The following is a 55,663-nucleotide window of genomic DNA, read 5'->3' as shown; positions in this document are numbered from 1 at the left end:
CTTGGGCGGGCTCGCGTGGGGCATACAGCCACTCAGCGAGCAGTCGTTCCAGGTCTTGTCGGCGGACACCTGTCCGGGCTGGAGGTCGTCGTGACCGTCGTTGCGCGAGCGCTCACCGTTCGGGCGAGCGGTAGTGGCTCGCCGAGCATCTGACTCCAGCACTTTCGGCGACCGATCCGCTCGCGCGACGACTGAGCGCGTAGCGTCCGCTTGGTGAGTGCTCTCTGGATCGGCCTGGCGGCCGTGGTCTGCCTTGCTTGGGGCAGTGTCCTGGTCATCTTCCCCGAACCGATCGAACGGTTCTCCCGGAAGGTGCAAGGCGAGTTCTGGGGAGGTCAGTTCACCCCGGAGTTGACGAGGTTCATCGGGTGCGGCTTCGTGGTCGGCGGTGTGGTGGTGGCAGTGACGCTGCTCGTGCACATCCTTCGTGATTGAAGGAGCGCCTCCTCTGAGAAGCGCCCACCGAGCCAGGTCGGGTGTCCGAGCAGTCAGCTGTCGAGTGCGATGACCCACGGGATCAGCAGGAGGCCCGCGACGAGCAGCACGCCGATCCCGGACCAGAACCACGGAGCACTGGTCCCACGCTCCGCCCTCGCCCGGCCGATCCCGTCTCGGCGGATCGCGATGACTGCAGCACGCCCCATCAACCCGAGCCCCGCCAGCATGATGATCATGAAGCCCCACCACGTCCACCACGAGAACTCCACGAAACGAGTATGCCGGGTGAGAGGCGGACCTGATCGCGACGCGAGCAACGGGGTTCTCCTCGACGACCGCGATCGCGGATCATCGCAGATGCACGAGACCGGCGCGGGTGGGGACGAAGCCGCAGGCCCCCTCGTAGAACGGCACCATGTCCTCTCCGTAGTCGACGAACAACCACTCGCAGCCCGAAGCGCGGACCGCTTCCACCGCGGAGCGGACGACCGCGGTCCCGAGGCCCTGGCGCTGACGGGACGGATGCGTCTTCGTGTCGATGAGGAACGCGTGGTCCGCGCCGTCCCACGCGACGTTGACGAACCCGACCAGAACCCCGTGCGGGTCCCGGCCCGCGACCCAGCCGAGCGAGTGCGGGCGGACCCGATCCCACCAACCGGGTTCGGGCGCGCCTCCGTGTGCCGCGGTGAGGTCCACGATCTCGTCGTCGCCGATGTGCGAGCGCCAGGTCAGGGTCACGTCGTCGTGGTGCATCGTCCCGAGCTTCCACGACGGAGTCGTCTGCGCCACTGCGTCATCACGGACCGGCGTGCGGACGACCGCTGCCAGATCGGACGTGCGAGGATCGGGCCGTGGGGGAAACGAAGGTGTTGCCAGCGGACGCGCCGGAAGTCGCGGAACTCGAAGCGCAGGGGTGGCGCGTCACCGCCCGGTCGTTCGGCGCGCAGCTCGACGTCGACCGGATCGACCGGCAGCGGCTGCAGTCACTCGTGGACCGCACCGCTGGCACCGGGACGACGCGGGCGCTCGGCCCGGACGACGTCGACGCGGTCCTGCGGCTCGACGCCCAGACGGCCCACGACTACCCCGGCGGCGTCGCGACCCAGCACACCCCGCTCGACCACAGGACAGCGACCCCGACGACGTCGAGGCCGGCGTTCGGAACGGTCACGCCGGACGGTGAACTCGTCGCGATGACCTTCGTCGACACGGACGGGCCCCACGCTGAGACCGACTTCACGGTCGTCCACCCCGGGCTGCGCGGCGACGGGCTCGGACAGGCGGTCAAGGCTGCGTCGGTGCTCGCGTTGGCGGACGCGGGCACGACCCGGTTCCGCACCGGCGGATCGGCGGAGAACACCGCGATCGCGGCGGCGAACGCCGCCCTCGGCTACGTCCGCGACGAGGAGTGGGTGACGCTCGAGCCGCGCCCGCGGTGAGGACGTGCGCACCGCCGGACGGGAGGCGCGGGTCGGGCCCGCACCGCGCCTCCCGTCCGTCAGACCAGCCGCTGGGTGATGCTGCCGCCTGGCCCGTCCAGTACGACGTCGGCGAGCGCGCCGTTCACCAGCGGCAGCTGCGGCGGCTGGTGGCCGGTGTCGAAGTCGAGCACCACCGGGATGCCGAGGTCACCGAGTGCTCGCCGCACGGCCTCGTCCTGGTCCAGCCGGGGCACCGCTGCGCCTTCGGTACGGCCGATGAGGAGGCCGTTCGCGTCGTCGAACCATCCGGCGAGCCGCAGCGCTGTGAGCATCCGGAGCGCACTGACGGCGTTCGACTCCGCGACCTCGAGGTACACGATCGTGCCCTCGGGCGCGAACTGCCGCGCGAAGCCGGGCACGTCGCCGTACGGGGTGCCGGCGAGCAGCGACACCGTCTCGAGGCACCCGCCGATGAGGCGTCCGCGGATCGCGACCTCGGACGCGCCGTCGAGGGCACGCCACCTGGTCGGGGTGTCGTAGGCGCCGTCGCGGTCGAGGGCCTCGTCGGCCCAGGCTCCCCACGGGCGGCTCCGGCGACGCGGGGCACTGCGTTGCTCGATCGTCCCGCCCGGCGGGAGCGCTGCCACGTCGGTCCAGCGCGCGAACTCGGCGGGGAGCTCGTAGGGCTCGTCCATCAGGTTCGCACCGTGCAGCGTCGCGAGGCCGGTCATCGTGGTCATGGGCAGGAGCAGCGTGGAGATGTCCGACCAGCCGACGAACCAGGCACGCGAGGCGGCGAGGGTGTGCCAGTCGATCGACGCGACGAGCTCGACGGCGAGTTCCCCGCCCCAGGGCGGGAGGACCGCGTCGGCGGTCCGGAACGCGTCGTGCAGGTCGGCCACACGCTCGGCAGCAGCGGCGGGGACGAGCCCCGGGGTGGTGGCGTGCGGCCGCACGTGCACGGTGAGTCCCCGTGCCGTCAGCGCGTCCACGCCGTCCTGCAGCCGGCCGTGCAGGTGCTCGGAGACGCCCATCGAGGGGGCCGGCACCTCGACGCGCCCGCCGGCGACCAGGGGCCTCGGGTAGGTGATGCCCGCCATGCTCAGGCGGCGTCCAGGCGACCGGCGCCGACCGGCAGCGGACCGGACCGGTAGACGAGCGAGACGTCGGCCGCGGTCACGGTCCTGGTGGCCGTCCCGAACCGCCACACGCGGTTGTACAGGTAGACCCCGATCCGCGTGCCGCCCTCGTCCGGGACAGCCCACGTCCCGGTCCCCCACTGCGCGGGGTGGCCGACGCCGTCGATGGTCACGGTCGGTCGGGCGAACCAGGTGAGCATCGGGCGGGTGATCCGGAGTTCCACGCGGCGCTTGGTCGTGCCGGACGGCTGTGTCGTTTCCACCGTCGCAGGATACGGTGCCGCCGGATCAGCGCCCGCCGCGCATGTGCGCCGCGATCGCCGCGCGGTCCGCGGGGTCGAGCGGCGCCACCGGGTACCGGCTCATGTCCTCGTGGAACTCGTACCCGTCCCCGGAGGCGCGCGGGATGACGTGCAGGTGCGCGTGCGGCACGCCCTGGTCGGCCGCGGCGCCGTTCGACATCACGAGGTTCGTCCCCTCGACGGCCGTGCCGAGCACCTGGCGCAGTGCGCGATCGGCGCGCTGGGCGACGAGGGCCAGCTCGACGACCTCATCGTCGTCGAGCGCGGCGAGGTCCGGCGCGTGCCGGATCGGCAGCACGAGCACGTGGCCAGGGTTGATCGGGTGGCTGTCGAGGACGGCGACGACGAGGTCGCCCCGCACGACGACGTCGAACGAGTCCGCGGCGAGGTGGGCACAGAAGTCGCACGAGTGATCGGCCGTCATCCGCCGAGCGTAGCGATCGACCGAATGTAGGTTGACAGCGTGACGACGATCGACCTCAACAGCGACCTCGGCGAGGGCTTCGGCGCCTGGACGATGGGCGACGACCGGGCGATGCTCGACGTGGTGTCGTCGGCGAACGTCGCCTGCGGGTTCCACGCCGGCGACCCCGCGATCATGCTCGACACCTGCCGCCTGGCCGCCGAGCGGGGTGTCGCGGTGGGGGCCCATGTGGCGTACCGGGACCTCGTCGGCTTCGGCCGGCGCGCGGTCGACGTCACGCCGGAGGCGCTGTACGCCGACGTCGTCCACCAGCTCGGCGCCCTGCTCGCGACGGCGCGCGTGGCCGGCACGACGGTCACGTACGTGAAGCCGCACGGCGCCCTCTACAACACCGCCTGCGCCGACCCGGTGCAGGCCGACGTCGTCGTCCGGGCGACGCGCGACGTCGACCCGACCCTCGCGGTCCTGGCCCTGCCGGACTCCGAGCTCCTCCGCGCGGCGACCGCGCACGGGCTCCGCGCGATTTCCGAGGTCTTCGCCGACCGGGCGTACGAACCCGACGGGTCCCTCGTGGCGCGCAGCCGCCCGGGTGCGGTCCTGCACGACCCGGCGACGGTCGCCGAGCGGGTGCTCCGGATGATCACCGACGGGACCGTCGTCGCCGTGGACGGCTCGGTCGTGCCGGTCCGGGCGGACTCGGTGTGCGTGCACGGCGACTCCCCCGACGCCGTCGCGATGGCCAGGGCCATCCGCTCGATCCTGGACCGCCACGGGGTCGCGACCACCCCGTTCGCCCCGACACCGTGAGCGCGCCGGTCGCGCACGCCGGACCGATCCCGGAGGTGCGCCGCGCGGGCACCCGTGCGGTGCTCGTCACCTTCGACACGCTCGCCGAGGTCACCGCGTTCCGCGCCGGAATCGAGGCCGCGCCCGTGCCGGGCGTGACCGAGCTCGTCTCGGGCGCGCGCACGCTGCTCGTCCGCTTCGACCCGGAACGCACCGATCCCACGCGGCTCGCACCGCGCCTCCAGGCCGTCGAACCCGTCCTGCCCACCCGAGCCGACCTCGGCGCGGTGACCACGATCCCCGTCACCTACGACGGCGAGGACCTCGACACCGTCGCCACCATGGTCCGCACCACGCGGGACGGGCTCGTCGCCTGGCACACCGGCCAGGTCTGGACGAGCGCGTTCTGCGGCTTCGCCCCCGGCTTCAGCTACCTGACCGGGACGGCACCGTCACTCGACCTGCCGCGGCGCACCACCGCCCGGACCGCGGTGCCCGCCGGCAGCGTCGCGCTCGCCGGGGAGTTCAGCGCCGTCTACCCGCGTGCCTCCCCGGGCGGCTGGCAGCTCATCGGCCGCACCGACGTCCCGATGTGGTCACTGGATCGCGAGCCACCCGCGCTCGCACCGGCCGGCACGCGGATCCGGTTCGTCGAGGTCTCCCGCGCATGAGCGGCCTCACCGTCCTGCAGGTCGGACCCGGGACGTCGACGCAGGACCTCGGCCGCCCCGGGTTCAGCGACGCGGGACTCGGGGCGTCCGGCGTCGCCGACCGCGGTGCAGCCGCACTCGCCAACCGGCTGGTCGGCAACCGTCCCGAGGCGGCGGTCCTGGAGGCGCTGCTCGGCTCCGTCACGCTCCGCTCGGACGCGCACGTGGTCGCGGCGCTGACCGGCGCACCCTGCCCGGTGACGGTCGAGCGGGCGGACGGTCGGGTGCGCGGCGCCGCCTGCTTCGAGATCGTCGCCCTCGCACCCGGCGACGTGCTCCGGGTGGGGGCCGCCACGTCCGGGCTGCGCACGTACCTCGCGGTCCGCGGAGGCCTCGCCGTCGATCCCGTGCTCGGCAGCCGCTCGTGGGACTCGCTCGCACACCTCGGTCCCCCGCCGGTCACGACCGGGGACGTCCTGCCGATCGGGGATGCCGCCAGCGCCTGGCCGCTCGTCGACGCCGTCGCACCGCCGCGCTGGCCCGCTCCGGGCGAGGCGGTCGTCCTCGACGTCACCGCTGGTCCCCGGGACGACTGGTTCACCCCGGCGTGGCGTGCGGTCCTCGTCGACCAGCTCCACCAGGTCACCCCGGACAGCGACCGGGTCGGCGTGCGGACCACCGCTGCCCGACCGCTCGTGCGCCGTGTCCCCGGCGAGCTGCCGAGCGAGGGCGTCGAGACCGGATCGCTCCAGGTCCCGCCGGCGGGCCACCCCGTCCTGTTCCTCGCCGACCACCCCGTCACGGGCGGCTACCCCGTCGTCGCGGTGCTCACCCCCGCGTCGGTGGACCGCGCCGCCCAGCTCCGGCCGGGCGACGCGATCCGGTTCCGCGTCCTCGACTGACTCAGCCGGCGTACTCCGGATCGGCCGCCGGGTCGTACGGCTGCACCCCCCACGAGCCGTCGTCCGACGCCGGGGCGGGGTGCTCGTTCTGCCAGAGGACGTCGACCGCGGACCACTCCGACGCGCTGCACCAGTCGAGCACGTACGCGTCGTGGGCCACCGGCGCCACGAACAACGACGACCTCGGGATCCGGCCGAGCGACTCCCCCCGTGCGGTCATGCACCCCTGCAGCCGGTCGAACGCCGCGAGGTACTCGCTCCGGGTGACGACGCCGTCCTCGGTCGCCTGGTCCTGCGCCGCGCTCGCCGCGGGCATCGGGGGCGTGCGCAGCCAGCCGTACGACAGCGTCCACCCGAGGTCCCCGTCCACGCTGAGCCGGATCCGGTGGCCGGCGATCTCCGACGATGCGTACGAGCCCGTGACGTGCGACCCGGCGGCGCACGACGCGCTGCCCCCGGTGACACCGGACCCGCGCTCGGTGATCTCGCCGCTCCCGGTGCGACACGTGGCGACCCAGGTGAACGTGTCGGCGCGGGCGGGCGCGCGTCCGACCGTGATCGTCTCGTCCGACGACCCGACCCGCCCGACCGGGCTGCCGACGACCCGCAGGTACGTCGCGCCCGACCCGCCGACGACCGTCGCGGCCTGGCTCTGGGCCTCGAGAGCGGCGGGGTCCGGACTCGCCGCCGCGGTGATCGCTCCACCGGCGGCAGCTCCGCCGAGGACGCACACCACCGCTCCCGCGATCGTCGCCGCCCGCCACCGTCGACGCCGCCGGGGCGTGTGCTCGACGGTGTCGACGAGCAGCGCCCGCAGTGCCCGGTCGCGGTCGCCCGGCTCCCTGTCCGTGGAGGTGCTCATGATCGTGCTCCGTTCCGTTCGACGGCCGGTCGGGTGGTGGGTGCGCTCGCGCCGAGTGCGGCGGCGAGGCGGGTGCGCGCCCGGGAGAGGCGCGACTTCACGGTCCCCGGCGCGATGCCGAGCGCCGCGGCGATCTCCCGCTCGCTGTAGCCCTCGAGGACCGACAGCGTGAGGACCTGCTGGTCGCGGTGCCCGAGCGTGCGGAGGGCACGGACGGCGTCCCCGTCGTCATCCCGGTCCGCGTGGTCGGCGACGGGCTCGGGCGGTGGCAACCGGTCGAGGGCGGCCCGGTACCGCCGGGCCGCACGGGTCTGGTTGCGGGCGACGTTCGTCGCGGTGACGAGGAGCCACGGCAGCAGCGACCCGTCGACGAGCCGCACCCGAGCCCGGTTCCGCCAGGCCTCGAGGAACACGATCGCGACCGTGTCGGCCGCGTCCGTGTCGACCGGCACGAGTCGCACGCAGTGTCGCTGCACCCGGTGGCGGTGCCGGTCGAACACCCGCCCGAACGCCTCGCCGTCACCCTCGAGCGCCATCGCCCAGTCCCCGCTGTCCATACCCTGCAGTGTCCGGGACGGCCGGATCGGTTCCACCCCGCCGCACCGACCGTGGACGAGTCCGGAACACACCGGACCGCCGACCGGTTGCAGCACGGGCGTGGTCGCACGTGGCGGCGACGTGTCGCCCCGGCGACCCCGAGTCGCTCCGGCGACGACGAGAGAGGTGCACCATGTCGATGACCGTCCTGCTCGAGGTCCAGCTCCGGACCGACGTCCCCACCGAGACCGTCGAGGCCGCGATCCGCGAGACCCTCGCCCAGACCGCCGCGTTCGCCGGCAACGAGTCGCTCGAGGTCCTCGTCGACGACGCCGACGCGTCGCGCGTGGTCGTCCTCGAACGGTGGACGACGTCTGCGGACCACGACGCCTACGTCGCGTGGCGCGGCACCGCCGAGGGTGCGGCCAACGCCCTCGCCGCCGTCGTCGCCGCGCCGCCGGTCACCCGGACGTTCGACCGGACCATCACGCTCGACTGACCCCGGGGCGGGAGGTCCCCCGGTCGTCCCCGGGGAGGGCGGTCCCCCGGCCGTGCCCGGGGAGGGCGGTCCCCCGGCCGTGCCCGGGGATGGGACGATTGGGGCATGACCGCCACGCTCGTCGCCAAGGGACTCTCCGGCGGGTACGCCGCACGCACGCTCTTCGACGCCCTCGACCTGACCGTCGCCCCCGGTGACGTCATCGGCGTCGTCGGGGTGAACGGCGCCGGCAAGTCCACCCTGCTGCGCCTGCTCGCCGGGGTGGACGAACCGCTCGCCGGCAGTGTGTCGCTCGCGCCGACCGACGCGTTCGTCGGCTTCCTGCCGCAGGAGCACGAACGCGTCCCCGGCGAGACCGTCGCCGCGTACATCGCCCGACGGACCGGCTGCGCCGAGGCGACCGCGACGATGGACGCCGCCGCTGCCGCGCTCGGCGATCCCGGCGCCGGGGACGCCGCGGCGGACGCCTACTCGGCGGCGCTCGACCGCTGGCTCGCGGCGGGTGCAGCCGACCTCGACGACCGCATCCCCGTCGTGCTCGCCGACCTCGGCCTGGCCGTCGGCGCCGACGAGGACGGTGTCGGGCCGGACTCGCTGATGACCGCGCTGTCCGGCGGGCAGGCCGCCCGCGTCGGCCTCGCCGCCCTGCTGCTCTCGCGGTTCGACATCGTGCTGCTCGACGAGCCGACGAACGACCTCGACCTGGACGGCCTCGACCGGCTCGAGGGCTTCGTGCGCGGCCTCCGAGGCGGGGTCGTCCTCGTCAGCCACGACCGCGAGTTCCTGGCGCGCTCGGTGACCGCCGTCCTCGAGCTCGACCTCGCGCAGTCCTCGAACCGGCTCTTCGGCGGTGGCTACGACTCGTACCTCGAGGAACGCGAGATCGCCCGCCAGCACAGGCGCGACGCCTACGAGGAGTTCGCGTCCACCAAGGCGGACCTCGTCTCCCGCGCCCGCACACAGCGCGAGTGGTCGAGCCAGGGCGTCCGGAACGCGATGCGCAAGAACCCCGACAACGACAAGATCCGTCGTCGTGCTGCCTCCGAGTCGAGCGAGAAGCAGGCGCAGAAGGTCCGTCAGATGGAGTCGCGCATCGCCCGGCTGGACGAGGTCGAGGAGCCGCGCAAGGAGTGGCAGCTCGAGTTCACGATCGGCAGCGCGCCCCGGTCCTCGGCGGTCGTCGCCACGCTGTCCGACGCGACGTTCGTGCAGGGCGACTTCACGCTCGGCCCGGTCTCGCTGCAGGTCGACGGCGGTGACCGCATCGGCATCACCGGACCGAACGGCGCCGGCAAGTCCACGCTGCTCCGCGCACTGCTCGGCAAGCAGGCGCCCACGACCGGCACGGCGTCCCTCGGGTCCAGCGTCGCGGTCGGCGAGATCGACCAGGCACGCGCGGCCTTCACGGGCGAGCAGCCCCTGGCCGACGCGTTCGAGGCGATCGTGCCCGAGTTCACGACGGCGGACGTCCGGACCCTGCTCGCGAAGTTCGGGCTCAAGGCGGACCACGTCGGTCGTCCCGCGAACGCGCTGTCCCCCGGCGAGCGGACCCGCGCCGGCCTCGCACTGCTGCAGGCCCGCGGCGTGAACGTCCTCGTGCTCGACGAACCCACCAACCACCTCGACCTCGCCGCGATCGAGCAGCTCGAACAGGCGCTCGACTCGTACGACGGCACCCTGCTCCTCGTCACGCACGACCGCCGGATGCTCGAGACCGTCCGCCTCGACCGGCAGTGGCGGGTCGAGGCCGGCCGCGTCACCGAGGCCTGACCGACCGCCGCACGGACTCGCCGTCGGTGCCGCCGGTCGGGGTCAGGGCGTCGGTACGCCGGGCGCGGAGCCCGCGGTCGCTCCGCCGCCCCGCGTCCACGAACCGGCCACCGGGCGTACCTCGACGAAGCCGCCCTGCTCGGTGGCGGGGTTCCGCCGGGCGATCGCGACGGCGGCGTCCGGGTCCGGCGCCTCGATGACCCCGATGCCGTCGAGCGCGGCCGTCACCCCGGGACCGCTCGACGGGCCGTCACCGTCGATCCGCACCGACTCGGCGGCAGGACCGAAGGCGAAGGCCGCGACGAGCACGCCGGAGTCGATGAGCTCCGAGGCGTGCCGGTCGTGGGCGGCGAGCTCTTCGGAGGACGCCTCGCCCGGGCCACCGTGGATGAGGACGACGAAGTGCGGCATGCCCCCGGCCTACACCGTGGTCAGGACGGGCGCCCGGAGGTCAGCGACGAAGGCCCAGCCGCTCGATGACCTCGGCGCTCTCCTCGTCCGGGGTGCGGTCGGCGGCGACGGTGATGTGCGCCTCGTCGTCACCGGGGACCTCGAGCGTGGCGAGCTGCGACTGCAGCAGCGACGTCGGCATGAAGTGGCCGGAACGCTTCGACATCCGGTCCTCGATGAGCGCCCCGTCGCCGGCGACGTGCACGAACACCACACCGGGCGCTCGGAGGACGTCGCGGTAGGAGCGCTTGAGCGCCGAACAGGTCACCACGCCGGGGGTCCCCTCGTCGAGGTGTGACCGGATCCACGCCGCGATCACGTCGAGCCACGGCCAGCGGTCCTCGTCGGTGAGCGGGGTCCCGGCGTGCATCTTGTCGACGTTCGCCTGCGGGTGCATGGCGTCGCCCTCGGCGAACTCCCACCCGAGCTGTTCGGCGACCATCGCGGCGACGGTCGACTTGCCGGATCCTGAGACGCCCATCACGACGAGGACGCGTGCGTCGGGTGCGGTGTCGGCGGTCAATGGATGAACACCCCCGCGAGCAGGACGCCCAGAAGACCGAACACCGAGATGAGGCACTCGAGCATCGTCCAGGTCTTGAAGGTCTGCCCCACCGTGGTGTTGAGGTACCCCTTCACGAGCCAGAACCCGGCGTCGTTCACGTGCGACAGGAACACCGATCCGGCACCGATCGCGAGCACGAGCAGCGAGGTCATCGGCGAGGACAGGTCGTGCGCGATCGGCGCCATGATGCCCGCGGCCGTGACGGTGGCGACCGTGGCCGAACCTGTGGCGACGCGCACGAGCGCGGACACCACCCACGCGACGAGCAGCACCGAGATGCCGGAGTCCTTCACGGCGTCGGCGATCACCCCGCCGATGCCGGTGTCGATGAGGACCTGCTTGAAGCCACCGCCGGCACCGACGATGAGGAGGACGCCCGCGACCGGGGGCAGTGCGCTCTCGAGGGACTTCGACACGGCCGAGCGGTCCATGCCGCCGCCGATCGCGAAGAAGACCATCGCGTAGACCGCGGCGATCCCGATGGCGATCATCGGCGACCCGAGGAAGTCGAGCAGGCTGACCCACGAGCCCGAGGCGTCCGGGACGGTGGCTTCGCGGATCGCCTGCGCGAGCATCAGGACGACGGGAAGCAGGATGCCGACGAGCGCGACCGCGAAGGACGGGCTGCGCGGCTCGCTGATGACGCGGGTGAAGTCGCTCTTGCCGTGGGGCAGGGAGGCGGTGTCCTGCGTGGCGGGGCCGCGCCGCGCCTCCCGTCCGCCGGAGGCGGGGTCGTCCGGGCCGGATGCCGACCCACGCGTGCCGAACATGTCCGGTGCGGGGATGTCGACCCAGCGCGCCGCGAACCGCGCGAAGACCGGACCGGCGAGGACGATGACCGGGATCGCGAGCACGATGCCGAACGCGAGCGTCGTGCCGAGGTTCGCGCCGACCGTCGAGATCGCGACGAGCGGGCCGGGGTGCGGCGGGACGAACGCGTGCATCGTCGAGAGACCGACGAGTGCGGGCACGGCGATCTTCATGATCGGGACGGAGCTGCGCTTCGCCACGAGCACGATGATCGGGATGAGGAGGACGAGGCCGACCTCGAAGAACATCGGCAACCCGATGAGCGCTCCGATCAGGGCCATCGTCCACGGAAGCGCCGCCTTCGACGACCGGCGCACGAGGGTGTCGACGACACGGTCCGCCGCGCCGGAGTCGACGAGCATCTTGCCGAACATCGAGCCGAGGCCGACGAGGATGCCGACGCTCGTCATCGTCGCGCCGAACCCGTTGCCGAAGCTCGTGACGGCCTTGTCCGGGGCGAGTCCCGCGCCGATCCCGACGCCGAGCGCACCGATCGTCAACGCGATGAACGGGTGCACCTTGAGCCAGGTGATGAGGGCGATGATCACGACGATGCCGATGACCGCCGCGATGATCAGCTGCGCGACCGGCCCCGACGGGTCGACCGCTTCGGTGCCGGCTGGTTCCGCCGCCAGGACGGTGACCGCGTGGGCCGCGACCGCGTGGGCCGTGGCCGGATCGGCCAGGAGAGCGTGAGGCATCGGTGCCCCTTCCTGGAGCCGCTGCCGTGCGGCTCCGTCGCCTTCGTGTCGAGTGCGGCGGGTGCTTCGCACGCCGACCGCGAATAATCTGATTAATCAGACTATACGACGATCCACCGCGCGGCATCCGCCCTCCGGGGCAGTCTGCCGATTCGATGGGGAGCGCGTCACGTCCACTGCGTGCCGCGTACTGCATGGAGGAACGATGCCGACCGGCCGCGGACTGCACGCCCACGTGCTCGAGACCCTCGGGCAGCGCATCGTCGACGGCACGCTCGCCGCCGGCACCGTGGTCCGGCCCGAGCTCGTCGCCGGCGAGTTCGGCGTGTCGCGGTCGGTCGTCCGCGAGGCGCTCCGCGTCCTGCAGTCCCTCGGGCTCGTCGAACCCCGGCAACGGGTCGGCACGCAGGTGCTCGGCATCGGCTCGTGGGAGCTGCTCGCACCGACCGTCATCCGGTGGCGCGGGGCCTCGCCGTCGTACTTCGTCCAGCAGCGCGAACTCCTCGAGCTGCGCCTCGGCGTGGAGCCCGTCGCCGCGACGCTGACGGCCGGGACACCAGGGGCTGCCGCGGTGCTCGCCGCCGCCACCGACATGACCGCCGCCTGCGGCCGGGAGGACAGCCGCGCCTACCTCGAGGCCGACGTCCGCTTCCACCGGGCGCTCCTGACCGGTTCGGGGAACGCCGTGTTCACGCACTTCGCCGGGACCGTGGAGGCGCTCCTCCGGACCCGCACATCGGAGTCGCGCGACACCATCACGCGCTGGACTCGCGACGCGGCGGCCAGGCACGAGGCCGTCGGGCTGGCGCTCGTCGCCGGTGACGCGGCGAGCGCATCGGCCGCGGCGGGCGAGCTGGTGCGGGTGACGCGCGACGAGTTCATCGCCGAGGCGCCGCAGGCCTGACGCCGTACGCTTCGGCAGGCGGGTCGGCGAGGTTGCACGACACGCCGCAGGCGGGTCGGCGAGGTCGCGGGACACGCCGCGTGCGTGCGACGGGAGCGGCATATCGCGCGACCTCGCGGGGCCGGGACGCGACCGGCCGACGGACGGGAGGCGCGGTGCGGCGCCGTCCCGCGCCTCCCGTCCGACCGTGGCCGGGTCACAGGACACGCCGCGCGTGCTCCGCCCAGGTCGCGCGACGCGCCGCGAGCCCACGCCGGACGCGGCCGATCGTGCGACCTCGACCCCACCCCGTCCCTGACGCGTTCGCTACTTGCGCGCGAACAGGCGCGGACCGCGCAGGCGCAGCCGCATCGTCACGGTGCCGAGCCACCGGTCGTACTTGTAGCCGACCTTGCCCATGCGGCCGACCTCCTCGAAGCCGAGGCGCTCGTGCAGGCGGATCGACGCCTCGGCCTGCCGGTCGGCGATGACCGCGACGATCTCGCGCACGCCGGCGGAGCGGCACTCGTCGATCAGCGCCTCCATGAGTGCCCGGCCGAGCCCCTTCCCGCCGGATGCCGCACCGAGGTAGATCGAGTCCTCGACGACCCGGTTCGAGCGGTCGCGGGGGTTCCACGGGTCGACGAGCGCGTACCCGAGCACCTGCCCGGAGGGGTTCTCGGCGACGAGGAACGGCAGCCCGCGGCGGCGGATCTCGTCGTACCGGCGCTTCCACGCCGCGAACGTGAACGCCGTCGGGTCGAAGGTGACCGAGGAGTTCCGGACGTAGTGCGTGTGGATCTCGCGGACGTCGGGGAGGTCCGTCGGCTCGGCCGCACGGATCGTGTACGTGAACGCGGCTTCGGCCGGCACCGGGGCACGCAGGTGTCGCGGCAGGACCCGCCGTCGCTGGTATTCCTCCTCGAGCACGGGTCCGAGCCTATTCGGCGGGCAGGGTCCAGTCGACCGGTGCGGCGCCCTGCGCGACCAGGAGCTCGTTCACCTGCGAGAAGGGGCGGCTACCGAAGAAGCCCCGCGAGGCGCTGAGCGGGCTCGGGTGCGCCGAGGCGACGACGGGGGTGTCGCCGAGGAGCGGTCGGACCGATGCGGCCTGTGCACCCCACAGCACCGCGACGAGCGGAGTCCCGCGGGCCACGAGGGCGCGGACGGCCTGGTCGGTGACGGCCTCCCAGCCCTTGCCGCGGTGGCTGCCGGCGGCGCCGGCCTCGACGGTCAGGACGCGGTTGAGCAGCAGGACGCCCTGCGCCGACCACGCGCGGAGGTCCCCGTGCGGCGGCGGCGTCACACCGAGGTCGGCCTCGAGTTCGCGGTAGATGTTGGCCAGGCTGCGCGGGACCGGGCGCACGTGCGGGTCGACCGCGAAGGACAGGCCGATCGGGTGCCCTGGCGTCGGGTACGGGTCCTGGCCGACGACGAGCACCCGCACGTCGTCGAACGGGTCGGCGAACGCGCGGAGGACGTGCTCGCCTGCGGGGAGGTACTGCCGGCCGGCGGCGGTCTCGGCGCGGAGCCAGTCGCCCATCCGGTGGACGTCGTCCTCGACGGGGGCGAGGGCCTCGGCCCAGCCGGGGTCGACGAGGTCGGCGAGCGGACGGGGCTGCACGGGGCTAGGCGCCCGTCACGGCGAGGCGACGGTCCGGGTTCGGGTTCGTCACGGCTAGGCGCCCATCGTGGCGACGGCGACCGATTCCTCGCCGGCGACGACGCGCCAGACGCTGCCCGTCCCGCGGACCTCGAGCGCCCCCTCACCGACGACGAGTGTGGTGTCCTCGTCGATCGCCAGCCCGGCGGTGACGAACTCGGCCTCGGCGCTCGCGATGAGCCGGGCGAGCGTGCCGGCCTGGACAGCGTGCACGTCGATGGTCAGGTCGACGAGTCCGAGGCCCTCGCGGAGCTCGACCTCGTCGAGTCCCTCGGATGCCTCCTCGGGGCAGACCTCGACCCCGCCGATGCGCCAGCCGCCCACGAGGGCGCGGTCGGCGGCGATCATCGCGCCGGCCGAGTAGCCGAGGTACGGCAGGCCGTCGGCGACGAGCAGGCGGATCTGGTCGACGAGCGGCGCGACGGCATCGAGGTAGTCCGGCGTGACCCCGCCGCCGACCACCAGGGCGTCGACGTCGCTCAGGACCGTGGTGTCGAACACCTGGCCACTGGCGATCTCGGTCACGAGGACCTCGGCCGTGCGCGGGCCGCCGAGCACCTCGGCGATGTCGGCGGTCGAGGACGGGCTCGCACCCGACGTCGCGGCGACCGAGAGCAGGGCGATGCGCGGAACGGTGCGGCCGACGGCTGCGGACCGGGCCGTGGCCTCGGCGACGAACGGCGCGGCGGCGTCCGAGGCGGCGAAGGGTCCGCCGCCGACGAGGTGGACGCTCACGACTCGGCCGTCACCGGGGCGAGGGCGCTCCACGGGAAGGTGATCCAGCCGTCGACCCGACGCCACACGTGGTCCGGTTCGAGCACCGTGCCGGGCTTCGAGTACAGGCACGCGCTGCGGACGTCGGCCCCGGCGTTCCGGATGATGTCCACGACGAGGCGCAGGGTGCGGCCGGAGTCCGAGACGTCGTCGACGACGAGGACGCGCTTGCCGGACAGGCTCGGGGCGTCGAGCGCGGGCGACAGGATCACCGGCTCCTCGAGGCGCTGCTCGACATCGGTGTAGAACTCGACGTTGATCGAGCCGCACTCCTTGGTGCCCAGCGCGTAGGCGACCGCACCGGCGATGATGAGCCCACCGCGGGCGACCGCGACGACCACCTCGGGTTCGAAGCCGGAGGACAGGACGTCCTTGGCGAGCAGGCGTGCGGCGTCACCGAACTCGAGCCAGCCGAGCACCTCGGGCCCGCTCGTCGCGGTCACGGTCGAGGGAGCCTGGGCGGGTGACCCGGATTCGCTGCTGATCGGCATCCGACAACGGTACCGGCACGGACCCCGCGCCCGCGACCCGCGTGTGCTGCCCGGGCGCGTGCGGGTCAGGCCCGGGGCGTCAGCGTGCCGCGCGCGAGCTTGTGCTGGGCGGACTGGGCCACCGGCCGGACCGTCACGAGGTCGAGGTTCACGTGCGGGGGCAGTTCCACCGCGTGCACGATCGCCTCGGCGACGTCCTCGGCCACGAGCGGGTCCGGGACGTCCTCGTAGACGGCGGCGGCCTTCTCGGCGTCGCCGCGGAACCGGGTCAGCGCGAACTCGTCGGTCTTCACCAGCCCGGGCGCGATCTCGACCACCCGGATGGGCTCGCCGTTCAGCTCGAGCCGGAGCGCTGCCACGAGGGCGTGCTCGGCGAACTTCGCGGCGTTGTAGCCGCCGCCGTTCTCGTACGCCACGTGCCCGGCGGTGCTCGTCACCGTGACGATGTCGGCGCTCCCGGCGTCGACCGCGCGGCGACGGAGGTGCGGGAGCAGGGCCGAGACGACCCGCTTCGTCCCGAGGACGTTCACCTCGAACATCGCGCGCCAGTCGTCGACGTCGGACTCCTCGACCGATGCGGACCCGAGGGCGCCGCCGGCGTTGTTCACGAGCACGTCCGCTCCCCCGAGCTCCTCGACGCGCGCCGCGACTGCCTCGACGTCGGACGCGCTCGTGACGTCCGCGACGAGGACGTCGGCACCGGTCGACGCGGCGAGCGTCTCGAGCTTCTCGGCGCGCCGGGCGACGGCGAGGACGTCCCACCCGCGCGAGCGGAACAGCCGGACGGTCGCGGCTCCGATGCCCGAGCTCGCTCCGGTGACGACTGCGCGACGAGATGCCATGTGCTTCCTCCGTGGACGGGGTGGGGGTGTCCCGTCAACCGTACCGATCCGAGGAGGTCACGATCCGGTAACGTGACCGGGCATGACGACGGAAGCCGCGCCTCCAGCGCCCTCGGCGCCCGCGACCGAGCTCGAGCCCGGCCGCGCGAAGCGTCGTATCCCGATGTGGGACACGGCGCGGTTCCTCGCGGTCACGCTCGTGGTGATCGGCCACGCGATCCAGCGGCAGACGGCGGCGAGCGAGCACGCCCTCGCGCTGTACACCTTCATCTACGCGTTCCACATGCCGGCGTTCGGCGTCATCAGCGGGTACTTCTCCTCCGCGGACACCCCGACCGCGAAGCGCATGCGGCGGACGATCACGGACATCGTCGTGCCGTACATCATCATGCAGACGATCTGGACCGTGGTGCAGGCCCTGGTCGAGGGCGGCAAGAAGTTCAACCCGACCCAGCCGACCTGGACCCTCTGGTTCCTGCTCGCGCTCGGGATCTTCAAGCTGATCCTCCCGTACCTCGCGCAGCTGCGCTGGCCGCTGTTCTGGGCCGTCGTGTTCAGCATCGGCGTGGGCTACTTCGACAACGTCGACTCCACGCTGTCGCTGTCCCGGGCGATCAGCCTCCTGCCGTTCTTCCTGCTCGGCTGGCAGGTGAAGCAGTGGGGGCTCTTCGACCGCTGGTACGAGGCCCCGCGACGCACGGTGGTCCGGATCCGCATCGCGGCCGGGGCGGTGTTCGTCGCGTGGGCGGTGGCGTGTGCGATCTGGATCCCGCAGTTCAAGCAGTTCGACCTGCACCACTGGTTCTTCTACGACGACTCCTACTCGGGTCTCGGCGAGGACGCCTGGTGGGCCGGCGGGGTCCGGTTCGGCCTGATGCTGCTCGCGACCGTCCTCACCGCGTCGTTCCTGCTGCTCGTGCCCCGTCGGAACGTGTGGATCACCCAGTTCGGCGCCGCGACGATGTACGTGTACCTGCTGCACACGTTCGTGCTCTACCCGATCCGCGAGTCCGGGGTGCTCGCCGGCCAGCACTCGGCGTGGCCGTACGTCCTGCTCATGGTCGGGATCGCCTGCGCCGTCAGCCTGTTCCTCGCGCAGCCGTTCGTCCGGCGCGGGATGCGGTGGCTGCTCGAGCCCAACGTGCGCTGGCTGTTCCGCCGCGACCCCGCGTAGCGCGGTCGCGGCCCGGCGCGGACCCCGCACCGTGCGGACTCCGCAACCTGGTGCGAGGCTGCACGCTGCGTGCGCCGCTACGACCCTGCACCCAGCGGTCGCCACCGCACCTGGTGCGGGTGCGGCGCGGACCGGCGCGGACCGGCGCGGACCCCGCACCGTGCCGACTCCGCCACCTGGTGCGAGGCTGCACGCTGCGTGCGCCGCTAGGACCCCGCACCCAGCCGTCGCCAGCGCACCCGGCGACGAACCTCGCACCGTGCCGGCTCGCCCATCTCCCGTCGGGCTGCGCGCTCGGCGCGGCCTGCTCCGCGCACGCACCGTGCGAACTCCGTCACACGGTGCGACGTTCCACGCCCGGTGCGACGCAACAGCGCCGCACCGAGCCACCAACACGGCTCCCGCTGGCGAACCCCGCACCGTGCGGACGGCGTCACCCGGTGCGACGTTCCACGCTCGGAGCGACGCAACAGCGCCGCACCGAGCCACCAACACGGCACCCGCTGGCGAACCCCGCACCGTGCAGGGCGGAGTCCGCAGCACCAGCCGGCGAAGCTCGCACGGTGCAGTGCGGGGCGAGGCCCGCGGCACCAGCCCGCGAACCTCGCACGGTGCGGGGCTGGCTGGGCGGGACGGCCGGGAGGCGCGGGGCGCCTCGACCGCGGTCGTTACGTCCCGAGGCGGGCGCGCTGGTGCCAGCGCGACCACCTGCGTACCGTGACGGGCGACGCACAGCCGCGCCGCGCCTCCCGGGCCGAGCGCTGGACGACCCGACGACCCGTTGACCGCCACCGGACAGGAGCACGAGATGACCCAGAACGACGCCGCCCAGTGGCGCTTCGAGACCACGCAGATCCACGCCGGCGCGCAGCCCGACCCGACCACGGGTGCCCGTGCGACCCCGATCTACAAGACGACCTCGTACGTCTTCGCGAACTCCGACGAGGCACGTGACCTCTTCGCCCTGGCCAAGCCGGGCAACATCTACTCGCGCATCATGAACCCGACGAACGACGTCGTGGAGCAGCGGATCGCGGCGCTCGAGGGCGGCTCCGGTGCCCTTCTGGTGTCGAGCGGACAGGCCGCCGAGACCTACGCTGTGCTCAACATCGCCGGTGCCGGGGACCACATCGTGTCCTCCTCGTCGATCTACGGCGGCACGTACAACCTGTTCAAGTACACGCTCGCGAAGCTCGGCATCGAGACGACCTTCGTCGAGGACCAGGACGACCTCGACGAGTGGCGCCGGGCGGTCCGACCGAACACGAAGCTCTTCTTCGCCGAGACGATCGGCAACCCGAAGATCAACGTGCTGGACATCACCGGCGTCAGCGAGGTCGCCCACGAGTCCGGCGTGCCGCTCATCGTCGACAACACGATCGCGACCCCGTACCTCATCCGTCCGTTCGAGCACGGTGCGGACATCGTGGTGCACTCGGCGACGAAGTTCCTCGGCGGCCACGGCACGGTCATCGGCGGGATCATCGTCGACTCCGGGAAGTTCGCGTGGTCGCAGCACCCGGACAAGTTCCCGGAGTTCAACACTCCCGACCCCTCGTACCACGGCGCGGTCTTCGCCGAGGCCGTCGGCAACGAGCTCGCCTACATCGTCAAGGCCCGGGTGCAGCTGCTCCGCGACCTCGGTGCGTCGAACTCGGCGGACACCGCGTTCGCGCTGCTGCAGGGCATCGAGACGCTGTCGCTCCGGATCGAGCGGCACGTGTCGAACGCGCAGGAGATCGCGGAGTGGCTCGACCGGCACCCGGACGTCGCGACCGTCGCCTACGCCGGGCTGCCGACGTCGCCGTGGTACGCCGCGGCGAACCGCTACGCGCCGAAGGGCGTCGGAGCGGTGCTGTCGTTCGAGCTGAAGGGCGGCGTGCCGGCGGGCAAGGCGTTCGTGGACAACTTGCAGCTGTTCTCGCACCTGGCGAACATCGGCGACGTGCGCTCCCTGGTGATCCACCCGGCGTCGACCACGCACTCGCAGCTCACGCCCGAGCAGCAGCTCACCACCGGGGTCACGCCCGGCCTGGTGCGCCTCTCGGTGGGGATCGAGAACGTCGAGGACCTGAAGGCCGACCTCGAGGCGGGGCTCGCCGCGGCCCGCTCGGTCGCGCAGGAGGGTCAGCGCGCGTAGCGGCCCCGGGCGCGGGGGCTGTCCGGGCCCTCGCCGGGGCGACTCGGAACGACGTGGTCGTTGTCGTACGACAACGGCCACGTCGTTCGTTGCACCCGCAACACTTGCGTGCGCCCGGGAGCGACAACGTCGATGTCGTACGACGTCGACGAAGTCGTTCCGACTCGGCGCCCGACCAGCACGACGCCGCACGCACGCCCGCAAGCACCCGCGACCCGCCGCCCTGGACCCGCGACGCGCCGGACGTGACGTAACACTGGCGGCTCGCACCACGCCTCCCGGCAGACTGGACCCGATGGACTGGCAGACGACCCCCGAGGACTCCGTGCCGTCCACCCTCGTGCCCGGAACGGAACTCGGCACGCTCGGCAAGCCGCCGGTCACCGGCGCCTGGCGCCCGGGCGACAACCCCGGTGCCCGACACTTCGCGTCGATCGGCGAGCAGTGGGTCCGCGGCGGCCGCATCCCGGCCGTGCGGGTGGCCTACGAGACCTGGGGCACCCTCGACGCCGACCGCGGCAACGCGGTCCTGGTCTTCCACGCGTTGACGGGCGACTCGCACGTGGCCGGGGCTCCCGGACCGGGACACCGCACCGCCGGCTGGTGGGGCGACGTCGTCGGACCGGGCCGCGCGATCGACACGGACCGCTGGTTCGTCATCGCACCGAACATGCTCGGCGGCTGCCAGGGCACGACCGGACCGTCGTCGGTGTCGCCGGATGGCCTCGAGTGGGGCTCCCGCTTCCCGTTCGTCACCGTGCGCGACCAGGTCGCGGTGCAGGCGCAGCTCGCGGACCGGCTCGGCATCGACACCTTCGCCGCCGTCGTGGGCGGGTCGATGGGTGGCATGCACGCGCTCGAGTTCGCGGTCACGCACCCGTCGCGGGTGGCGCGCCTCGCCGTCCTGGCGAGCACGGCGCAGACGACGGCCGACCAGATCGCCGCGAACTCGCTGCAGCGCGCCGCGATCCAGATGGACCCCGCGTTCGCCGGCGGCGACTACTACGAGGCGGACGCCGGCGAGGGGCCGCACCGTGGGCTCGCGCTCGCACGGCGGATGGCGCTGATGACCTACCGGGCCTCGGACGAGTTGAACGGCCGGTTCGCCCGGTCGTGGCAGAGCGACGTCTCACCGCTCGGCGACGACGGCCGCTTCTCGGTCGAGAGCTACCTCGACTTCCACGGGAACAAGTTCACGCGGCGGTTCGACGCGAGCTCGTACGTCACCCTCACGCACGCGATGGACTCGCACGACGTCGGTGCCGGGCGGGGCGGTGTCGCGGCGGCGCTCGCGCAGGTGACGGCCCGCACGCTGGTCGTCGGGGTGTCGAGCGACCGGTTGTTCCCGATCGAGGACCAGCACCGCATCGCGGCCGGTGTGCCGGACGCCCTCGACGGTGACCGTGCGGCAGTCATCGAGAGCGAGTTCGGGCACGACGGGTTCCTCATCGAGCACGAAGCGGTCGGCGCGCACCTGCGGCGGCTGCTCGACTGAACGACGGGCGACGGGGTGCGCGCCGCCCGCGCACCCGTCCGCGCCGCCCGCGCACCCTCGCGCGCCGCCCGCGCACCCTCGCGTGTCGTTCTGATCGCATCCGCAATAACAATCGCGGCACCATCCGGTCGGACCGGGCGCGCCGAACACCCCCCAACGGGTGTCGCGCGTGGAATGATGGCGTGGTGCCCAGCCCGAACCAGGCTCGGCCTTCCCTCCGCACCACCGCCACGACCAGGACACCGATGGACTTCATCGCACAGGAACGCGACCGCTTGCTCCGGTCGACGACCCGTGTCGTCGGCATCGTCTGCGCCCTCGTGTCCGTCGTCGCGGTCATCTGCGCCCTCGCGGTCCCGGTCGTCCCGCTGCTCGGCGGCCTCGCCTGCATCGCGATCATGATCGCCGGGTTCCTCGTCCTCGGGTGGAACGCCTCGGTGTGGTGGACGGCGCTCATCCTGGCCTCCGGCCTCGGCGCCCTCGCACTCCTGCTGCTCGGCGTCGACGACGTGGCACGCCCGGTGATCGCCTCGGCGGTGATGCCCCTCGCCGCCGGCAGCATCTCGGCACCGTTGATGTCGCAGCGCGGCAACCCCGTCGGACTCGGGATGACCATCCTCGCCGGAGCAGTGGTCGTCGTCGCCATCGTCTGGGCGAGCGGCGGCATCCTCGCCGCCCCGGTCACCGGCGCGCTCCTCGGCTGGGTCCTCATCACGGTCGTGACCATCTGGATCTCCCGGAGCATCCCGCGTGTCGCCCGACGGATCTACAGCATCGGCACCGCGCACCGTGCCGAACGGCAGGCCAGCGAGACCGAGGCGCAGCGTCGACAGGGCGCCCGACTCCTGCACGACACCGTGCTCGCCACGCTGACGCTCCTCGCGCACTCCGGCGTCGGCGTCTCCGAGCAGGCGATGCGCGAGCAGGCAGCCGAGGATGCGCGCCTCCTCCGCCACCTCCGGCTCGGCGCGACGCCGCAGCCGCAGCAGTCCGGGGACTACTCGCTCACCCGCGAAGAGGAGTCCCCGCTCGGGCAGACGCTCGAGTCGGTCAAGCAGCGCTTCGGCCGCATGGGGCTCGAGGTGAGCTGGCACGGCACCGGCCAGGTCCTCCTGCCGTCGAACGTGCTCGACGCCTTCCTGCTCGCGCTCGGCGAGTGCCTCGAGAACGTCCGTCGGCACGCCGGCGTCGGCGAGGCGCACGTCACGATCGTGCACGACAACGAGATGGTCCGCGCGATGGTCACCGACTCGGGCGTCGGCTTCGACCTCACGCACGTCAGCGCCGAGCGCCTCGGCTTCAAGGAGAGCGTCGTCAACCGCCTCCGCGAGGTCGGCGGCGACGCGAAGCTGTTCTCCGCGCCGGGCTCCGGCACCACCGTCGTCCTGGAGGCACCGCGATGAGCCGCATCCCCGAGGACACCATGAGCGCCGGACTCCCCGGCGAGACCGTGCAGCCCGCTCCGCGGACCCGACGGGAGGCGCGGGAGCGGTACCGGGGCAGCGAACGTCGACAGGCGCGCGGCCTTCCCTCCACCTCGACCGGTGCCCGGTCGCTGCGGCAGGCCGCCAAGCCCGGTGCCTCGCTCGGCGCCGGGTACCTGGGGCTCGGCGCCGCCGTCCTCACCGGCATCGAGGCCGTCGCGGGGATCGTCTTCTTCCTCATCCGCTGGACCGAGTTCACGAACCCGTGGCTGCCGGCCGCCGCGTGGGCGCTCTACCTCATCGCCGCGGTCGGCGTCGGTCTGAGCCTGCTCACCTACGGCGAACGACTGACCGGCCCGGCGTTCGTGCTCATCTGCGTCGTCCTCGGCTGCGTCGTGACGCTCGACTTCATCGGGATCTGGCCCGAGCACGACATCGCCCACACCGCGTCGGCCTCCGTCGCCGCCGGCTTCGCCCTGCTGCCCATCGCGACGCTCCGCCCCGCCCGCGAGGTCGCCGCCGCCATCGCCGTGCTCGGCCTCGCCTTCGTCGCGATGGCCGTCGCCTCCACCCCGATCACGAGCGACACGCTGCCCGCGATCGTGTCGACCGTCGCACTCGTGACCGTCCCGCCGTCGATCGCGCTCTTCGTCGTGCACCGGTTCCGGCAGCTCGTGCAGCGCGAACTCGACCGGGTGCTCGTGCAGAGCAACGTCGGAGCGCCGCAGTTCGCCGTCGGGATGCTCGCGTCGGACGAGCTCGCCCGGCTCGACCTCGCCGCCGAGAAGCTGCTCGACGCCGTCGCCAACGGCAGCGACCCGCTCCCGCTCTCCGACGCCTCGGCGTCCGTCGCGGCCTCGCTCGCGACCGAACTGCGACTGCACCTCATCGAGGGGCGCCGCGAGACCTGGCTCTACCACGCGATCACGGAGTCGGACAACCTCGGCCGCTCGGTCAGCGTCGCGGATCCGCAGTCGCTCGCCGGCCATCTCTCCCCCGCGCAACGGGACGGCCTGCTGCAGACGCTGTGGCAGATGGTCGGCGACGGCAAGCAGACCCAGGCCGGTTCGCCCGTGGTCTCGGTCACCCTCGGCCCGGTCGGCTCGGACGGTCACCCCGTCACCGACGAGACCATGGACGTCCCGGTCGTCTTCGAGTCCCGCGGTGTCCCCCGGCGTCGGCTCGGACCGACCGCGTGGAGCGCGCTGCAGCGGATCGGGCCCTACCAGGACTCCGTCCGCGACGGTGTCCTGCACGTCGTCGCCCACTGCGTCGTCGATCGGCACCCGTCGATGTAGTCGTCGCACGGAACCGGCTGGCCCGACTGCCGGACACCCTGACCAGCCTGCCCGTGCCACGTGGCCCGTCCACCTAGGATCAGCCACGACCGCCCCCGAGAAAGGACGCCACGATGGCGACTCCAGAGGAACCGATCCGACTCGCACTCGTCGATGACCACAGGATGCTCCTCGGAGCGCTCACCGAGTGGATCCGGAACGCAGCCGACGACATCACGCTCGTCGCCGCCGTTACGACCTGGCCCGAGCTCCTCACGAGCCCGGCGTTCCCGGTCGACGTCGTCCTGCTGGACCTCGACCTCAAGGACTCGATCCCGGTCTCGCTGAAGATCTCGACGCTCAAGACCGCCGGCGTCAAGACCGTCGTGATGAGCACCTACTCGGAGCCGAACGTCGTCCGTGAGGCCCTCGCCTCCGGCGCCCTCGGCTACCTTGTGAAGAGCGAGGACGCCGAGATGATCGTCGAGGCCATCCGCTCCGCCCAGCGCGGCGAGCAGTACGTCTCGGCCGAGCTCGACCTGGCGATCAACAGTGGCGACGTCGGTGGCGTGCCGAAGCTCAGCGCGCAGGAGCGACGCGTGATGGCGCTCTACGGCGGCGGCGAGCCCGTGAAGAGCGTGGCGTACCAGCTCGGCATCTCCGAGGAGACCGCGAAGAGCTACCTCAAGCGCATCCGCGAGAAGTACCGCGTCGCCGGCTTCGACGTCGGCACGAAGGTCGCGCTCCGGAAGCGCGCGATCACCGACGGCATCATCGTGCAGGACGGCAGCCCGCTGGGCCTGTAGCGCCGCTGCGGCCCGCGGGCGGGGCGCGGCGCGGGGTCGGGGCGCCGCAGGTGCGTCGCGGAGGCGCGGGGTGCGTCGCGGAGGCGCGGGGTGCGGGGCGGGGCTCCGCCTCCGCACCGTGCACGTTCATTCATCCCGTGCGAGCTTGCCCGCTCCGTGCCGCGCTACAAGCGCGCACCGAGCGCGCACCCCCGAACCAGCTGACGAAGCTGGCGCCGTGCGTCTCGTCGCACGCCGCCGGGCAGGGAGGCACGGCACCAGCCCGCCCCGCGCCTCCCGACCCACAAACCCAGCGCCCCCACGCCGCACGGTGCGCCTTCGCTCATCCCGTGCGACCTCGCCAGAGCCGTGCCGCGCTACAAGCGCGCAATCAGCGCGCACCCCCGCACCAACTCACAAAACCGGCACTGTGCGTCCCATCGCACACCACCGGCCCAGGAGGCACGGCACCAGCCCGCCCCGCGCCTCCCGACCCACAGGCCCAGCGCTCACACCCTGCACGGTGCGCGCTCGCTCATCCCGTGCAACCCTGCCAGCTCCGTGCGGCGCTCTAAGCGCGCACCGAGCGCGCACTCCCGTACCAGCTGCCAAGCCCGGCACCGTGCTCCCTCTCGCCACCGGCTTCGCACCCGCCAGCGGAAAGACGCGCCACCAGCACGCTCGGCGTTCCTGCGCCCGGACAGGTCCGGCGCACAGCCCGATCAGGTCGGCACACTGTCCCCGGACCCGCACCCGGATGCGCGGGTCGGCTCCGATCCCTTCACAACTCCGTCAGCCCTGAGAACCAACTCAGTATCGCTTTTCTGATATTGCAGCAAATTGTCGAAAGACCTAGGTTGCCAATTGCAATGACGCACCCGCGACATTTGCTAGCGAGCGATAGGAAAATAATGGAATCGACAGTCAAGGTGGCACTCCTGCAGGAGAGCACGTGCAATCTGCAAACGCAGGCGGTCCCGTCCGATGACGTCATGGCATCGAAGCCACTGCACATCTGACGAGAACACCACAGAGCCGGGAGGCGATCGCCTCCCGGCTCGTCGGGAATGTGAGAAGAATGCTCAATCCAGCAGCGATGATGTTCTCCCGTGGCGACGAGGAGGCCGTCCTGGAATGGTCGACAGGCGTCAACGCCCGAGTCCTCGAGATGACCGGATCGAACCTGCCGTGCGACGAAGCGGAGATGCGAGCGTTTCTGACGTCGGACGAAGCCGAGGTGCCCGCTCCCCCCATGATCGCGCAGTCCGGGTACCACCTGGCGACGATGGATCACCCGTTCCTCGACATGTCACGCGGCACTGCAGCCCGGGTTGAGGACGCGCAACTCATGGCTGGCTACGCTACCTCGGACGAGTACCCGGCGATCGAACTGGAGCTCGAACACGATCGAGTCCTGGACATCGCTGACGCCGCCGATCTGACCCTCGACGAACTCAAGAACTCGGACCTCTACCGCTTCGCCGCGATCATCTCGGGAACGTTCGGCGTCCGTCGCCATCAGCAGCCGTACTCCGATCCGGTGACGAGCTACCGGCAGGTGGAGATCGTCCGCAAATCAATTCCCTCCGGCGGGTCTCGGCACCCGACGGAATTGTTCTTCGAAGTATTGCGATCGCCCGCGATGGAAACAGGCACGTGGCACTACAACCCCATCAGGCGACAGATCCGCCGCGTTGCATCGCGTACGACCTCGAGCGCGCTTGACAGCGATGCCGACTGGGTGATCCGGACACACATCGTGTCCGCGGTCCGCCGAGCCATGTTCCGGTACCGCGACCCGCGGAGCTTCCGCGCGATCCTCGTCGACGCGGGACACGCGGATGCGCAGCTCGAGGCCATCGCCAAGTTCTGCAATTGGCGTTACCGATCGTCCATGTCGGTCGACTTCACGTTCGGGCAGGAGATCGGTCTGGAAGGCGCGGAGATCCCGCAGCTGATCAGCGGGTCATTGGAGGGCTGGGCATGACGATCGTCATCGACGCACGAGGACGGAGCGACGTCCCGTCCTTCTGGGACGAGAAGAACTGGGCGAGGCCGTACCACTTCCTCAGGACCGTCAGTCTGGTCCAGGACATTCGCGCGCAGCCCCCCACCGAGCGCGCCTACCTCACCGACAAGATCACGTCCGGATTCGCTTTCCGGCGGGCGGTCGAGCGATCGAGCCTCACCCGGGTGGCAGCAGGAGGTTTCGCCGGCGAGGATGTGCAATTCCTGCTCCGGAGCCTCTACCAGGCGCTCGCCGAGGAGCGACAGTTCGTCGCTGGTGTCGTCACGGACGCCGTCGACGGGTGGGCCGACGGCTACTGGACCGTCGATCACGAGCCACGGCACATCCGGAGCTCAATGGTCCCGAACAGCTCCGAGGACACCGCACGGATGCTCCAGGGGCAGGAGTGGGCGACCGGCCCAGGGGTGATGATCGTCTTGGCGCTCGACTGGGCACAGGTCGCAGCGGCGGACGAGGACGTCGATCAGGCGTACGCCGCTGCCCTCATCACCTGCGGACGAATCGGGCACGCCCTCCTCCTTGAAGGACAGCACCACGGACTCCGGGCCCGCATGACGCCAGCAGTCCACGAGAGCACGGCGGCTCGTCTGTTCCGCCTCCCCGAGCACGTTTCAGCGCTGTACGCGATCCGACTGGCGAGACCGAACGAATGACCATCGCAAGCGCCAACCGCGGCAGCACGAAGCTCTTCATCAATCGGTCGTTCGCACTGCTCTGGGCCGCGCAGGCCCTCTCCTCCTTCGGCGAGTACGTGATGGCATCGACCGTCACGGTCTGGCTCGCCACGAGCCTCGCCCCGACGGACCCGAAGCTCCCCGTGTACATCGGAGGGGTGGTGGCAGCGGCGGCTGCCCCTCGGATCGTGCTCGCTCCGTTCGCCGGGGTGCTGGTCGACCGATGGCCAGCTCGGACCGTCATGCTGACTGCGGACATCGTCCGAGCGGTGCTGTACGTTCCGATGCTCGCTGCCGTCGTCCTCGTGCGCACCGCCGAGCTGCCGCTCGTGCTCATCACCATGCAGTTGCTGATCAGCACCGCGTCGCAGTTCTTCGACCCCGCACGCAGTGCCCTGATCCAAGCGGTCGTCCCGTCGGATCGGCGAGCTGACGCGGCGGGGCGCTCGACCTTCTCGAGCATGGGCGCTGGCATCGTCGCGACGATGGCTGGGCCGGCGATGTTCGCCGCGGTCGGCCCGCGCCCGGCCCTCGTGATCGACGCTGCATCGTTCCTGATCTCGGCCGTCTTGCTGGCATCGGTCCGACAGCGTGAGGTGCACAGCTCGATCGCGCGCACCCGCTACTGGCACGAGCTCGGCGCGGGAATCCTGATCGCGTGGCGGTCGCGGAAGCTGCGGCTCCTGCTCATCGGGATGGGGGCGTACGGCCTGTCGCTCGGCGTCAACAACTCGACGTTGTCACTCTTCGCGTTGCGGACCGTTCGTCTCTCCGCCGATCAGTACGGCGTGGTGTCAGCGATATTCTCGGTCGGTGGGCTGGTCGGCTCGCTGACCGCTCCCAGGATCGTTCGCCGGCTACGCCCGGAGCGATCGCTGGCACTCGCGCTCCTCCTCCTGGCGACGACGTACGTCGTGTACGCCAGCGTTCGGTCCTTCGTGCCCGCGCTCCTGCTCATGCTCCTCGCGGGCGTGTTCTTCTCCGTCTACATCGTCGCGCAAGGGCCGATCCTCCAAGCAGCGGTGCCGTCCGGCGCGATGGGACGAGTGTCGTCGCTGACCGCTCCGGTGCTCGCGATCTCGTCGGTGACCGCGACCGTGGTGACGTCGAGCACCCTCGCCACCGTGCCGACGTCGGTCGCTGCAACAGTGGGTTTCCCTGCTGCGATCACGGTGGCATCGCTCGTCTTGGGGCTGGCGAGCATCGTCCTCGTCATCGGAGCACGCCGGAGCACGTGAGGAGTTCCCGGCTTTGGAGGCCGCGGAAGCCTTGCATGACGCGTTCCCAACGCTCGGTCGGGAGGCTCGGGACCAGCCCGCCCCGCGCCTCCGGACCCACAGGCCCACGGATCCAGCGCCCGCACGCCGCACGGTGCGCGCTCGCTCATCCCGTGCGACCTTGCCCGCTCCGTGCCGCGCTACAAGCGCGCACGGAGCGCGCACCCCCGCACCAACTGACTAACCCAGCAACGTGCGTCCCGTCGCACGCCACCGACCTAGGAGGCGCAGCACCAGCCCGCCCCGCGCCTCCCGACCCTCAGATCCAGCGCTCCGACCCCGCACCGTGCGCGTTCGCTCATCCCGTGCGAGCTTGCCCGCTCCGTGCGGTGCTACAAGCGCGCATCAAGCGCGCATCCCCGCACCAACTGACGAAGCCGGCACCGTGTGCGACGCCGGCACCGTGTGCGACGCCGGCGGGGCGAGCCGCACGGTGCGCCTTCGCTCATCACGTGCGAGCCTGCCCGCCCCGTGCCGCGCTACAAGCGCGCACCACGCGCGCTACCGCGCACCGGACGAAGAAGTCCGCACCGTGCTCACCCGCGCGACGCGCGTCGACTCCACGGCACGTCCCGTCGAACGCGGCCGCCGCACCACAGCACGCCGCCGCAGGGCACGCGCGCCCGCAGGGCCGACGCGCAGCCCGCAGCGTCAGCCCAGCGGGACGGGCGCGGTGATCGGCCCGGTTGTCGGCGACGACGCCCGGAGCGAGGCGCGGCGCGAGCCCCGACGCTCGGCGCCGTAGCTGATCATCGTCATGCCGACCCCGAGGAGCGCCAGCACGATGCCGAGCCACCCCGGGGCGGTGAAGCCGAAGCCAGCCGCGATGACCGCGCCGCCGAGGGCCGCCCCGAGCGAGTTCCCGATGTTGAACGCCGAGTGGTTGAGCGCCGCCGCGATCGTCCGGGCGTCACCGGCGACGTCCATCAGGCGGGACTGCACGGCCGGTGGGATCGCGGACGAGGTGGCTCCGAGGAGGAACGCCCCGAGGAACATGCCCCACACCCACTGCGCGGTGAGAACGGTCACGAGCAGGGCGCCGATCAGCGCGAACATGCCGACGTAGATGGTCCGCTTGACGCTGTGGTCGGCGAGGTGCCCGCCGAGCACACCACCGACGACCATGCCGATGCCGACGACCACGAGGACGAGCGGCACGAACGACTCGGGCAGACCGGTGACGTTCTGCACGAGCGGCGAGATGTACGAGTAGACCGCGAAGAACCCACCGAACCCGACGGCGCCGAGGCCCATCACCATCCAGACCTGCGGCACGCGGAACGCCCGGAGCTCGCGGCCGATCGTCGCGTGCTCGTCACGGGCACTGCGCGGCACGAAGGCCCACACCGCGAGGAACGTCAGGGCGAAGAGGACGGCGACGACGCCGTAGGCGATGCGCCAGCTGGCGACCTGCCCGACCCAGGTGATCGCCGGGACGCCCACGACGTTCGCGACGGACAGGCCGAGCAGCACCATCGCGATGCCCTTGCCACGCTTGCCCGGGCCCATGATGTCCCCCGCCACGATGGAGGCGATGCCGAAGTACGCACCGTGCGGCAGCCCCGCGACGAACCGTGCCACGAGGACGAGGCCGAACGACGGCAGGACCGCGCTCGCGACCGTCGCCAGGACGAACCCGACCAGCAGCACGAGGATCAGCCCCTTGCGCGGGAACTTCGCCGACATCGCCGCGATCGTGGGGGCACCGACGACGACGCCGAGTGCGTACGCGCTCACGAGCCAGCCGGCGTGAGCGATCCCGGCGTCGGGGTCGAGGCCGTACTGCCGCGGCAGGAGTGCCTCGGCGATGTTCGGCAGGAGCCCCATCGCGACGAACTCGGTCGAACCGATGGCGAACCCGCCGAGGGCGAGGGCGACGAGCGCGAGCGCGCGGCGCGCAGGCGTGAGCTGGGACATGGTGCCTGTTCTGGACGGGAGGAGCGGGACGGGTTCCGGACGTCGACTCACGTGAGTCGGCTGGGACCGTGGGTGCGCCTGGTCGCCGCACCGAGCCTCCGGGCCGTGCGCGTCGCGGGTGGTGTGACGACGGCTAGCGGAGGGTGGTCCTGGTTCGGCGGTGAACGTGGACGACCGGCCACGGAAGGCGACCGGTCCCAGCAGTGTAGACCGCTCCAAACCCGGAACGGAAGCTGCGCGGACGAATCGATTCGACCGACGTCAGGCGGCGCGACGCTCCGGCACCCGCGGAGCCGCGGCGGCGCGATCGGGAAGCTCGTCGCGGTGGACCCACCCGGCGCCGCACTCGGTGCAGCTCGCCCAGGCGCTCTGGCCCTGCTCGTCGGTGTCGATGACGACCGTCCGCAGGTCGCAGTCGGGGCACCAGCCGTCGTGCATCATCACGTGCTCCTCGTCGTCGCTCCGCCACCAGGGTGGCTCCGAGTCGCCGGGTGCGGCTCGATGGGCACCATGAGACACCCGACCACCGACATCGCCGGGAGGCCCCCGGCGTGTCGCACGGGCACGGAGCGCCGGACCCGAACGCGGGCGCCGAACGGGGCTCGGCGCGCGGGCACCGACCACCGGCACGAAGCACCGACACCGGCACCGGCACCGGCACCGGACGACCGGCCCCACGAGCGCTAGGGTGACGGTATGGGGTGGTGGATCGTGACGGTGGTCGTCCTCGCGGGGCTCGCGGTGCTGTGGTTCGTGATGCACCGGTACACGGACCTGGGCGCACGTTCGCGCCGGTACGAGGGGTCCGACCCCGAGGTCGCCGAGGCACTCCGCCAGGCCGAGGCCGAATCGGCCCGCGGCCGCATGTACTTCTGACCGGCGTCGGGCAGACCCCGAGCGCGGGCAGAACCCGAGCGCGGCCATACCCGAGCGCGGCCATTCCCGGCCGCGGTCGGACCCGGCCGGAGTCAGACCCGACCGGAGCCAGACCCGACCGGAGTCAGACCCGACCGCGGTCAGTCCCCCAGCGCGGCCTCGAGCCGGTCGAGCTTCCCGTCGATCTCCCCGGTGTGCCCCGGGCGGATGTCGGCCTTGAGCACGAGCGACACCCGCGTGCCGTACGCCCCGACCGCCTTGGTGGCGCGCCGGACGACGTCCATGACCTCGTCCCACTCCCCCTCGACCTCGGTGAACATCGACGAGGTGCGGTTCGGCAACCCGCTCTCGCGGACGATGCGCACGGCCGCCGCGACGGCATCGTGGACGGAGCCGTCCGACGACGCGGAGGGACCACCGGACGGGGCGACGGAGAACGCGACGATCATGCGTCCATCCTGCCCGCTGCCGGGGCGAGGGGCACGGGCGTGACACGGGCCCGCACGCCCAGCCGGACGATCGCGACGACGCTCCACACGAGCACCCCGACCTCGAGGGCGTTCCGGAGCGTCAGGACGACGAGCACCCACGGCTGCACGGTGAGCACCTGGTCGTAGAACCCGGGGTAGATGACCTGCGTCAACACCGCCATCGGGATCGCCGCCACCGCCACGGGCAGGAACCGCCGCGCGCTCGGCCGCCCGGCGACGAGCCCCCACACGATCGGCACGGCGAACCAGCCGATGTACTGCGGCGACCCCACCTTGTTCGCGGCGACGAGCGCGGCGACGAACAGCAGGGCGAGCAGCGGTGCCGCCTCGGCCCGGTGGGCTCCGCGGTGCACGGCCCACAGCGCGAGGAGCACCCCGCCGACGACGATGACGGCCATGAGCGGCGTCGACGCCGCGGCTGCCGCGTGCGTCCCGGCGCCGGACACCTCGAAGGTCAGGATCTGCTGGTCGTAGTAGACCGCCGCACCGGGGACGTCGAGGGCCGCCGCCCACATGAACGGCGTCGCGAGGGGCGCCTCGATCTGCAGCGCGCGACCATTCTGCTCGCCGACGAACGAGAGCAGGTGCGCCGCACCCCCGTAGAGCACGTCGACGAGGACGATGAGCGCCGTGAGGACCACCGCCCCGGCGAGCACCCCGCGGCGGTGCCCCCGTCGGAGCAGGAGGAGGACGCCCACGAGCGCCGCGGGCCACACCTTCGTCCAGGCGCCGGCGGTGAAGAGCGCCGAGGCGACCGCTGGACGCGACGCGACGAAGGCGACACCGACCAGGCCCAGGACGGTCGCGACGGTGTCGATGCGGCCGAGGCCGATCGGGCCGAGCGCGAGCAGGAACGCGAGCCACCACCACACGACGCGGACGCCGAGGCCACGGAAGCGCCAGAGGAACCCGCAGGCGACGGCGTCGAGCACGACCATCAGGGCGAGCCACCCGGTGCCGATCGACCCGACTCCCCCGAGCGCGGCGGCGGCCATCGGCACGATCGCGAGGATCGGGTACACCCAGTCCTCGTCGATGCCGACCCAGAAGCCGGACGCGTGGCCCGTCTCGATCCACCGGCGGTAGGTGATGGTCACGTCGCCGAGCGGCAGGTTCGCCGAGACGGACGTCGACCACCAGAGCACCAAGTGCACGACGGCGAACGCCACGACGAAGGCCACGACCTCGGGCCACCGCGAACGCCACCGGGCGCGCCACCGCGAGCGCCACGCCGACCGCTCCACCGTCCTCTGCACCGGACGAGCGTAGCGGTCGAGCGGAGCGGCACGCCCGTCACAGGTTCCCCCGAGCATGACGTGTCACCGTCCCCGTCGTGACCTCCGACACCCCGCGCAGGCGCCGCAAGGCCGTCATCTGGATCGCCGTCGTCGCCGCGGTCGTCGTCGTCGGCGTCGTCGCCGCGATCGTCGGCACGAAGCTCTACACGAGCAGCGAGAACGCGAAGGCGTCGGCAGCGCCGAGCGTCGCCGCGAGCCGCGCACCCTCGACGCTCGACACCGCCGACCTGTCCGGCACGTGGACGGTCGGCGGCGACTCGGAGGCTGGGTACCGCGTCCACGAGGTCCTCAACGGCTCGGACGTCACCGTCACCGGACGCACCGACCGCGTCACCGGCAGCGCCACCGTCGACGGCACCGCCATCACGAAGGCCACCATCACCGTCCAGGTCGCCGACATCACCACGGACTCGGCTCAGCGCGACTCGTACTTCCGCGACTCGGCACTCGACACGTCCGCGTTCCCCACCGCGACCTTCACCCTCACCGAGCCGACCGCGGACGCGGTCCCCTCCGGCTCCGGCACGACGAAGGTCGAGGCCACGGGCCGGCTCACCCTGCACGGGGTCACCGAATCGGTCACCGCGACCCTCGAGGTCGGGCTGAACGGCGACGGCGTCGACGTCTCCGGATCGATCCCGGTCACCTTCTCGGACTTCGGCGTGCAGGCGCCCAGCCTCGGCTTCGTGCAGGTCGACGACGCGGGTGCGGTCGAGTTCCTCGTGCACGCCACCCCTGCGAGCTGACGCGCCCGACGCGCGTCACGCCGTCGACGTGACCATCTGACGGCCAGGAGGCGCGGTGCCGGCCCGCACTGCACCTCCCGTCCCGCACGCGCGTGCGCCCAGAGCGTCATCCCGCTCCGTCCCAGATGAGCATGCGTCCGGGGCGTCGTCCCGCTGTCGTACGACAGCGGCGATGTCGCAACCGCGCGCCTGCAACCGTTGCGCCCGCAACAAACGACCCCTGCGCTGTCGTACGACAGCGGCCATGTCGCAACCGCGCGCGTGCAACCGTTGCGCCCGCAACGAACGACCCCTGCGCTGTCGTATGACAGCGGCCATGTCGCAACCGCGCGCGTGCAACCGTTGCGTCCGCAACGAACGACCCCTGCGCTGTCGTACGACAGCGGCGACGTCGCAACCGCCCGCCTGCAACCGTTGCGTCCGCAACGAACGACCCCTGCGCTGTCGTTCGAGGTCGGGCGTGTCGTTCCGAGTCGGCCCAGGGGCCCTGCCCCGCCCGATCCAGCCGCTCGCGTCTACCCCCGAGCGTCGCCCGCGACGACGAGGTCGCGCACCACCCCGGGCAGCTGCTCGATCAGTGCCGTCATGGTGAACGGTCCGCCGCCGGACGCACGCCGTGCCGCGATCCCGTGCACCACCGCCGCGGTCGCCGCCAGGTGGGCGAGGTCGGACGGCGTCAGCGTGGCCCCGGACGCCTCGGCGGCTCCCTGCCGGGCCGCGACCAGCGCCCCGAGCACCCCGCCGAGCACGTCCCCGGCGCCGGCGGCCGCGAGCCACGGCGTCGCCGAGGACGCGACGAGCCGCACCGACCCGTCCGGCGTCGCGACGTACGTGGCGGACCCCTTCAGGAGCACGACGCTCCCGGTCTGCGCGGCGGCCCGGAGCGCCGCCGCGGCCGGGTCCTGCTCGATGGACTCCCGCGACTCGTGCAGGACGCCGGCGAGCTCCCCCGCGTGCGGCGTCAGCACCGCGAGGGGCCCGAGCTCGACGAGCGGGATCGCGCCGGCGTCGACGACCACGGGGACCCCGTCGTCCGAGGCGTGCCGGAAGCCCTCCGCCGTCACGTCGTCCAGGTCGTCGAGCGAGCCCGCCGAGATGCCCGAGCCGACGAGCCAGGCCTGCACCCGGCCGACACCGGCGACGACCTCAGGACGCCGTGCGAGCACGTGGTCCGACGCGCGCGACGGTCCGACGTACCGGACCATCCCGACGCCCGTGTGCACCGCCGCGTCGACACCCATCACGGCGGCTCCCGGGTACTGGTCGGAGCCCGTCGCGACGCCGAGGACCCCTCGTCGGTACTTCGTGGAGTCACCGTGCGGGGCGGTGGTCCAGGCGGCGGCGTCGGTCGGGGCGAAGGGGACGAAGTCGTTCACGACCGCCACGTTACGGTGGAGCGCATGAGCCTGTTCCTGCCCGGTCGTGTGGTGGTCTTCGACTACGGCGAGGTGATCAGCCGGACGCCGCACGCGTCCCGCGACGCGCTCGTCGCGGCGACCGGGGTGCCGGCGGACGAGCTGTTCCCCGTGTACCAGGAGCTCCGGCACGACCTCGACCGCGGCGACCTGTCCGTGCTGGCGTACTGGCGCGCGATCGCCGAGCGCACCGGCCGGACGTGGAGCACCGCCGAGATCCACCGGTTCTGGGCGATCGACTTCACCGGCTGGTTCGAGGTCGACCCGGACACCCTCGCGATCGTCGAGGAGCTGCACGACGCCGGCACCCGACTGGCCCTGCTCTCGAACGCCGGGTTCGACTTCGGCGACCCCTACCGCCGGTCCCCGATGGGCTCCCTGTTCGAGACGGTCGTGGTGAGCGCCGAGGAGCACGTCCTGAAGCCGGACGCCTCGATCTACCACGACACGTGCGAGCGACTGGGAATCGCCCCGGCGCAGATGGTGTTCGTCGACAACAGGGCCGAGAACGCCGCCGGCGCGGAAGCGATCGGGGCGGTCGGCCACCACTACACGTCGCCCGCCGCACTCCGCGCGTTCCTGCTGGGACTCGCGGACACCGGTGCGACCGCCGAGAAGGAGCCCGCGTGACGCACGCCCTGTTCGAACCGATCACCATCCGCGACCTCACCGTCCGCAACCGCATCTGGGTCTCCCCGATGTGCCAGTACTCGGCCGAGGCCCAGGACGGCCTGCCCACCCCGTGGCACCTCGTCCACCTCGGCGGGTTCGCCAAGGGCGGTGCCGGCGCGGTCGTGGTCGAGGCCACCGGTGTCGTGCCCGAGGGGCGCATCAGCCCGCAGGACCTCGGTCTCTGGAACGACGAGCAGCGCGACGCGTTCCGCCCGATCGTCGACTTCATCCACGCGCAGGGGGCCGCCGCCGGCGTCCAGCTGGCCCACGCCGGCCGCAAGGCGTCGACGTTCCGCCCGTGGGAGCCGACGCACGGGTCCGTGCCGGCCGAGCAGGGCGGCTGGTCGACCGTCGCGCCGTCCGCCGTCGCCTTCGACGGGTACGCCGAGCCGCGGGAGCTCGCCGTCGAGGACATCCGCGTCGTCGCCCTCGCGTTCGCCCAGGCCGCCCGCCGTGCCGCCGAGGCCGGGTTCGACCTCGTCGAGATCCACGCCGCGCACGGGTACCTGCTGCACCAGTTCCTCTCGCCGCTCAGCAACCACCGCACCGACTCGTACGGCGGCTCGCTCGAGAACCGCGCCCGCGCGCTCCTCGAGGTGCTCGACGCCGTGCGTGCCGAGGTCGGCGAGGGCTTCCCCGTCGTCGTCCGCTTCTCGGCGACCGACTGGACCCCGGGCGGGCTGACGCTCGAGGAGACCACCCAGGTCGCCCGCTGGGCCGCCGAGCACGGCGCCGACCTCGCCGACGTGTCGACCGGCGGCAACGTGGCCAGCGCGCCGATCCCCGTCGGGCCCGGCTACCAGGTGCCCTTCGCCGACGCGATCAAGCGCGACGCCGGCATCGGGACGATCGCGGTCGGGATGATCTCGGACGCGTTCCAGGCCGAGCAGATCGTCGCGACCGGCCAGGCCGACGTCGTGATGGTCGGCCGCGAGTTCCTCCGCGACCCGGCCTTCCCGCTCCGCGCCGCCGCCGAGCTCGGGGTCACGGTCGACTACGAGCCGCAGCAGTACCACCGCGCCCGCGTCACGGCGTAGGCCGGCGTGCGCGACGCGGGTCGCGCCTCCTGGACCCACCCGCGGTCCGGGAGGCGCGACCCGCATCCTGTACGTCCTCTCGGTTCCGACCCGCGCCAGGCAGTACGATGGACAGCACTGTGGACGATCCTCCGAATAGTTCCTCGCCTCACTCATCCGCCGCTCACTCGGTGAGCTGCACTCCCTCGCGCCCTGCGGGAGGTGGATCATGAGCCCGATCGACATCGTCATGCTGATCGGTGGCATCCTGCTGACGCTCGGCACCGGCGTCTTCGTCGCGTCCGAGTTCGCGCTGGTCAACCTCGACCGCGCGGACGTCGAGGCACGGCGTGACCGCGGCGAGACCGGCCTCGCGCCCGTCATCGGCGCGCTGAAGGTCACCTCGACCCACCTGTCCAGCGCGCAGCTCGGCATCACGCTGACGACGCTGCTCACCGGCTACCTGCTCGAACCGTCGGTCGCGAAGCTGCTCGAGGCGCCGTTCCTCGCGATGCGGCTCCCCGAGGCGATCGTCGAGACGGTCGGCTCGATCGTGGCGCTCGTCATCGCGACGCTGCTGTCGATGATCCTCGGCGAGCTGGTGCCGAAGAACTTCGCGCTCGCGCTGCCCCTGCAGACCGCCAAGCTCGTCGTGCCCCTGCAGGTGGCGTTCACGACGGTGTTCAAGCCGGCCGTCGCCGTGCTGAACGGCACCGCCAACGCCGTGCTCCGCGCCATGGGGATCGAGCCCCAGGAAGAGCTGTCCGGCGCCCGCAGCGCCGAGGAGCTCACCTCGCTGCTGCGCCGATCGGCATCCGAGGGCTCCCTCGAACAGGACACCGCGACGCTCCTCGAGCGCACCATCTCGTTCTCCGAGCTGAGCGCGAGCGACGTGATGACCCCGCGCCCGCGTCTGTCGACGATCCGCGTCTCCGAGTTCGCCGACGACGTCATCGCCCTCGCACGGCGGACCGGGTTCAGCCGGTTCCCCGTGATCGAGGAGGACGCCGACGACGTCGTGGGCATCGTGCACGTGAAGCAGGCCGTCGCCGTCCCGCGCGAGAAGCGTCCGGAGGTACCCGTCGGCGCCCTCATGACCGACGCCGAGCGGGTCCCCGAGACGATGCCCGGCGACACCCTCCTGACCGAGGTCCGCGGTCGCGGCTACCAGATGGTGATCGTGGTCGACGAGTACGGCGGCACCGCCGGGGTCGTGACCCTCGAGGACCTCATCGAGGAGATCGTGGGCGAGGTGTCCGACGAGCACGACCGCGCACGGATCGACGTCGTCCGCTCCCGCGACTGGCTGACGTTCCCCGGGCTGCTGCGCCCCGACGAGCTCGAGGACCGCGCCGGCGTGACCGTCCCCGAGGACGGCCCGTACGAGACCGTCGGCGGCTTCATCATGTCGACGCTCGGCCGCCTGCCGGTGGTCGGCGACGAGGTCCGGCTCGACGACGGCGTCTTCCGCGTCGAGCGCCTCGACGGCCGCCGCATCGACCGGATCCGCTGGACGCCCACCCCGCCCCCGACCCCGGCGACGGGCATCATCATCCCCGCGACGAAGACCCCGGCGACGAAGACCCCGGCCACGAAGACCACGACGAAGGGCAGCACCCGATGAGCTCCGACTGGTGGGGCATCTTCTGGCTCGTCGTGCTGCTGCTCGGCAACGCCTACTTCGTCGCGGCCGAGTTCGCCGTCATCTCCGCCCGCCGCTCGCAGATCGAGCCACGTGCGGAGGAGGGCTCGAAGGCCGCGCAGATGACGCTCTGGGCGATGGAGCACGCCACGCGCATGCTGGCCACCACGCAGCTCGGCATCACGGTCTGCTCGCTCCTCATCCTCAACGTGTCCGAGCCGGCGATCCACCACCTGCTCGAGGTCCCGCTGCACCTGACCGGGTGGAGCGCCGAGGTGATCGGCACGGTCGCGTTCGTCTTCACCCTGCTGCTCGTCTCGTTCCTGCACGTGGTGTTCGGCGAGATGGTGCCGAAGAACATCTCGTTCTCGATGCCGGACCGCGCCGCGCTCCTGCTCGTGCCGACGCTCTGGTACATCGGGCACGGCCTGCACTGGGTGATCGTCGGCCTGAACGAGGCCGCGAACGCCGTGCTGCGCGTGTTCAAGGTCGAGCCGAAGGACGAGGCCGTCAGCGCGTTCACCGTGGAAGAGGTGCAGACCATCGTCGAGCAGTCCCGTCGCGAGGGCACCCTCACCGACGACGGGAAGCTCGCCCTGGCGTTCGAGTTCACCGAGAAGAAGGTCAAGGACGTCGCGGTGCCGATGGCCGAGCTCGTCACGCTCCCCGAGGACGCCACCCCCGGTGACGTCGAACGGGCCGTGGCGCAGCGCGGGTTCTCGCGGTACGTGCTCGTGACCGAGGACGGCTCCCCCACGGGCTACGTGCACGTGAAGGACGTCATCGACCTCCGACCCGACGAGTACGACGACCCGGTGCCGCCCAAGCGCATCCGGCAGCTCATCTCGCTCTACACGGAGATGGACCTCGAGGACGCGCTCGCGACGATGCGTGCCGCGGGCCGCCACGTCGCCCGGGCGTTCGACGCCGAGGGCCGGACGCTCGGCGTGCTCTTCCTCGAGGACATCCTCGAGGAGCTCGTCGGCACCGTCGAGGACGCGACCCGGCGGCGGTAGCCGCGCGCGACAGATCGACGGGCGCGCCCCGCTCAGCGGCAACGCGAAGCGTTGCGCGGGGCGCGCCGACCGAGCCTGCGAGGGAGGACCGTGCCAGCTTGCACCGCGCCTCCCGTCCGTCCGTGGTCGCGACCACGGCGTCGGCATGCGTTTCGCGCCCAGCGACACGTCACGCGCTGCCTCGCCCGTGAGCTGTCGCTCAGCGCGAGAGTCTGGCGCGCGCTACCAGCTGACGGGGAGCGGCTTGCCCTCCTCGTAGCCGGCGGCCGACTGGATGCCGACGAGCGCCCGCTCGGAGAACTCGGCGAGCGAGGACGCGCCCGCGTACGTCGCCGAGCTGCGGACACCGGTGGTGATCATGTCGAGCAGGTCCTCGACGCTCGGCCGCTCCGGGTCGAGGTAGATCGTCGACGACGAGATGCCCTCGGCGAAGAGCGCCTTGCGGGCCCGCTCGTACGGGTCGAGGCGCTCGAAGCGCTCGCGGACGGCCTTCGCCGACGCCATGCCCCAGCTCTCCTTGTAGGCCTTGCCCGCGGCGTCGCGGCGGAGCACGCCCGGCGCCTCGAGCGTCCCGGCGAACCACGAGCCGATCATCACGGCGGAGGCGCCGGCAGCGAGGGCGAGCGCGACGTCGCGCGGGTAGCGGACCCCGCCGTCTGCCCAGACGTGCGCGCCGAGCGAGCGCGCGGCGGCGGCCGTCTCGAGCACGGCGGAGAACTGGGGGCGACCGACGGCCGTCATCATGCGCGTGGTGCACATCGCGCCGGGTCCGACGCCGACCTTGATGATGCTCGCGCCGGCCTCGACGAGGTGGGCGACGGCGTCGGCGGTGACCACGTTGCCCGCGACGAGCGGGATGTCCAGCCCGAGGGCGGCGACGGTGCGGAGCGCACGGAGCATGCCCTCCTGGTGGCCGTGCGCGGTGTCGAGGACGAGCACGTCGACGCCGGCGGCCGCGAGGGCCTGCGCCTTGGCGGCGACGTCGCCGTTGATGCCGATCGCGGCGGCGACGCGCAGGCGGCCGGAGGCGTCCACCGCGGGGCGGTAGATGTCGGAGCGGATCGCGCTGGTCTGGCTGACCGTGCCGACGACCTTGCCGTGCCGCATGACCGGCGCGAAGTCGACCTCGGCGGCGCTCAGCACGTCGTACACGTGCCGCGGGGTGCCGGCGTCCTCGGCGTCGATCGCGGTCGAGGCACCGTGCAGCAGGTCGCGGAGCGTCGCGTCGGGTCCGGCGGTGCCGAGTCGACCGGCGGGGACGCAGCCGAGGTACGCACCAGCGGCGTCCCGCACGACGACCCCGCGGCCGGCGACGGGCAGCAGCTGCTCGAGCGCCTCGGCGACGGTGGTGTCGGCGCCCATGTCGTAGGCGGTGTCGAAGTCGACGGGCTGCTCCTTGACCCAGCGGATCGCGGCGTCGAGGTCCTGCAGGTGCATGTCCTGCGGCAGGACGCCGAGGCCGCCGCGTCGGGCGAGCGTGGCGGCGAGGCGGGGCCCGGTGACCGAGTTCATGTTGGCGCTGACGATCGGGATGGTCGCACCGGATCCGTCGTTCGCCGAGAGGTCCACGTCGAACCGGCTCGTCACCGCCGACCGGCTGGGGACGAGGAAGACGTCGGAGTAGGTCAGGTCGTGTGTCGGCCGCGTCTCGTAGAACCTCATGGGCCCCACTGTACGGCGATGCGGGGTGGCCGGTCGGGGTGGTCGGTCGGGGCGGCTCGGCACGCCTCCGGCGCGACACGCGCGACACCCCCTCGCCGTGCGCGACCCGCCTCCGCCTGACACCGAACGGTCATCCGCGAGCGGCTAGGCTTGGCACCTGTGCGAGGCAGGGTTGCCACGCACGACACACACGAGCATCTATCGACGGAGAGTGGGCGATCGGCTGTGTCGAGCCATCTGACCGGAACGGACGAGACCGCGGGCGAATTCGGGGCGAACGAGTGGCTCGTCGACGAGCTCTACGAGCAGTTCGTCGCCGACAAGGAGTCCGTGGACAAGTCCTGGTGGCCGGTCCTCGAGAGCTACCACCGCACCCAGGGCAGCGCCACGTCGAGCCCGACCCCCGCAGCGCCGGCCGCACCCGAGCAGCAGCAGTCCACGACCCAGCAGCCCGCGACCGGTGACGCCCCCGGCGAGGCGAAGGCCGGGCCGATCCAGGCGAAGACCACGTCGCGCCAGCCCACCCCGCAGCCGATCCCGGCCGAGGCGAACGACGAGGCCGACCACCACGAGGAGACCCACGAGGACGTGGCGACCCCGCTCCGGGGCATGGCGAAGACGCTCGCGTCGAACATGGACGCCTCGCTCACGGTCCCGACCGCGACGAGCGTGCGGACGATCCCGGCGAAGCTGATGATCGACAACCGCATCGTCATCAACAACCACCTCCGTCGGGCCCGCGGCGGGAAGATCTCGTTCACGCACCTCATCGGGTGGGCGATGGTGCAGGCGCTCAAGGAGTTCCCGAGCCAGAACGTGTTCTACGAGGAGCGCGACGGCAAGCCCTTCGTGGTCGCCCCCGCCCACGTGAACCTCGGCATCGCGATCGACGTCCCGAAGAAGGACGGAACCCGGTCCCTGCTCGTCCCGAGCATCAAGCGCGCCGAGACGCTCACGTTCGGCCAGTTCCTCTCCGCCTACGAGGACCTCGTCAAGCGCGCCCGCGACAACAAGCTCACCCCGACCGACTTCCAGGGCACGACGATCTCGCTGACGAACCCCGGCGGCATCGGCACGGTGCACTCGGTCCCCCGCCTCACCAAGGGGCAGGGCGCGATCATCGGCGCCGGTGCGCTCGAGTACCCCGCACAGTTCCAGGGGTCCGCGGCGAAGACGCTCGTCGAGCTCGGCATCGGCAAGACCATCACGCTCACGAGCACCTACGACCACCGCGTCATCCAGGGCGCCGGGTCGGGCGAGTACCTCAAGAAGGTGCACGAGCGGCTCATCGGCGAGCACGCCTTCTACGAGGACATCTTCTCGGCGCTCCGGATCCCCTACAAGCCGATCCAGTGGGCGAACGACATCAACGTCGACCTCGCGCACCGGGTGAACAAGACCGCGCGCGTGCAGGAGCTCATCAACAGCTTCCGCGTCCGCGGGCACCTGATGGCCGACATCGACCCGCTCGAGTACCGGCAGCGCACCCACCCGGACCTCGAGATCGAGAGCCACGGACTGACCTTCTGGGACCTCGACCGCGAGTTCGTCACCGGCGGGCTCGCCGGCACGACCAACGCGCCGCTCCGCGACGTGCTCGGGATCCTCCGCGACGCCTACTGCCGCACGGTCGGCATCGAGTACATGCACATCCAGGACCCGGAGCAGCGCCGCTGGGTGCAGGCGCACATCGAGGTGCCGTACTCGAAGCCCTCGAAGGACGAGCAGCTCCGTGTCCTCGGCAAGCTCAACGAGGCCGAGGCGTTCGAGACCTTCCTGCAGACGAAGTACGTCGGCCAGAAGCGCTTCTCGCTCGAGGGTGGCGAGTCGACGATCGCCTTCCTCGACTCGCTCATCCAGCACGCCGCGACCGCCGGCCTCGACGAGGTCGCGATCGGCATGGCACACCGCGGCCGCCTCAACGTGCTGACGAACATCGCCGGCAAGACCTACGGTCAGATCTTCCGCGAGTTCGAGGGCTCGGCGCTCCCCGGCACCGTCTCGGGCCAGGGATCGGGCGACGTGAAGTACCACGTCGGCACCGAGGGGGTCTTCCGCGCGAGCGACGGCACCGCCATCCCGGTGACGATCGCCGCGAACCCGTCCCACCTCGAGGCCGTCGACGGCGTGCTCGAGGGGATCGTCCGCGCGAAGCAGGACCGCCAGGCACCCGGCACGTTCGGCGTGCTGCCCGTGCTCGTCCACGGCGACGCGGCGATGGCCGGACAGGGCGTCGTGGTCGAGACCCTGCAGATGTCGCAGCTGCGCGGTTACCGCACCGGCGGCACCGTGCACCTCGTGATCAACAACCAGGTCGGGTTCACCACCCCGCCCGAGTCGGCTCGCAGTTCGGTGTACTCCACCGACGTCGCGAAGACGATCCAGGCACCGATCTTCCACGTGAACGGGGACGACCCCGAGGCCGTGGCCCGCGTCGCCGAGCTCGCCTTCGCCTACCGCGAGGAGTTCCACCGCGACGTCGTCATCGACCTCATCTGCTACCGCCGCCGCGGGCACAACGAGGGCGACGACCCCTCGATGACGCAGCCGCTCATGTACAACCTCATCGAGGCGAAGCGCTCCGTCCGCACCCTCTACACCGAGGCCCTCGTCGGCCGCGGCGACATCACGCAGGAGGAGTACGACGAGGCGCACCGCGACTTCCAGGACCGCCTCGAACGCGCCTTCGCCGAGACCCACGAGGCCCAGACCGGCACGATCCCGGTCGTCACGGTCGACGACGACGGCGCCGTGCAGGGCCTCGAACGGCCGGCGGCGCAGCGCGACGACTCCGAGGTCGAGGTGCACGACACCGCGGTCTCCGAGGACCTCGTCCGGGCGATCGGCGACGCGCACAGCAACCCACCGGCCGGCTTCCAGGTCCACCCGAAGCTGCAGCAGCTGCTGACCAAGCGCACCGACATGACCCGGAACGGCGGCGTCGACTGGGCGATGGCCGAGCTCATGGCGATCGGCTCGATCCTCGTCGAGGGCAAGCCGGTCCGGCTCGCCGGGCAGGACGCCCGCCGCGGCACGTTCGTGCAGCGCCAGGCCGTCTTCCACGACCGGGTGAACGGCCAGGAGTGGCTGCCGCTCGCGAACCTCACCGAGGACCAGGCCCGCCTGTACATCTACGACTCGCTCCTCAGCGAGTACGCCGCGATGGCGTTCGAGTACGGCTACTCGGTCGAGCGCCCCGAGGCCCTCGTGCTGTGGGAGGCGCAGTTCGGCGACTTCGCGAACGGCGCCCAGACCGTCATCGACGAGTTCATCTCGTCGGCCGAGCAGAAGTGGGGACAGCGCTCGGGCCTCGTGCTCCTGCTCCCCCACGGCTACGAGGGCCAGGGGCCGGACCACTCGTCGGCGCGCATCGAGCGCTACCTGCAGCTCTGCGCCGAGGACAACATGGTGGTCGCACGGCCGTCGACCCCGGCGTCGTACTTCCACCTGCTGCGCCGCCAGGCGTGGGAGCGTCCGCAGAAGCCGCTCATCGTGTTCTCCCCGAAGGCCATGCTGCGCCTCCGCCAGGCGACCAGCCCGGTGGACGCGTTCACCAGCGGCACCTTCGCCGAGGTCATCGACGACGACCGCGTGACCGACCGGTCCGCCGTCCGCCGCGTGGTCCTGCACTCCGGCAAGGTGCACCACGACCTGCGCGCCGAGGTCGAGAAGCGCGGCGTCACCGACGTGGCCCTCGTCCGGCTCGAGCAGCTCGCGCCGCTCCCCCTCGACCAGATCCTCGAGGTGCTCGCGGGCTACCCGGACGCCGACGTCGTCTGGGCTCAGGAGGAGCCGGAGAACCAGGGTGCCTGGCCGTTCGTCTGCATGAACCTGTCGCCGCACCTCGACGGCCGCCCGCTGTCGGTCGCCGCTCGACCCGCGAGTGCCGCTCCGGCGACGGGCTCCTCGAAGCGCTCCGCGCAGGAGGCGACCGAGGTCATCACGAAGGCCCTGGGCTAGCCGGGGCCGTCGGGCTCACCGACGCCCCGGCGTCCGTCGGGCTCGCCGACGCTCCGGGGGCCGTCGGGCTCGCCGACGCTCCGGGGGCCGTCGGGCTCGCCGACGCTCCGGGGGCCGTCGGGATCGCCGACGCCCCGGCGATCCCGAGGGCCGGAGCGCGCCCCGCACCGAACACTGCGCCCCGTCTCGACGGGGCGCAGTGTTCGTCCGGGGGTGCGATCAGCGGCCGCGCGATCGGCGCCCACGCAATCGCGGCCGCGCGATCGGCGCCCGCGGCCATCAGCGCCCGCGCGATCGGCGCTGGCGCGATGGGCGCGAGGGCGTCACCGGAGCTTCGTGTAGCGCACCCCGGCGTCGTGGTAGCCGCGCTTCTGGTAGAACCGGTGCGCGCTGTCCGTGGCCGCGGCGCTGACCGCGCTGAGGCGACGCGCGCCCTGCTCGACCGCCCACGCCTCGAAGGTGCCGATGAGCGCGGAACCCGTGCCGAGCCTCCTGGCCGACTCGTCGACCACCATGAGCAGCAGCTGCGCGGTCGGCTCGTCGCTGGCGTACGCCCACGTGACCTGGGCACCGGCGACGGCGATCGCGCGACCGTCGTCGTCCCGCACCAGCCAGGTCCGGTGGCCGGCCTCGGGCGTGAGCCGCTCGAGGCGGGCGCGCATCGCGGCGTCGTCGACCTCGTGGCCGAGCAGGCGGACGAGGGCGGCGACGTCGGAGACGTCCGTGTCGGACCAGGTGGTGATCGACTCGACGGAGAGGGTCATGCCCGCGACACTACCGACAGCCCCGCCCGTGTGACGACGGCTGCCAGGACGCTCAGTGGGTGGCCTGCTCCAGTCGGATGCGGGCGAGGATCTCCGTGCGGAGTTCCTCGGGCGCGGTCTCCTTGCACGCGCGACGGACCGTCTCGATCAGGACGACGCCGACGCGGTGCTCGGTCGTGCAGTCCTCGCAGTCCTCCATGTGCTCGCGGATGTCCGCCGCGTCCTCGCGGCAGAGCTCCCCGTGCAGGAACTCCTCGAGCTCGGCCTTCGCCTTCGAGCAGTCGCAGCCGCTCATCGCGCTTCCTTCCCTTCGACGCGGCTCGACGCCGCGGCAACCTTCCGGCCTCGTCCGCGCATCGTCGCCGTCGACGCTGCGTCCGGGACGATGCCGGTCTCACGTGCGTGGTCGGCCAGGAGCCCGCGGAGGAGCCGGCGGCCACGGTGGAGGCGGCTCATGACCGTCCCCACGGGGGTCTTCATGATGTCGGCGATCTCCTGGTAGGAGAACCCCTCGACATCGGCGAAGTAGACGGCCATCCGGAAGTCCTCGGGGATGGCCTGCAGCGCGTCCTTCACGGCGGAGGACGGCAGGTGGTCGATGGCGTCGGCCTCGGCGGAGCGCGCCGAGATCGACTGCGTCACGCTCTCCGCGCCGCCCAGCTGCCAGTCCTCGAGCTCGTCGATCGTGCCCTGGTACGGGTTGCGCTGGTTCTTGCGGTACGTGTTGATGAACGTGTTCGTGAGGATCCGGTACAGCCAGGCCTTGAGGTTCGTGCCCTGCCGGAACTGCCGGAACGCGGCGAAGGCCTTGACGAAGGTCTCCTGCACGAGGTCGGACGCGTCGGCCGGGTTTCGGGTCATCCGCATCGCCGCGCCGTACAGCTGGTCCATGAAGGGGAGCGCCTGGTCCTCGAAGAGGGCGCGCAGCTCGGCTTCGGAGACCGTCTTCGCGTCCACGACCGCGTCGGCGCTGTCGTCCCGCCCGAACGCCACGACCTCGTCGGTCGCGTCGTCCGCGTCCGCTGCGTCGTGCTCGTGGGCTGCGTCGTCGCGCAGCTCGGCCTCGTCGGACACCGCGTCGAGCTGCGCCTCGGTCTCCTCGACCAGGTCGTGCGGTGCTGCGTGCGGTTCGTCGGTCGTCATCGCCGTCGAGTCTAGGCCGAGGGTGCCCCCGAGCGTCGTCGGCACGGCGGGCATGGTCGTCCGCGGTCGTACGAGTGTCGCTGTCGCCACTGATCCTCCCGGTGCGTTCAGTACCCTTGTGAACCGATGGCAGTCACGACGCATTCCCAGTCCCCGACCGAGCCCTGGACCGCACCGCTCGCGCGGGGTCCGCTACGCGGTGACGTGTCGCTCCCGGGGTCGAAGTCGCTCACCAACCGCGAGCTCGTGCTCGCGGCCCTCGCCGACGGCCCGTCCACCATCCGGCTGCCGCTGCACTCGCGGGACTCGGCGCTCATGGTCGAGGCCCTCCGCCAGCTCGGCGTGGGTGTCGACGAGGTCGCCCCCGGCCCCGGCGAGGCCCCGAACCCCTACGGCCCGGACCTCCGGATCACGCCGGCACCGATGCACGGCGACGTCCGGGTGGACTGCGGTCTCGCCGGCACCGTGATGCGCTTCCTGCCGCCGCTCGCGGCCCTCGCCGTCGGCCCGGTCACGATCGACGGGGACCCGTACGCCCGCAAGCGCCCGATGCACGCGATCATCCAGGCCCTCGTCGACCTCGGCGTCGACGTCACCGACGACGGGGGCGGCGCCATGCCGTTCTCCTTCACCGGTACCGGGTCGGTCCGCGGCGGGTCGCTCGCGATCGACGCATCGGCCTCGTCCCAGTTCGTCTCCGGGCTGCTGCTCTCGGCACCGCGCTTCGACGAGGGGCTGCACCTCACGCACGTCGGCGACCGCCTGCCGAGCATGCCGCACATCGAGATGACCGTCGCCGCGCTGCGTGCCCGCGGCGTCCGCGTCGACGAACCCGCGGTCGGCGAGTGGGTCGTGCACCCCGGCCCGATCGCCGCACGCGACGTCACCATCGAACCGGACCTGTCGAACGCCGCACCGTTCGCCGTGGCGGCGCTCGTCGCCGGCGGGACGGTCCGCATCCGGACCTGGCCGACGGCCACGACCCAGGTCGGTGCCGACCTCGAGACGCTCCTGCCCCGATGGGGCGCGACCGTGACCCGCGACGGCGCCGACCTCGTCTTCGACGGCGGTGTCGGCGTGCGGGGCGGCGCCTCCCTGCCCGGCCTCGCGCTCGACCTGAGCCGCGGCGGCGAGCTCGCGCCCGCGCTCGTCGCGCTCGCGGCCCTCGCCGACGGCCCGTCCGAGATCGACGGGATCGGCCACCTGCGTGGGCACGAGACGGATCGCCTCGCCGCCCTGGCAGCCGACCTCAACGGCACAGGAGGCTCGGTGCACGAACGCGCCGAGGGCCTCCGGATCGAGCCTGCCGCACTCCACGGCGGCGCCTGGGCCGCGTACGACGACCACCGGATGGCGACGGCCGGGGCGATCGTCGGGCTCGTCGTCGACGGCGTGGCCGTCGACGACATCGGTTCGACCGCGAAGACCCTGCCGCAGTTCCCCGAGCTGTGGGCGGCGCTCGTCGCGACCGGCGACGCGGGGGCCTGAGACGATGAGCTGGTGGGACGACGTCGACGGTGACGACTCCGACGCGGACGAGCCGTACGGACAGTACGACGAGTCGAGCGTGCGCGTCCGACCGAACCCGAAGGGCAACCGCCCGCGCACGAAGGTCCGCCCGACGTACGAGGACGCCCCCACCGGCTGGGTGACGAACGTCGACCGCGGGCGGTTCGGCGTCCTGGTGGCCTCCGGCGCCGACGACGAGCGGGTGATCACGGCGACGAAGGCCCGCGAGCTCGGCAAGAAGTCGGTCGTCACGGGCGACCACGTCTCGCTCGCCGGCGACGTCTCCGGGGACGCCGGCTCGCTCGCGCGCATCGTGAAGGTCGCCGAGCGGACCACCCTGCTCCGACGGAGCGCCGACGACACCGACGACGTCGAGCGCGTGATCGTGGCGAACGCCGACCAGATGCTCGTCGTCGTCGCTGCGGCCGACCCGGAGCCCCGGACACGCCTCATCGACCGGTACCTGGTGGCGGCCTTCGACGCGGGCCTCGACCCGGTCCTCTGCATCACGAAGACGGACCTCGCCGACCCGACCGCGTTCCTCGCACACTTCGACTGCCTCGACCTGCGGATCGTGACGAGCCGGTCCGACGACGTCCCGTTCGAGGCCCTGCACGAGGTCCTCGACGACCGGGTGACCGTGACCGTGGGGCACTCGGGCGTCGGCAAGTCGACGCTCGTGAACGCGCTGACCGGGTCGTCCCGGGCGACCGGGGTCGTCAACGCGGTGACCGGTCGCGGTCGCCACACCTCGTCGTCGTCGATCGCGCTGCGGGTCCGCGACGGCGGCTGGATCATCGACACCCCCGGGGTCCGCTCGTTCGGGCTCGGCCACGTCGACCCCGCCAACGTCTTCCGGGCGTTCGCCTCGCACGCGGTCCCCGTCGGGAAGCCGGCGGACGGCATCCCCCTCGACCAGGCGCACGACTGGGAGATCGTCGACCGGGTGCAGGCGGGCGAACTCGGCCCGACCGGGGTCGAGCGGCTCGACTCGTTCCGCGCCCTGCTCACGGGCATGGGCGCCGAGGACCCGGGTACCGAGTAGGACCGCGCACGGCCCCGCCCGGGTCGACAGGTCTGCACCGACGTTGTACAGTTGCCCTCCGTGTCTGAAGTTGCAAAGTACAACTTTGCGCCGACCTCCGCCGTCGACGCACCGTCCTCCCCCATGACGACGACGACGTCGCACGTGCACACCACCCCCGCCCAGCCGCACGCCCACGCGGCGCCCCGGTCCCCCAGGGCCACGCGCCGCCCTGCCGGTGGGTCCACCCTCCGACCGCAGCACCTCGGCCGCACCCTGCTCGGGTTCGGCTCGCACATCCTCGTCCCCCTCTTCCTCGCGGTCGGGATGGGACTGGCCTACCTCGGCGCCTTCCACGCCCCGACGCCGCACGACCTCCCCGTCGGCATCGTCGGACAGGGCGCGGCGACCCAGGTGTTCGCCCAGACCGTCACCGACGAGTCGGACGGCGCGCTCGTGACGCACGTGGTGGCGTCGACCGCCGAGGCCGAGCGCCAGGTGCGCGACCGGGACCTCGCCGCCGTCTACGCCCCCACCGCGACCGGCGCGACCCTCTACGTCTCGACCGCGGCGTCCGAGACCACCGCGAGCGCGGCGCAGAAGATCTTCATGCCGATCGCGTACCGGTCGCACCTGCCCTTCACCGTGCAGGACGTCGTCCCCGCCGGCGACCAGGACACCACCGGGCAGGGCCTGTTCTTCCTGCTCGTCGCCCTGAGCGTCGGCGGCTACGCGTCCGCGATCGCCGTCGCCGCCTTCGCCACCCGACTCCGACCGCTCTGGACCGCCGTCGTCGGCCTCGCCACTGCGGGCGTGGTCGCGGGCATCGGGATCCTCATCGCCGGTCCGCTGTACGGGATCATCACGACGAACCGGTGGGAGGTCTTCCTGTTCGCGTGGATGTACGACGCGATCATCGTCGCGCTCGGCGTGGGGCTCCACCCGCTGCTCGGCCGCTGGACCACACCGATCCTCACGATGCTGTTCGTGATGCTGAACTTCACGTCGTCCGGCGGGATCTTCCAGCCAGCGTTCCAGCCGGGCTTCTTCGCCGGACTCAACGCGTTCTGGAGCGGTGCCGCCTGGCTGCAGGCCGCCCAGGACCTGCAGTACTTCCCCGGCGCCTCCCTCGGCCGCTCGTCCCTCGTCCTGGCCCTGTGGCTCGCCGCGGCCGTGCTGCTCGCGGTCGTCGTGCACGGGCTCGTCGCCCGCCGTGCCCGCATCGCCCGCGAGCGCGAGGTGACCGCCCTCGAGGAGGAGGAGGTCGTGGCGGCGTAGGCCGCTACGCTGGCGTCCGTGGACCTCAGCGCCGACCTGGACTTCGCCCGCTCCCTCGCCGACACCGCCGACGCGATCAGCCTCGAGCGGTTCCGCGCCGCCGACCTGCACGTGTCGAAGAAGGCCGACAGCACCCACGTCACCGACGCCGACCAGGCGGTCGAGCGGGCCCTGCGCGAGCGCCTGCGTGCCGAACGACCGGACGACGCGTTCCTCGGCGAGGAGACCACGGCCGACACCGGGGCCGAGGCCGTCAGCGAGGGACACCGCCAGTGGGTCGTGGACCCGATCGACGGCACCGCGAACTACCTGCGCGGCGTGCCGGTCTGGGCGACCCTCATCGCCCTCGCGGTCGACGGCCGGCCGGTCCTCGGCGTCGTGAGCGCGCCGGCCCTCGGCAAGCGCTGGTGGGCGGCCGAGGGCCTCGGTGCGCACTCCTTCGACGGCCCCCTGCACGTGTCCGGCGTCGACACACTCGCCGAGGCCAGCCTCAGCTACAACAGCATCCAGCAGTGGGACGACGACGACCGCCTCGACGCCCTCGTCACGCTCTCCCGACGGGTCTGGCGCACCCGGGCCTACGGCGACATGTGGTCCTACATGCTCGTCGCCGAGGGCGTCCTCGACGTCGCCGGCGAACCCGACCTGAAGCCGTGGGACATGGCGGCGCTCGTGCCGATCGTCGAGGAGGCCGGCGGGCGCTTCACCTCGCTCGACGGCGACCCCGGCCCCTGGCACGGCAGTGCGCTCGCGACGAACGGCCTCGTGCACGACGCCGTGGTCGACGTCATCCGCCGCTGACCGCGGAGACCGTCCAGCGCGTGCAACTGTTGCGCGGGCCGAGGTACGACAACGTCGATGTCGCACGACAGCGGTCTCGTCGCTGCACCGCGCGTGCAACAGTTGCGGCCGCGCGCGGTCGACAACGTCGATGTCGCACGACAGCGACAATGTCGTTCCGAGTCGGCCCGCCCGACCGACCCGCCCGCCCACCCAACCCCCACCCACCGGTCCACCCCACGACGGACGCCCGCTGTACCCCGATCTCGTACCGCGATCCGCCGACGTCAAGCGCGAAACGACCCCCGAGGGGGGCACACGGCCCCCCGGACTGGGGACACGGACGGTGGACAAGGGATTGCGGGGAACGGCTACCGCGGCCAGAACCTGAGTTATCTTGCTTCCAGGCGACAGGTCAGGAACCGCGTCGGAGTCCCTAGCTCCGAACGGCCCGCCAGACCGGTCGTGCTTCGTCCGAAGACCCTAACCCGAGGGGTGATACAGACGATGACTTCATCGTTCCCGAGCGGAACCGAGTGCACCCTCACTCGTCATCCGCATTCCGAATCCGACTGCTCCGGCGCGCGTTCTTCCCTGCGTGCCCCACGTCCGGCTCTGCGCGCGGTCACCCGCCGTGCCTCCGACCGGTCCTCCTCCTCCGCTGCATCCGCTTCCGGACCCGGAGGCCGGTGAGTCATGGCACTCACCGGTCGCCGTCTCGAGGTCGACCGGATCGCGACCCTCGCTGTACTCCCTCGTGAGTCCGCGATGGTCGTCGTCGGCGACCCTGGTTCCGGACGCAGCAGCGTCCTCGACGCGGTGTCCAACCGCGTCTCCCTCCCCGTCGTGCGCGTCGGTGTGAACGGGAGCGAGTCCCACTGGCCACTGGCCGGCGTCACCTCGCTCTTCACCGCACTCGACGATCCGCGTGCGACGGCCCACATCGCGCACCTCCTCCAGGGGAGCGCACCCACCGACCGGCAGACGCCGGGGCTGGCAGCGGCGCACGACTTCCTCGACGCCGTGCACGCCCTGACCCTGCCGCCGACGCTCGTGCTGATCGACGACCTCGACCGCATGGACGTGGAGAGCCAGGAGCTCATCGCGTTCCTCGCGTCCCGGCTCGCCGGCACCGCACTCCGCGTCGTGGCCACGGTCCGCACCGTGCCGTCGGACGGACCGCTCGCGGCCCTGCCGACGCTCCGGATCGAACCGCTGCCGGCGGACGAGGCACTCGTGCTCGCCCGTGCCATGGCACCGGAAGAGGCGAACGACGGCGTCCTCGCCGTCCTCGCCGAGGAGACCGGTGGCAACCCGGGCGCGCTGCGCGAGCAGCTCGCCGTGCTCAGCCGCGAGCAGCTGAACGGCTCCGAGCCGCTCGTGCTGCCGCTCCGACCCACCCCGACCACCGAGGCCATCGCGGCCCTGGCGCTCGGTTCCGCAGCAGGACGAGATCTGGACGTCCTGGCGCGGTTGGCTCTCGTCCCCGTGGCGAAGACCAGTGGTTGGGACCGCGACGAGCTCGACGACCTCGCCCACGCCGGACTCGTCTCCGTCAAGGGACAGACCGTCACCGTGCGCGATCCCCTGGTGCGTTCCGCGCTGTACTGGCGGATGCCCGCCCGGGACCGTCGTGCCGCACACACCGAGCTCGCCACGGCGAGCGCCGAGTCCGACCCGCGTGCGGCGGCGTGGCACCGCAGCTTCGTCGACGACGTCCCGGACGTGGTCGCGCTGCTCCGTGCGGCCCGCTCGTACGTGGTGGACGGCAACGCCCAGGCCGCGGTCGTGCTCACCGAGCGCGCACTGCACATCGGCTCGGGGCACGAGGACGAGCACGTCGCGCTCCTCGGTGTCGCCGAGGCGCTGCTCGCGAACCGCCTGCTCGGCTTCGCGGCACGGTACCTCGCCGCGATCCGGCCGTTCCGCTCGACCGCGGACGAGACCCGGCGGCTCCGGCTGTCGTACTCGGTGCAGTACCTCAGCGGTGACGCGGTGCACGCGGACGAGCTCCTCGTGCCGGTGGACCCGGAGAACGCGGCCGAGGCGGACGCACTCGCGGGGCTCCTCGCGATGGTCGCCTGCTTCCGGGCCGAGGCCTGGGAACTCGACCACGCCCGCGACCTGCTCGCCCGGGCCGAACCGCTCCGGCGGTCGGCATCGGCGCACACCCGGGAGATCACGGAGACCGCGCACGAGCTCATCGCCGCGGTCGACGGGACCCTCCCGGCCGACACCGCCCTGCACGACGGGCTGTCCACCACGACGCTGGTGGGCATGTCCGACCCGGCGCTGCTGCTCCTCGCCCACGCGTTGAGCATCGCCGAGCGGTACCGCAGCGCCCGCCGGGTGTTCGCCCTGGTGCTCGCCCGTGGCCAGGAGGCCATGCCGGTCTGGACCGAGGCGGCGCGCTACCTGTCCGCCGAGAACGAGGTGCGCTCCGGGAACTTCCGGCAGGCGCTCCGCGCGATCGACGTGTGGGAGGCCGGCTCCTCGGTGGTGGAGCGGCTCCGCGAGCCGTCCCGTGCCATCGCGCTCGCGTGGCGGCACTTCGCCGAGGGGCGGTCCCCCGAGGCGCTCGAGGTCATCGACCGGTGCCTCGCGCAGCGTTCCACGAACCGTCTGTGGGGTGCGACCGCCAAGTTGCACGCCCTGCGTGGCCGGGTGCTCCTGCTCGACGGTCGGCTCGACGAGGCCGCGGCCTCGCTGGAGGCGGCCGACGCCATCGGTCGTTCGCTGCGGAACCCGGCGGTGCTCCGGCACCTCGGCGACCTGGTGGAGGCGTACACGCGCCTCGACCGCATCGACGATGCCCGGACCATCGCGGCCCGGCTCGCGGCGGACCACCACGCCCGTCCGTCCCGCTGGGGCGCCCTGGTGCTGGCGCGGAGCCTCGCGCTCGTGGCGGACGACACCACCCGTGACACCGCCCGTCGCCGTGCCCTGGATCTGTTCCAGCCGCACGACTCGCAGTTCGAGCGTGCTCGGACCTTCGCGGCGCTCGCTGCCGTGGGGAGCCCGACGGAGCGTCCGCGTCTCGGCGCGGCCGCTGCGGCGGCGTACGAGGCGGCGGGGCTCCGGCGTCCGCTCGCCACCCCGGCGGCGACGGTCGCGATGCCGGTCTTCGGTTCGCCGTCGTCGGTCCGCTCCGGTCCGGTCCTCTCCGCACAGCTGCCCGGGACGCCGCGCAGCGCGCCGGACGCCTCGGCGGTGCTCACCTCGCTCACCGCGGAGGAGCGCGCCGTCGTGCAGAAGGTGACGGAGGGGTAC

Annotated in this window: 53 protein-coding genes (1 of these 53 running past the window's edge); 29 read left to right on the top strand and 24 right to left on the bottom strand. The window is 72.3% G+C overall.

The genetic code is table 11. The features are described 5' to 3' along the window. Positions 1-213: 213 nt before the first annotated feature. Positions 214-435, top strand: coding sequence for a hypothetical protein (locus ACNQOV_RS06040; protein ID WP_416393778.1), 222 nt, complete (start codon positions 214-216; stop codon positions 433-435). Positions 436-488: 53 nt separating this feature from the next. Here the strand turns inward: ACNQOV_RS06040 and ACNQOV_RS06035 are convergent, their stop codons facing one another. Both ACNQOV_RS06035 and ACNQOV_RS06030 read right to left on the bottom strand, forming a co-directional pair. Beyond that, positions 489-707, bottom strand: coding sequence for a hypothetical protein (locus ACNQOV_RS06035; RefSeq protein ID WP_416393777.1), 219 nt, complete (start codon positions 705-707; stop codon positions 489-491). Positions 708-786: 79 nt separating this feature from the next. Beyond that, positions 787-1,227: a GNAT family N-acetyltransferase gene (locus tag ACNQOV_RS06030; RefSeq protein WP_416393776.1), complete on the bottom strand. Its 441-nt coding sequence runs from the start codon at positions 1,225-1,227 to the stop codon at positions 787-789. 62 nt (positions 1,228-1,289) lie between these two features. On the opposite strand from ACNQOV_RS06030, the gene ACNQOV_RS06025 reads away from it, so the two are divergent. After that, positions 1,290-1,877, top strand: coding sequence for an acetyltransferase (locus tag ACNQOV_RS06025; RefSeq protein ID WP_416393775.1), 588 nt, complete (start codon positions 1,290-1,292; stop codon positions 1,875-1,877). 59 nt (positions 1,878-1,936) lie between these two features. On the opposite strand, the gene ACNQOV_RS06020 is transcribed toward ACNQOV_RS06025, so the two are convergent. Genes ACNQOV_RS06020 through ACNQOV_RS06010 form a run of 3 tightly spaced genes read right to left on the bottom strand, consistent with a single transcriptional unit; the run spans position 1,937 to position 3,724 of the window. Then, positions 1,937-2,959, bottom strand: coding sequence for a S66 family peptidase (locus tag ACNQOV_RS06020; RefSeq protein WP_416393774.1), 1,023 nt, complete (start codon positions 2,957-2,959; stop codon positions 1,937-1,939). Between the two features lie 2 nt (positions 2,960-2,961). Continuing rightward, positions 2,962-3,261 carry a hypothetical protein gene (locus ACNQOV_RS06015; RefSeq protein ID WP_416393773.1) on the bottom strand — a complete coding sequence of 100 codons (300 nt, stop codon included), beginning with the start codon at positions 3,259-3,261 and terminating at the stop codon, positions 2,962-2,964. 25 nt (positions 3,262-3,286) lie between these two features. Further along, on the bottom strand, positions 3,287-3,724 hold the full coding sequence (locus ACNQOV_RS06010) for an HIT family protein (protein ID WP_416393772.1): 438 nt from the start codon (positions 3,722-3,724) through the stop codon (positions 3,287-3,289). Positions 3,725-3,763: 39 nt separating this feature from the next. Between ACNQOV_RS06010 and ACNQOV_RS06005 the strand changes: the two genes are divergently transcribed. The 3 genes from ACNQOV_RS06005 to ACNQOV_RS05995 are packed head-to-tail and all read left to right on the top strand — an operon-like array spanning position 3,764 to position 6,062. After that, entirely contained in the window at positions 3,764-4,531 is a 768-nt protein-coding gene (locus tag ACNQOV_RS06005) for a LamB/YcsF family protein (protein ID WP_416393770.1), read from the top strand. Beyond that, positions 4,528-5,181, top strand: coding sequence for a 5-oxoprolinase subunit B family protein (locus ACNQOV_RS06000; RefSeq protein ID WP_416393769.1), 654 nt, complete (start codon positions 4,528-4,530; stop codon positions 5,179-5,181). Before ACNQOV_RS06005 ends, ACNQOV_RS06000 begins: the two co-directional genes overlap by 4 nt. Continuing rightward, positions 5,178-6,062, top strand: a complete 885-nt coding sequence (locus tag ACNQOV_RS05995) for a biotin-dependent carboxyltransferase family protein (protein WP_402263487.1) — start codon at positions 5,178-5,180, stop codon at positions 6,060-6,062. Before ACNQOV_RS06000 ends, ACNQOV_RS05995 begins: the two co-directional genes overlap by 4 nt. A 1-nt stretch (position 6,063) precedes the next feature. Here the strand turns inward: ACNQOV_RS05995 and ACNQOV_RS05990 are convergent, their stop codons facing one another. Continuing rightward, positions 6,064-6,924, bottom strand: a complete 861-nt coding sequence (locus ACNQOV_RS05990; protein WP_022908258.1) for a hypothetical protein — start codon at positions 6,922-6,924, stop codon at positions 6,064-6,066. Then, positions 6,921-7,481, bottom strand: coding sequence for an RNA polymerase sigma factor (locus tag ACNQOV_RS05985; protein WP_416393767.1), 561 nt, complete (start codon positions 7,479-7,481; stop codon positions 6,921-6,923). Before ACNQOV_RS05985 ends, ACNQOV_RS05990 begins: the two co-directional genes overlap by 4 nt. A gap of 173 nt (positions 7,482-7,654) precedes the next feature. Between ACNQOV_RS05985 and ACNQOV_RS05980 the strand changes: the two genes are divergently transcribed. Both ACNQOV_RS05980 and ACNQOV_RS05975 read left to right on the top strand, forming a co-directional pair. Beyond that, a complete protein-coding gene (locus tag ACNQOV_RS05980; RefSeq protein ID WP_416393766.1) occupies positions 7,655-7,960 on the top strand; it encodes a putative quinol monooxygenase in 306 nt (101 codons plus the stop codon). A 105-nt stretch (positions 7,961-8,065) separates the two neighbouring features. Further along, entirely contained in the window at positions 8,066-9,730 is a 1,665-nt protein-coding gene (locus tag ACNQOV_RS05975; protein WP_416393764.1) for an ABC-F family ATP-binding cassette domain-containing protein, read from the top strand. Positions 9,731-9,772: 42 nt separating this feature from the next. On the opposite strand, the gene ACNQOV_RS05970 is transcribed toward ACNQOV_RS05975, so the two are convergent. From ACNQOV_RS05970 to ACNQOV_RS05960, 3 genes are read right to left on the bottom strand one after another with little or no spacing between them, the layout of a single operon-like run. Further along, a complete protein-coding gene (locus ACNQOV_RS05970) occupies positions 9,773-10,141 on the bottom strand; it encodes a YciI family protein (RefSeq protein WP_416393763.1) in 369 nt (122 codons plus the stop codon). Between the two features lie 40 nt (positions 10,142-10,181). Beyond that, positions 10,182-10,661 carry a gluconokinase gene (locus ACNQOV_RS05965; RefSeq protein WP_402263842.1) on the bottom strand — a complete coding sequence of 160 codons (480 nt, stop codon included), beginning with the start codon at positions 10,659-10,661 and terminating at the stop codon, positions 10,182-10,184. Positions 10,662-10,699: 38 nt separating this feature from the next. Then, positions 10,700-12,256: a GntP family permease gene (locus tag ACNQOV_RS05960; RefSeq protein ID WP_416393762.1), complete on the bottom strand. Its 1,557-nt coding sequence runs from the start codon at positions 12,254-12,256 to the stop codon at positions 10,700-10,702. A gap of 205 nt (positions 12,257-12,461) precedes the next feature. Between ACNQOV_RS05960 and ACNQOV_RS05955 the strand changes: the two genes are divergently transcribed. Beyond that, positions 12,462-13,160: a FadR/GntR family transcriptional regulator gene (locus ACNQOV_RS05955; RefSeq protein WP_416393761.1), complete on the top strand. Its 699-nt coding sequence runs from the start codon at positions 12,462-12,464 to the stop codon at positions 13,158-13,160. Between the two features lie 306 nt (positions 13,161-13,466). On the opposite strand, the gene ACNQOV_RS05950 is transcribed toward ACNQOV_RS05955, so the two are convergent. The 5 genes from ACNQOV_RS05950 to ACNQOV_RS05930 all read right to left on the bottom strand — a co-directional run bounded on the left by ACNQOV_RS05950 (position 13,467) and on the right by ACNQOV_RS05930 (position 16,909). Continuing rightward, the gene (locus ACNQOV_RS05950) at positions 13,467-14,069 is read right to left on the bottom strand and encodes a GNAT family N-acetyltransferase (protein WP_402263506.1); all 603 of its coding nucleotides are present in this window, start codon (positions 14,067-14,069) and stop codon (positions 13,467-13,469) included. Between the two features lie 10 nt (positions 14,070-14,079). Further along, a complete protein-coding gene (locus ACNQOV_RS05945; RefSeq protein ID WP_416393760.1) occupies positions 14,080-14,763 on the bottom strand; it encodes a uracil-DNA glycosylase in 684 nt (227 codons plus the stop codon). Positions 14,764-14,817: 54 nt separating this feature from the next. Further along, on the bottom strand, positions 14,818-15,537 hold the full coding sequence (locus ACNQOV_RS05940) for a Type 1 glutamine amidotransferase-like domain-containing protein (RefSeq protein WP_416393759.1): 720 nt from the start codon (positions 15,535-15,537) through the stop codon (positions 14,818-14,820). Next, on the bottom strand, positions 15,534-16,067 hold the full coding sequence (locus ACNQOV_RS05935) for a phosphoribosyltransferase (RefSeq protein ID WP_402263515.1): 534 nt from the start codon (positions 16,065-16,067) through the stop codon (positions 15,534-15,536). Before ACNQOV_RS05935 ends, ACNQOV_RS05940 begins: the two co-directional genes overlap by 4 nt. A 65-nt stretch (positions 16,068-16,132) precedes the next feature. Continuing rightward, complete coding sequence (locus ACNQOV_RS05930) at positions 16,133-16,909, bottom strand: SDR family oxidoreductase (protein WP_416393758.1); 777 nt, start codon at positions 16,907-16,909, stop codon at positions 16,133-16,135. An 82-nt stretch (positions 16,910-16,991) separates the two neighbouring features. On the opposite strand from ACNQOV_RS05930, the gene ACNQOV_RS05925 reads away from it, so the two are divergent. From ACNQOV_RS05925 to ACNQOV_RS05885, 9 genes are all read left to right on the top strand, one after another. Further along, positions 16,992-18,083 carry an acyltransferase family protein gene (locus tag ACNQOV_RS05925; protein WP_416393757.1) on the top strand — a complete coding sequence of 364 codons (1,092 nt, stop codon included), beginning with the start codon at positions 16,992-16,994 and terminating at the stop codon, positions 18,081-18,083. An 808-nt stretch (positions 18,084-18,891) separates the two neighbouring features. Next, entirely contained in the window at positions 18,892-20,223 is a 1,332-nt protein-coding gene (locus ACNQOV_RS05920) for a bifunctional o-acetylhomoserine/o-acetylserine sulfhydrylase (RefSeq protein WP_031261155.1), read from the top strand. A 295-nt stretch (positions 20,224-20,518) separates the two neighbouring features. Continuing rightward, on the top strand, positions 20,519-21,718 hold the full coding sequence (gene metX / locus ACNQOV_RS05915; RefSeq protein ID WP_416393756.1) for a homoserine O-acetyltransferase MetX: 1,200 nt from the start codon (positions 20,519-20,521) through the stop codon (positions 21,716-21,718). 245 nt (positions 21,719-21,963) lie between these two features. Next, positions 21,964-23,121, top strand: a complete 1,158-nt coding sequence (locus ACNQOV_RS05910) for a sensor histidine kinase (protein WP_402263524.1) — start codon at positions 21,964-21,966, stop codon at positions 23,119-23,121. Beyond that, complete coding sequence (locus ACNQOV_RS05905) at positions 23,118-24,440, top strand: hypothetical protein (RefSeq protein WP_402263527.1); 1,323 nt, start codon at positions 23,118-23,120, stop codon at positions 24,438-24,440. The genes ACNQOV_RS05910 and ACNQOV_RS05905 overlap by 4 nt, the downstream gene beginning before the upstream one ends. A gap of 113 nt (positions 24,441-24,553) precedes the next feature. Beyond that, a complete protein-coding gene (locus tag ACNQOV_RS05900) occupies positions 24,554-25,225 on the top strand; it encodes a response regulator (RefSeq protein ID WP_070416359.1) in 672 nt (223 codons plus the stop codon). A gap of 1,057 nt (positions 25,226-26,282) precedes the next feature. Next, positions 26,283-27,191 (top strand): hypothetical protein, encoded by a 909-nt coding sequence (locus tag ACNQOV_RS05895; protein WP_416393755.1) that lies wholly within the window; start codon positions 26,283-26,285, stop codon positions 27,189-27,191. Then, positions 27,188-27,886: a hypothetical protein gene (locus ACNQOV_RS05890; protein WP_416393754.1), complete on the top strand. Its 699-nt coding sequence runs from the start codon at positions 27,188-27,190 to the stop codon at positions 27,884-27,886. The genes ACNQOV_RS05895 and ACNQOV_RS05890 overlap by 4 nt, the downstream gene beginning before the upstream one ends. After that, positions 27,883-29,145: an MFS transporter gene (locus ACNQOV_RS05885; RefSeq protein WP_416393753.1), complete on the top strand. Its 1,263-nt coding sequence runs from the start codon at positions 27,883-27,885 to the stop codon at positions 29,143-29,145. The genes ACNQOV_RS05890 and ACNQOV_RS05885 overlap by 4 nt, the downstream gene beginning before the upstream one ends. 690 nt (positions 29,146-29,835) lie before the next feature. On the opposite strand, the gene ACNQOV_RS05880 is transcribed toward ACNQOV_RS05885, so the two are convergent. Then, positions 29,836-31,101, bottom strand: coding sequence for an MFS transporter (locus tag ACNQOV_RS05880; protein ID WP_416393752.1), 1,266 nt, complete (start codon positions 31,099-31,101; stop codon positions 29,836-29,838). Positions 31,102-31,362: 261 nt separating this feature from the next. Further along, a complete protein-coding gene (locus ACNQOV_RS05875) occupies positions 31,363-31,542 on the bottom strand; it encodes a hypothetical protein (RefSeq protein ID WP_416393751.1) in 180 nt (59 codons plus the stop codon). 255 nt (positions 31,543-31,797) lie between these two features. Here ACNQOV_RS05875 and ACNQOV_RS05870 point away from each other — a divergent pair, with 255 nt between their 5' ends. Continuing rightward, complete coding sequence (locus ACNQOV_RS05870; RefSeq protein WP_402263537.1) at positions 31,798-31,977, top strand: hypothetical protein; 180 nt, start codon at positions 31,798-31,800, stop codon at positions 31,975-31,977. A 140-nt stretch (positions 31,978-32,117) separates the two neighbouring features. Here ACNQOV_RS05870 and ACNQOV_RS05865 read toward each other — a convergent pair whose 3' ends face one another. Together ACNQOV_RS05865 and ACNQOV_RS05860 are read right to left on the bottom strand one after the other, a co-directional pair. Then, entirely contained in the window at positions 32,118-32,426 is a 309-nt protein-coding gene (locus ACNQOV_RS05865) for a thiamine-binding protein (RefSeq protein ID WP_402263540.1), read from the bottom strand. Further along, entirely contained in the window at positions 32,423-33,724 is a 1,302-nt protein-coding gene (locus ACNQOV_RS05860; protein WP_402263543.1) for a hypothetical protein, read from the bottom strand. Before ACNQOV_RS05860 ends, ACNQOV_RS05865 begins: the two co-directional genes overlap by 4 nt. A gap of 77 nt (positions 33,725-33,801) precedes the next feature. Here ACNQOV_RS05860 and ACNQOV_RS05855 point away from each other — a divergent pair, with 77 nt between their 5' ends. Then, on the top strand, positions 33,802-34,512 hold the full coding sequence (locus tag ACNQOV_RS05855) for a YceI family protein (protein WP_416393749.1): 711 nt from the start codon (positions 33,802-33,804) through the stop codon (positions 34,510-34,512). A 515-nt stretch (positions 34,513-35,027) separates the two neighbouring features. On the opposite strand, the gene ACNQOV_RS05850 is transcribed toward ACNQOV_RS05855, so the two are convergent. After that, on the bottom strand, positions 35,028-35,888 hold the full coding sequence (locus ACNQOV_RS05850) for an ADP-dependent NAD(P)H-hydrate dehydratase (protein WP_416393748.1): 861 nt from the start codon (positions 35,886-35,888) through the stop codon (positions 35,028-35,030). A gap of 24 nt (positions 35,889-35,912) precedes the next feature. Here ACNQOV_RS05850 and ACNQOV_RS05845 point away from each other — a divergent pair, with 24 nt between their 5' ends. The 4 genes from ACNQOV_RS05845 (at position 35,913) to ACNQOV_RS05830 (ending at position 40,273) form a co-directional block, all read left to right on the top strand. Then, positions 35,913-36,557, top strand: a complete 645-nt coding sequence (locus ACNQOV_RS05845; RefSeq protein ID WP_402263551.1) for an HAD family hydrolase — start codon at positions 35,913-35,915, stop codon at positions 36,555-36,557. Further along, on the top strand, positions 36,554-37,636 hold the full coding sequence (locus tag ACNQOV_RS05840) for an NADH:flavin oxidoreductase/NADH oxidase (protein WP_416393747.1): 1,083 nt from the start codon (positions 36,554-36,556) through the stop codon (positions 37,634-37,636). Before ACNQOV_RS05845 ends, ACNQOV_RS05840 begins: the two co-directional genes overlap by 4 nt. 208 nt (positions 37,637-37,844) lie before the next feature. Further along, the gene (locus tag ACNQOV_RS05835) at positions 37,845-39,239 is read left to right on the top strand and encodes a hemolysin family protein (protein ID WP_416393746.1); all 1,395 of its coding nucleotides are present in this window, start codon (positions 37,845-37,847) and stop codon (positions 39,237-39,239) included. Further along, positions 39,236-40,273 (top strand): hemolysin family protein, encoded by a 1,038-nt coding sequence (locus ACNQOV_RS05830; protein ID WP_416393745.1) that lies wholly within the window; start codon positions 39,236-39,238, stop codon positions 40,271-40,273. Before ACNQOV_RS05835 ends, ACNQOV_RS05830 begins: the two co-directional genes overlap by 4 nt. Before the next feature lie 222 nt (positions 40,274-40,495). Here ACNQOV_RS05830 and ACNQOV_RS05825 read toward each other — a convergent pair whose 3' ends face one another. Then, positions 40,496-41,935: a GuaB1 family IMP dehydrogenase-related protein gene (locus tag ACNQOV_RS05825; RefSeq protein WP_402263559.1), complete on the bottom strand. Its 1,440-nt coding sequence runs from the start codon at positions 41,933-41,935 to the stop codon at positions 40,496-40,498. A 225-nt stretch (positions 41,936-42,160) separates the two neighbouring features. On the opposite strand from ACNQOV_RS05825, the gene ACNQOV_RS05820 reads away from it, so the two are divergent. After that, positions 42,161-45,895, top strand: coding sequence for a multifunctional oxoglutarate decarboxylase/oxoglutarate dehydrogenase thiamine pyrophosphate-binding subunit/dihydrolipoyllysine-residue succinyltransferase subunit (locus tag ACNQOV_RS05820; protein WP_416393744.1), 3,735 nt, complete (start codon positions 42,161-42,163; stop codon positions 45,893-45,895). A 323-nt stretch (positions 45,896-46,218) separates the two neighbouring features. On the opposite strand, the gene ACNQOV_RS05815 is transcribed toward ACNQOV_RS05820, so the two are convergent. The 3 genes from ACNQOV_RS05815 to ACNQOV_RS05805 are packed head-to-tail and all read right to left on the bottom strand — an operon-like array spanning position 46,219 to position 47,802. After that, on the bottom strand, positions 46,219-46,659 hold the full coding sequence (locus tag ACNQOV_RS05815; protein ID WP_022907554.1) for a GNAT family N-acetyltransferase: 441 nt from the start codon (positions 46,657-46,659) through the stop codon (positions 46,219-46,221). Positions 46,660-46,711: 52 nt separating this feature from the next. Beyond that, a complete protein-coding gene (locus ACNQOV_RS05810) occupies positions 46,712-46,954 on the bottom strand; it encodes a zf-HC2 domain-containing protein (RefSeq protein WP_022907553.1) in 243 nt (80 codons plus the stop codon). Beyond that, complete coding sequence (locus tag ACNQOV_RS05805; protein ID WP_416393743.1) at positions 46,951-47,802, bottom strand: sigma-70 family RNA polymerase sigma factor; 852 nt, start codon at positions 47,800-47,802, stop codon at positions 46,951-46,953. The genes ACNQOV_RS05810 and ACNQOV_RS05805 overlap by 4 nt, the downstream gene beginning before the upstream one ends. A 126-nt stretch (positions 47,803-47,928) precedes the next feature. Between ACNQOV_RS05805 and aroA the strand changes: the two genes are divergently transcribed. The 5 genes from aroA to ACNQOV_RS05780 all read left to right on the top strand — a co-directional run. Then, complete coding sequence (aroA, locus tag ACNQOV_RS05800; RefSeq protein ID WP_416393742.1) at positions 47,929-49,290, top strand: 3-phosphoshikimate 1-carboxyvinyltransferase; 1,362 nt, start codon at positions 47,929-47,931, stop codon at positions 49,288-49,290. Positions 49,291-49,294: 4 nt separating this feature from the next. Next, positions 49,295-50,356: a ribosome small subunit-dependent GTPase A gene (gene rsgA, locus ACNQOV_RS05795; protein ID WP_416393741.1), complete on the top strand. Its 1,062-nt coding sequence runs from the start codon at positions 49,295-49,297 to the stop codon at positions 50,354-50,356. Between the two features lie 60 nt (positions 50,357-50,416). Further along, on the top strand, positions 50,417-51,613 hold the full coding sequence (locus tag ACNQOV_RS05790; RefSeq protein WP_416393740.1) for a hypothetical protein: 1,197 nt from the start codon (positions 50,417-50,419) through the stop codon (positions 51,611-51,613). 18 nt (positions 51,614-51,631) lie between these two features. After that, positions 51,632-52,414 (top strand): inositol monophosphatase family protein, encoded by a 783-nt coding sequence (locus tag ACNQOV_RS05785; protein WP_416393739.1) that lies wholly within the window; start codon positions 51,632-51,634, stop codon positions 52,412-52,414. A gap of 675 nt (positions 52,415-53,089) precedes the next feature. Continuing rightward, positions 53,090-55,663 carry the 5' portion of a LuxR C-terminal-related transcriptional regulator gene (locus ACNQOV_RS05780; RefSeq protein WP_416393738.1) on the top strand. The gene runs 123 nt beyond the window's last position, so the window shows 2,574 of its 2,697 coding nt (coding positions 1-2,574); its start codon is at positions 53,090-53,092; the stop codon falls past the right edge of the window.

This window comes from Curtobacterium sp. LFS084, from assembly GCF_047977705.1.
Taxonomy (GTDB): domain Bacteria; phylum Actinomycetota; class Actinomycetes; order Actinomycetales; family Microbacteriaceae; genus Curtobacterium.
The sequence above is the reverse complement of the archived record's forward strand: the minus strand, read 5'-3'. Positions and strand labels throughout refer to the sequence as shown.

What these genes read in the sequence shown, in the direction of transcription:
- ACNQOV_RS06020 (WP_416393774.1), bottom strand. Translation starts at nt 2,959, where the DNA reads ATGGCGGGCATCACCTACCCGAGGCCCCTGGTCGCCGGCGGGCGCGTC.
- ACNQOV_RS06010 (WP_416393772.1), bottom strand. Translation starts at nt 3,724, where the DNA reads ATGACGGCCGATCACTCGTGCGACTTCTGTGCCCACCTCGCCGCGGAC.
- ACNQOV_RS05995 (WP_402263487.1), top strand. Translation starts at nt 5,178, where the DNA reads ATGAGCGGCCTCACCGTCCTGCAGGTCGGACCCGGGACGTCGACGCAG.
- ACNQOV_RS05990 (WP_022908258.1), bottom strand. Translation starts at nt 6,924, where the DNA reads ATGAGCACCTCCACGGACAGGGAGCCGGGCGACCGCGACCGGGCACTG.
- ACNQOV_RS05985 (WP_416393767.1), bottom strand. Translation starts at nt 7,481, where the DNA reads ATGGACAGCGGGGACTGGGCGATGGCGCTCGAGGGTGACGGCGAGGCG.
- ACNQOV_RS05980 (WP_416393766.1), top strand. Translation starts at nt 7,655, where the DNA reads ATGTCGATGACCGTCCTGCTCGAGGTCCAGCTCCGGACCGACGTCCCC.
- ACNQOV_RS05975 (WP_416393764.1), top strand. Translation starts at nt 8,066, where the DNA reads ATGACCGCCACGCTCGTCGCCAAGGGACTCTCCGGCGGGTACGCCGCA.
- ACNQOV_RS05970 (WP_416393763.1), bottom strand. Translation starts at nt 10,141, where the DNA reads ATGCCGCACTTCGTCGTCCTCATCCACGGTGGCCCGGGCGAGGCGTCC.
- ACNQOV_RS05965 (WP_402263842.1), bottom strand. Translation starts at nt 10,661, where the DNA reads ATGGGCGTCTCAGGATCCGGCAAGTCGACCGTCGCCGCGATGGTCGCC.
- ACNQOV_RS05960 (WP_416393762.1), bottom strand. Translation starts at nt 12,256, where the DNA reads ATGCCTCACGCTCTCCTGGCCGATCCGGCCACGGCCCACGCGGTCGCG.
- ACNQOV_RS05955 (WP_416393761.1), top strand. Translation starts at nt 12,462, where the DNA reads ATGCCGACCGGCCGCGGACTGCACGCCCACGTGCTCGAGACCCTCGGG.
- ACNQOV_RS05935 (WP_402263515.1), bottom strand. Translation starts at nt 16,067, where the DNA reads ATGCCGATCAGCAGCGAATCCGGGTCACCCGCCCAGGCTCCCTCGACC.
- ACNQOV_RS05930 (WP_416393758.1), bottom strand. Translation starts at nt 16,909, where the DNA reads ATGGCATCTCGTCGCGCAGTCGTCACCGGAGCGAGCTCGGGCATCGGA.
- ACNQOV_RS05925 (WP_416393757.1), top strand. Translation starts at nt 16,992, where the DNA reads ATGACGACGGAAGCCGCGCCTCCAGCGCCCTCGGCGCCCGCGACCGAG.
- ACNQOV_RS05920 (WP_031261155.1), top strand. Translation starts at nt 18,892, where the DNA reads ATGACCCAGAACGACGCCGCCCAGTGGCGCTTCGAGACCACGCAGATC.
- metX (WP_416393756.1), top strand. Translation starts at nt 20,519, where the DNA reads ATGGACTGGCAGACGACCCCCGAGGACTCCGTGCCGTCCACCCTCGTG.
- ACNQOV_RS05910 (WP_402263524.1), top strand. Translation starts at nt 21,964, where the DNA reads ATGGACTTCATCGCACAGGAACGCGACCGCTTGCTCCGGTCGACGACC.
- ACNQOV_RS05905 (WP_402263527.1), top strand. Translation starts at nt 23,118, where the DNA reads ATGAGCCGCATCCCCGAGGACACCATGAGCGCCGGACTCCCCGGCGAG.
- ACNQOV_RS05900 (WP_070416359.1), top strand. Translation starts at nt 24,554, where the DNA reads ATGGCGACTCCAGAGGAACCGATCCGACTCGCACTCGTCGATGACCAC.
- ACNQOV_RS05895 (WP_416393755.1), top strand. Translation starts at nt 26,283, where the DNA reads ATGCTCAATCCAGCAGCGATGATGTTCTCCCGTGGCGACGAGGAGGCC.
- ACNQOV_RS05890 (WP_416393754.1), top strand. Translation starts at nt 27,188, where the DNA reads ATGACGATCGTCATCGACGCACGAGGACGGAGCGACGTCCCGTCCTTC.
- ACNQOV_RS05885 (WP_416393753.1), top strand. Translation starts at nt 27,883, where the DNA reads ATGACCATCGCAAGCGCCAACCGCGGCAGCACGAAGCTCTTCATCAAT.
- ACNQOV_RS05880 (WP_416393752.1), bottom strand. Translation starts at nt 31,101, where the DNA reads ATGTCCCAGCTCACGCCTGCGCGCCGCGCGCTCGCGCTCGTCGCCCTC.
- ACNQOV_RS05875 (WP_416393751.1), bottom strand. Translation starts at nt 31,542, where the DNA reads ATGATGCACGACGGCTGGTGCCCCGACTGCGACCTGCGGACGGTCGTC.
- ACNQOV_RS05870 (WP_402263537.1), top strand. Translation starts at nt 31,798, where the DNA reads ATGGGGTGGTGGATCGTGACGGTGGTCGTCCTCGCGGGGCTCGCGGTG.
- ACNQOV_RS05865 (WP_402263540.1), bottom strand. Translation starts at nt 32,426, where the DNA reads ATGATCGTCGCGTTCTCCGTCGCCCCGTCCGGTGGTCCCTCCGCGTCG.
- ACNQOV_RS05845 (WP_402263551.1), top strand. Translation starts at nt 35,913, where the DNA reads ATGAGCCTGTTCCTGCCCGGTCGTGTGGTGGTCTTCGACTACGGCGAG.
- ACNQOV_RS05835 (WP_416393746.1), top strand. Translation starts at nt 37,845, where the DNA reads ATGAGCCCGATCGACATCGTCATGCTGATCGGTGGCATCCTGCTGACG.
- ACNQOV_RS05830 (WP_416393745.1), top strand. Translation starts at nt 39,236, where the DNA reads ATGAGCTCCGACTGGTGGGGCATCTTCTGGCTCGTCGTGCTGCTGCTC.
- ACNQOV_RS05825 (WP_402263559.1), bottom strand. Translation starts at nt 41,935, where the DNA reads ATGAGGTTCTACGAGACGCGGCCGACACACGACCTGACCTACTCCGAC.
- ACNQOV_RS05815 (WP_022907554.1), bottom strand. Translation starts at nt 46,659, where the DNA reads ATGACCCTCTCCGTCGAGTCGATCACCACCTGGTCCGACACGGACGTC.
- ACNQOV_RS05810 (WP_022907553.1), bottom strand. Translation starts at nt 46,954, where the DNA reads ATGAGCGGCTGCGACTGCTCGAAGGCGAAGGCCGAGCTCGAGGAGTTC.
- ACNQOV_RS05805 (WP_416393743.1), bottom strand. Translation starts at nt 47,802, where the DNA reads ATGACGACCGACGAACCGCACGCAGCACCGCACGACCTGGTCGAGGAG.
- aroA (WP_416393742.1), top strand. Translation starts at nt 47,929, where the DNA reads ATGGCAGTCACGACGCATTCCCAGTCCCCGACCGAGCCCTGGACCGCA.
- rsgA (WP_416393741.1), top strand. Translation starts at nt 49,295, where the DNA reads ATGAGCTGGTGGGACGACGTCGACGGTGACGACTCCGACGCGGACGAG.